51 protein-coding genes and 1 pseudogene (1 of these 52 only partly in view) are annotated in these 57671 nt (G+C 45.7%); 24 read left to right on the plus strand and 28 right to left on the minus strand.

Translation table 11 applies throughout. The annotated features are described in order from the left end of the window. Positions 1 to 409: 409 nt before the first annotated feature. On the minus strand, positions 410 to 1267 hold the full coding sequence (gene yghU, locus VEA_RS17970; RefSeq protein WP_006741427.1) for a glutathione-dependent disulfide-bond oxidoreductase: 858 nt from the start codon (positions 1265 to 1267) through the stop codon (positions 410 to 412). A 254-nt stretch (positions 1268 to 1521) separates the two neighbouring features. On the opposite strand from yghU, the pseudogene VEA_RS24655 reads away from it, so the two are divergent. Beyond that, a pseudogene (locus tag VEA_RS24655) lies at positions 1522 to 1632 on the plus strand (dihydrofolate reductase family protein); the annotation flags it as partial. Positions 1633 to 1711: 79 nt separating this feature from the next. On the opposite strand, the gene VEA_RS17975 reads toward VEA_RS24655, so the two are convergent. From VEA_RS17975 to VEA_RS17985, 3 genes are all read right to left on the minus strand, one after another. Continuing rightward, positions 1712 to 3166 carry a sucrose-6-phosphate hydrolase gene (locus VEA_RS17975; RefSeq protein ID WP_012842371.1) on the minus strand — a complete coding sequence of 485 codons (1455 nt, stop codon included), beginning with the start codon at positions 3164 to 3166 and terminating at the stop codon, positions 1712 to 1714. Positions 3167 to 3197: 31 nt separating this feature from the next. Continuing rightward, positions 3198 to 4121, minus strand: a complete 924-nt coding sequence (locus VEA_RS17980; RefSeq protein WP_005392790.1) for an aminoimidazole riboside kinase — start codon at positions 4119 to 4121, stop codon at positions 3198 to 3200. A 165-nt stretch (positions 4122 to 4286) separates the two neighbouring features. Next, on the minus strand, positions 4287 to 5726 hold the full coding sequence (locus VEA_RS17985) for a sucrose-specific PTS transporter subunit IIBC (protein ID WP_006741425.1): 1440 nt from the start codon (positions 5724 to 5726) through the stop codon (positions 4287 to 4289). A 235-nt stretch (positions 5727 to 5961) separates the two neighbouring features. Between VEA_RS17985 and VEA_RS17990 the strand changes: the two genes are divergently transcribed. Continuing rightward, entirely contained in the window at positions 5962 to 6948 is a 987-nt protein-coding gene (locus VEA_RS17990; protein WP_006741424.1) for a LacI family DNA-binding transcriptional regulator, read from the plus strand. A gap of 63 nt (positions 6949 to 7011) precedes the next feature. Here the strand turns inward: VEA_RS17990 and VEA_RS17995 are convergent, their stop codons facing one another. From VEA_RS17995 to VEA_RS18020, 6 genes are all read right to left on the minus strand, one after another. Further along, on the minus strand, positions 7012 to 8385 hold the full coding sequence (locus VEA_RS17995) for a carbohydrate porin (protein ID WP_041853090.1): 1374 nt from the start codon (positions 8383 to 8385) through the stop codon (positions 7012 to 7014). 531 nt (positions 8386 to 8916) lie between these two features. After that, complete coding sequence (locus VEA_RS18000; RefSeq protein WP_012842374.1) at positions 8917 to 9648, minus strand: hypothetical protein; 732 nt, start codon at positions 9646 to 9648, stop codon at positions 8917 to 8919. 311 nt (positions 9649 to 9959) lie between these two features. After that, the gene (locus tag VEA_RS18005; RefSeq protein WP_006741422.1) at positions 9960 to 10679 is read right to left on the minus strand and encodes a beta-ketoacyl-ACP reductase; all 720 of its coding nucleotides are present in this window, start codon (positions 10677 to 10679) and stop codon (positions 9960 to 9962) included. A gap of 272 nt (positions 10680 to 10951) precedes the next feature. Further along, on the minus strand, positions 10952 to 11755 hold the full coding sequence (locus tag VEA_RS18010) for a metal ABC transporter permease (RefSeq protein ID WP_006741421.1): 804 nt from the start codon (positions 11753 to 11755) through the stop codon (positions 10952 to 10954). 2 nt (positions 11756 to 11757) lie between these two features. Beyond that, a complete protein-coding gene (locus VEA_RS18015; protein WP_006741420.1) occupies positions 11758 to 12684 on the minus strand; it encodes a metal ABC transporter solute-binding protein, Zn/Mn family in 927 nt (308 codons plus the stop codon). Continuing rightward, positions 12674 to 13816: a hypothetical protein gene (locus tag VEA_RS18020; protein WP_006741419.1), complete on the minus strand. Its 1143-nt coding sequence runs from the start codon at positions 13814 to 13816 to the stop codon at positions 12674 to 12676. Before VEA_RS18020 ends, VEA_RS18015 begins: the two co-directional genes overlap by 11 nt. A gap of 207 nt (positions 13817 to 14023) precedes the next feature. On the opposite strand from VEA_RS18020, the gene VEA_RS18025 reads away from it, so the two are divergent. Next, on the plus strand, positions 14024 to 14695 hold the full coding sequence (locus tag VEA_RS18025; protein WP_006741418.1) for a cupin domain-containing protein: 672 nt from the start codon (positions 14024 to 14026) through the stop codon (positions 14693 to 14695). A 73-nt stretch (positions 14696 to 14768) separates the two neighbouring features. On the opposite strand, the gene VEA_RS18030 is transcribed toward VEA_RS18025, so the two are convergent. Next, entirely contained in the window at positions 14769 to 15008 is a 240-nt protein-coding gene (locus VEA_RS18030) for an HP1242/YdcH family protein (RefSeq protein ID WP_005392770.1), read from the minus strand. A 232-nt stretch (positions 15009 to 15240) separates the two neighbouring features. Between VEA_RS18030 and VEA_RS18035 the strand changes: the two genes are divergently transcribed. Further along, on the plus strand, positions 15241 to 16278 hold the full coding sequence (locus VEA_RS18035; RefSeq protein WP_006741417.1) for a DUF4382 domain-containing protein: 1038 nt from the start codon (positions 15241 to 15243) through the stop codon (positions 16276 to 16278). Between the two features lie 114 nt (positions 16279 to 16392). Here the strand turns inward: VEA_RS18035 and VEA_RS18040 are convergent, their stop codons facing one another. Continuing rightward, positions 16393 to 17262, minus strand: coding sequence for an AraC family transcriptional regulator (locus VEA_RS18040; protein WP_006741415.1), 870 nt, complete (start codon positions 17260 to 17262; stop codon positions 16393 to 16395). 124 nt (positions 17263 to 17386) lie between these two features. Here VEA_RS18040 and VEA_RS18045 point away from each other — a divergent pair, with 124 nt between their 5' ends. Further along, complete coding sequence (locus tag VEA_RS18045) at positions 17387 to 18535, plus strand: aminotransferase-like domain-containing protein (protein WP_006741414.1); 1149 nt, start codon at positions 17387 to 17389, stop codon at positions 18533 to 18535. 412 nt (positions 18536 to 18947) lie between these two features. After that, the gene (locus tag VEA_RS18050; RefSeq protein ID WP_006741413.1) at positions 18948 to 19976 is read left to right on the plus strand and encodes a hypothetical protein; all 1029 of its coding nucleotides are present in this window, start codon (positions 18948 to 18950) and stop codon (positions 19974 to 19976) included. Between the two features lie 103 nt (positions 19977 to 20079). Here the strand turns inward: VEA_RS18050 and VEA_RS18055 are convergent, their stop codons facing one another. Next, the gene (locus VEA_RS18055) at positions 20080 to 20409 is read right to left on the minus strand and encodes a DUF4156 domain-containing protein (protein WP_006741412.1); all 330 of its coding nucleotides are present in this window, start codon (positions 20407 to 20409) and stop codon (positions 20080 to 20082) included. Between the two features lie 195 nt (positions 20410 to 20604). Between VEA_RS18055 and VEA_RS18060 the strand changes: the two genes are divergently transcribed. Next, positions 20605 to 21315, plus strand: coding sequence for a lipoate--protein ligase family protein (locus VEA_RS18060; RefSeq protein WP_006741411.1), 711 nt, complete (start codon positions 20605 to 20607; stop codon positions 21313 to 21315). A gap of 63 nt (positions 21316 to 21378) precedes the next feature. On the opposite strand, the gene VEA_RS18065 is transcribed toward VEA_RS18060, so the two are convergent. The 3 genes from VEA_RS18065 to VEA_RS18075 are packed head-to-tail and all read right to left on the minus strand — an operon-like array spanning position 21379 to position 25076. Further along, a complete protein-coding gene (locus VEA_RS18065) occupies positions 21379 to 22416 on the minus strand; it encodes an HlyD family secretion protein (RefSeq protein ID WP_006741410.1) in 1038 nt (345 codons plus the stop codon). 1 nt (position 22417) lies between these two features. After that, positions 22418 to 23734, minus strand: a complete 1317-nt coding sequence (locus tag VEA_RS18070; protein WP_041853091.1) for a glycosyltransferase family 2 protein — start codon at positions 23732 to 23734, stop codon at positions 22418 to 22420. After that, entirely contained in the window at positions 23721 to 25076 is a 1356-nt protein-coding gene (locus VEA_RS18075; RefSeq protein ID WP_006741408.1) for a TackOD1 domain-containing metal-binding protein, read from the minus strand. The genes VEA_RS18070 and VEA_RS18075 overlap by 14 nt, the downstream gene beginning before the upstream one ends. Positions 25077 to 25794: 718 nt before the next feature. Here VEA_RS18075 and VEA_RS18080 point away from each other — a divergent pair. Then, positions 25795 to 27363, plus strand: a complete 1569-nt coding sequence (locus tag VEA_RS18080) for a DEAD/DEAH box helicase (protein ID WP_006741407.1) — start codon at positions 25795 to 25797, stop codon at positions 27361 to 27363. A gap of 105 nt (positions 27364 to 27468) precedes the next feature. Here the strand turns inward: VEA_RS18080 and VEA_RS18085 are convergent, their stop codons facing one another. Further along, complete coding sequence (locus tag VEA_RS18085) at positions 27469 to 30348, minus strand: MGH1-like glycoside hydrolase domain-containing protein (protein WP_006741406.1); 2880 nt, start codon at positions 30346 to 30348, stop codon at positions 27469 to 27471. 220 nt (positions 30349 to 30568) lie between these two features. Here VEA_RS18085 and VEA_RS18090 point away from each other — a divergent pair, with 220 nt between their 5' ends. Continuing rightward, on the plus strand, positions 30569 to 31480 hold the full coding sequence (locus VEA_RS18090) for a LysR family transcriptional regulator (RefSeq protein ID WP_006741405.1): 912 nt from the start codon (positions 30569 to 30571) through the stop codon (positions 31478 to 31480). On the opposite strand, the gene VEA_RS18095 is transcribed toward VEA_RS18090, so the two are convergent. Further along, positions 31433 to 32368: a LysR family transcriptional regulator gene (locus tag VEA_RS18095; protein WP_006741404.1), complete on the minus strand. Its 936-nt coding sequence runs from the start codon at positions 32366 to 32368 to the stop codon at positions 31433 to 31435. The genes VEA_RS18090 and VEA_RS18095 overlap by 48 nt on opposite strands. Before the next feature lie 199 nt (positions 32369 to 32567). Between VEA_RS18095 and grxB the strand changes: the two genes are divergently transcribed. Together grxB and VEA_RS18105 are read left to right on the plus strand one after the other, a co-directional pair. After that, complete coding sequence (grxB, locus tag VEA_RS18100; protein WP_006741403.1) at positions 32568 to 33197, plus strand: glutaredoxin 2; 630 nt, start codon at positions 32568 to 32570, stop codon at positions 33195 to 33197. 10 nt (positions 33198 to 33207) lie between these two features. Continuing rightward, a complete protein-coding gene (locus VEA_RS18105; protein WP_006741402.1) occupies positions 33208 to 34332 on the plus strand; it encodes an alkene reductase in 1125 nt (374 codons plus the stop codon). An 83-nt stretch (positions 34333 to 34415) separates the two neighbouring features. On the opposite strand, the gene VEA_RS18110 is transcribed toward VEA_RS18105, so the two are convergent. From VEA_RS18110 to VEA_RS18120, 3 genes are read right to left on the minus strand one after another with little or no spacing between them, the layout of a single operon-like run. After that, complete coding sequence (locus VEA_RS18110) at positions 34416 to 35474, minus strand: zinc-binding dehydrogenase (protein ID WP_006741401.1); 1059 nt, start codon at positions 35472 to 35474, stop codon at positions 34416 to 34418. Positions 35475 to 35478: 4 nt separating this feature from the next. Beyond that, positions 35479 to 35991 (minus strand): 2,4'-dihydroxyacetophenone dioxygenase family protein, encoded by a 513-nt coding sequence (locus VEA_RS18115; RefSeq protein WP_006741400.1) that lies wholly within the window; start codon positions 35989 to 35991, stop codon positions 35479 to 35481. Between the two features lie 40 nt (positions 35992 to 36031). Beyond that, complete coding sequence (locus tag VEA_RS18120; protein WP_006741399.1) at positions 36032 to 36793, minus strand: SDR family NAD(P)-dependent oxidoreductase; 762 nt, start codon at positions 36791 to 36793, stop codon at positions 36032 to 36034. A gap of 131 nt (positions 36794 to 36924) precedes the next feature. On the opposite strand from VEA_RS18120, the gene VEA_RS18125 reads away from it, so the two are divergent. Next, positions 36925 to 37926, plus strand: coding sequence for an AraC family transcriptional regulator (locus tag VEA_RS18125; RefSeq protein ID WP_006741398.1), 1002 nt, complete (start codon positions 36925 to 36927; stop codon positions 37924 to 37926). A 64-nt stretch (positions 37927 to 37990) separates the two neighbouring features. Here VEA_RS18125 and VEA_RS18130 read toward each other — a convergent pair whose 3' ends face one another. The 3 genes from VEA_RS18130 to ehuR form a co-directional block, all read right to left on the minus strand. After that, positions 37991 to 39268 carry a TRAP transporter large permease gene (locus tag VEA_RS18130; protein ID WP_005392736.1) on the minus strand — a complete coding sequence of 426 codons (1278 nt, stop codon included), beginning with the start codon at positions 39266 to 39268 and terminating at the stop codon, positions 37991 to 37993. Beyond that, entirely contained in the window at positions 39265 to 39822 is a 558-nt protein-coding gene (locus tag VEA_RS18135; RefSeq protein WP_006741397.1) for a TRAP transporter small permease, read from the minus strand. The genes VEA_RS18130 and VEA_RS18135 overlap by 4 nt, the downstream gene beginning before the upstream one ends. Before the next feature lie 132 nt (positions 39823 to 39954). Then, on the minus strand, positions 39955 to 41388 hold the full coding sequence (gene ehuR, locus VEA_RS18140) for a MocR-like ectoine utilization transcription factor EhuR (protein WP_006741396.1): 1434 nt from the start codon (positions 41386 to 41388) through the stop codon (positions 39955 to 39957). 273 nt (positions 41389 to 41661) lie between these two features. Here ehuR and doeA point away from each other — a divergent pair, with 273 nt between their 5' ends. The 10 genes from doeA (at position 41662) to VEA_RS18190 (ending at position 52401) form a co-directional block, all read left to right on the plus strand. After that, on the plus strand, positions 41662 to 42849 hold the full coding sequence (gene doeA / locus VEA_RS18145) for an ectoine hydrolase DoeA (RefSeq protein WP_005392731.1): 1188 nt from the start codon (positions 41662 to 41664) through the stop codon (positions 42847 to 42849). Between the two features lie 54 nt (positions 42850 to 42903). Beyond that, complete coding sequence (gene doeB / locus VEA_RS18150; protein ID WP_006741395.1) at positions 42904 to 43911, plus strand: N(2)-acetyl-L-2,4-diaminobutanoate deacetylase DoeB; 1008 nt, start codon at positions 42904 to 42906, stop codon at positions 43909 to 43911. 332 nt (positions 43912 to 44243) lie between these two features. Then, complete coding sequence (locus tag VEA_RS18155; RefSeq protein WP_006741394.1) at positions 44244 to 45257, plus strand: TRAP transporter substrate-binding protein; 1014 nt, start codon at positions 44244 to 44246, stop codon at positions 45255 to 45257. A gap of 103 nt (positions 45258 to 45360) precedes the next feature. After that, positions 45361 to 45840 (plus strand): Lrp/AsnC family transcriptional regulator, encoded by a 480-nt coding sequence (locus tag VEA_RS18160; RefSeq protein ID WP_006741393.1) that lies wholly within the window; start codon positions 45361 to 45363, stop codon positions 45838 to 45840. 155 nt (positions 45841 to 45995) lie between these two features. Further along, positions 45996 to 47516 (plus strand): NAD-dependent succinate-semialdehyde dehydrogenase, encoded by a 1521-nt coding sequence (locus tag VEA_RS18165; protein ID WP_006741392.1) that lies wholly within the window; start codon positions 45996 to 45998, stop codon positions 47514 to 47516. 41 nt (positions 47517 to 47557) lie between these two features. Next, complete coding sequence (locus VEA_RS18170; protein ID WP_006741391.1) at positions 47558 to 48964, plus strand: aspartate aminotransferase family protein; 1407 nt, start codon at positions 47558 to 47560, stop codon at positions 48962 to 48964. A gap of 86 nt (positions 48965 to 49050) precedes the next feature. Continuing rightward, positions 49051 to 50025, plus strand: a complete 975-nt coding sequence (gene eutB / locus VEA_RS18175) for a hydroxyectoine utilization dehydratase EutB (protein WP_006741390.1) — start codon at positions 49051 to 49053, stop codon at positions 50023 to 50025. A gap of 14 nt (positions 50026 to 50039) precedes the next feature. Beyond that, positions 50040 to 50999 (plus strand): cyclodeaminase, encoded by a 960-nt coding sequence (locus tag VEA_RS18180; RefSeq protein ID WP_006741389.1) that lies wholly within the window; start codon positions 50040 to 50042, stop codon positions 50997 to 50999. Between the two features lie 56 nt (positions 51000 to 51055). Further along, positions 51056 to 51832 (plus strand): maleate cis-trans isomerase family protein, encoded by a 777-nt coding sequence (locus VEA_RS18185; protein ID WP_006741388.1) that lies wholly within the window; start codon positions 51056 to 51058, stop codon positions 51830 to 51832. A 47-nt stretch (positions 51833 to 51879) separates the two neighbouring features. Further along, entirely contained in the window at positions 51880 to 52401 is a 522-nt protein-coding gene (locus VEA_RS18190) for a DUF2058 domain-containing protein (RefSeq protein ID WP_006741387.1), read from the plus strand. Between the two features lie 93 nt (positions 52402 to 52494). Here the strand turns inward: VEA_RS18190 and VEA_RS18195 are convergent, their stop codons facing one another. The 3 genes from VEA_RS18195 to VEA_RS18205 all read right to left on the minus strand — a co-directional run bounded on the left by VEA_RS18195 (position 52495) and on the right by VEA_RS18205 (position 54454). After that, positions 52495 to 53109, minus strand: a complete 615-nt coding sequence (locus VEA_RS18195; RefSeq protein ID WP_006741386.1) for a LysE family translocator — start codon at positions 53107 to 53109, stop codon at positions 52495 to 52497. Between the two features lie 79 nt (positions 53110 to 53188). Next, a complete protein-coding gene (locus VEA_RS18200; protein WP_006741385.1) occupies positions 53189 to 53581 on the minus strand; it encodes a ribosome recycling factor family protein in 393 nt (130 codons plus the stop codon). A gap of 3 nt (positions 53582 to 53584) precedes the next feature. Continuing rightward, positions 53585 to 54454, minus strand: a complete 870-nt coding sequence (locus tag VEA_RS18205) for a LysR family transcriptional regulator (protein WP_006741384.1) — start codon at positions 54452 to 54454, stop codon at positions 53585 to 53587. 105 nt (positions 54455 to 54559) lie between these two features. Between VEA_RS18205 and VEA_RS18210 the strand changes: the two genes are divergently transcribed. Together VEA_RS18210 and ansB are read left to right on the plus strand one after the other, a co-directional pair. Beyond that, complete coding sequence (locus tag VEA_RS18210) at positions 54560 to 55816, plus strand: adenylosuccinate synthase (RefSeq protein WP_005464135.1); 1257 nt, start codon at positions 54560 to 54562, stop codon at positions 55814 to 55816. 370 nt (positions 55817 to 56186) lie between these two features. Next, entirely contained in the window at positions 56187 to 57251 is a 1065-nt protein-coding gene (gene ansB, locus VEA_RS18215; RefSeq protein WP_006741383.1) for an L-asparaginase 2, read from the plus strand. Positions 57252 to 57331: 80 nt separating this feature from the next. On the opposite strand, the gene ppsR is transcribed toward ansB, so the two are convergent. Continuing rightward, positions 57332 to 57671 carry the final stretch of a posphoenolpyruvate synthetase regulatory kinase/phosphorylase PpsR gene (gene ppsR, locus VEA_RS18220; protein ID WP_005392709.1) on the minus strand. The gene runs 497 nt beyond the window's last position, so 340 of the gene's 837 nt are visible here — the last part of the coding sequence; its start codon lies beyond the right edge, outside the window — the gene reads right to left on this strand; the stop codon is at positions 57332 to 57334.

The raw sequence follows: 57671 nt of genomic DNA on the forward strand, positions 1-57671 counted from the left end.
CAAATCTAGATGTAGAATTCAGTAAATTATTTAAATTTCATTTATCTATAAATTTTGATTTAAATAGATTAACCTGCATATTCCACACAAAATAAAAGGTTATGTCAAAGATTAATTATCATTAAGTTTATTTATATTAGATATAAAATTAAGTTATAAATTTAAGGTTATCTAAAGTATAAATTTTTAGAATGTCATCAGCTAATAGTTAATAGAAATGCAGAGAGCTTGTTGAATATGAAAACGACAAATAGAAGCAAAGAACTATCTATAGATTGAATAATCTTCAACGGGGTTACAATTCAAATAAAAGTAGCGCATCTAGTAAGATGCGCTATGGATTTGATCAGTTTTGGATTATGAGTTCGGATGAAAATAAACTTACTTGAAGTGACTGAACCAAGTTTGCTTATGGTTTAAGCTTCAATACCTTATCAATATCTTCTGCGCTGTGACGTTCAGGTAACTGCTCCCACTCTTCTCCCCATGAGCGATTCACAATACGACCACGCTGGACAGCTTCTCGCTCATCAATCGCTTTCGCCCAACGCACAACGTTTTTATAGCTTTCTACGTCTAAGAATTCAGCCGCATCGTAAGCACGACCCAGTACAAGGTTGCCGTACCATGGCCATGTTGCGATATCAGCGATACTGTACTCATCGCCACCTAGGAATTCATTGTTTGCGAGGCGCTTGTCTAATACATCTAACTGACGTTTTGCTTCCATTGTAAAACGGTTGATTGGGTACTCGAACTTCTCTGGTGCGTACGCGTAGAAGTGACCAAAACCACCGCCTAGGTATGGCGCAGAACCTTGCAGCCAGAATAACCAGTTCATTACCTCAGCACGCTTAGCGCCTTCTTTTGGTAAGAAATGATCAAACTTCTCAGCTAGATAAAACAAGATGTTGCCAGATTCAAACACGTTCACTGGCTCAGAACCCGAACGGTCAACCAATGCCGGAATTTTAGAGTTTGGGTTAACAGCTACAAAGCCAGAACCAAACTGGTCGCCGTCACCAATCTTGATCAGGTATGCATCATATTCTGCTTCTTTTACGCCTGCCGCCAGAAGCTCTTCAAACATGATTGTTACTTTCTGGCCGTTTGGAGTCCCCATGGAATAAAGTTGGAATGGGTGTTCCCCAACAGGCAATTCTTGCTCATGACGAGCGCCTGAGTCCGGGCGGTTAATGCTCGCCCACTGGCCACCGTTTTCGTTATCGTTTGTCCAAACTTTTGGTGGAATGTATTCGTTAGCCATTGTTATCCCTTATTGTGTTTGAATGCATTATCAAACTGGCAAACTCAGTGCGCCAGCAAGCATGATGAAGTAACCCACCGCATTCGATAAATGGGCATACCCAAGATATTAGGCCGGAATCTTCAAATAAAAGTCCTGACCTTTCACTTAATTAGAACCTTTGGTTATGGGATTTTCTTTCACGCTATAAGGAAAAACGTTGTGTTAATGTGAGTTAGGTTCGAGATGCTAACAATAATGAGTAAGCCCAACTCGGCGGCGCACCTCTGTTTGGTGATTTAGAACAACCGCTTAACTTTACAGTCACTAAGAACGAAGTAGTGTTAGATACTTTGGTTCAGAAGACTTACGTACGTGAAAGATAGTTAGGTTAGATAGTTAAAAAGAAAAACGCCCTTCACTGAGTCAATGAAGGGCGTTTTAATATCTTTGTAATCGAAACCGTTACTTAGCTGATTCAAACAAACCAGTGATGCCTTTCAAAGGGAAAAGCCTTGCTTGCTCCAACCCTTTCAACGTTACCTTATTGAGGTCATCAATAAAGAAACGACTGGTCATCGTGTGTTTGCCACCATTAATAAAAATCTCGATGACAGAGTTGTCGATATATATATCAATCGTCTGCTTAGCGTCCAATCTTGGTGCTTTTCGAATGCCACCAAATTCTTCTGCGTACAAATGAGACATGTAACGACGGTCCAGCATAAACTCGTGCTCTGTCGCACTAAAGACGATGTTGTCACCTTTGAGGTTACTCAGCTCAAGTTCAAAGCCATCGCCCTCAAGGTCTAATTGGATCAAACAATTGGTGCTTTCCAGTGTATGGGATTGTGCAAAGACCACCTCTTCTTTTCTCAAACTCTTCAGCTCAGGGAGTGGAGTTTGAACAAGAAAACCATCTTTCAACGTTAGTTCTCTAGGAAGAGACAACATTCCTGCCCACTGGTGTGTGACCGATGGCGTGTCGATTTCTGGCAACCCTATCCATGCAATAAGAATGCGACGCCCATTCTCATCTAAATAGGTTTGTGGGGCGTAGAAATCAAACCCATAATCTGGCTGCAAAATATCTTGGTGGTTTTCTAAAGTCATCGACTCTAGGTTCAACTGATCACCCACGATATACGCGACAGAATAGATGTTTTTGAAATCATAAGAATTACTACTGCTCACGCCCTGTGGAGAAAACAGCATCACCGATTGACCATTAATCTCAAAGAAATCAGGACACTCCCACATGTACCCAAGGTCAGAAAACTTGGTCTTGATAGGACCTTTATGCTGCCACGTTTTCAAATCTTTGCTTTGATAGAGCGCCATTGAACCATGCTCAGTTTTGGTTTGAGCACCCACCACCATCAAATAGTCGTCGCCTTTCTTCCAAACTTTTGGGTCACGAAAGTGCTCCGTGTAATGTTCGTTCTCAATGACCACACCATGTTTTTCAATGTTGCCGTCTGAATCCATGGTGGCAAAGCACTGTGTTGGAATTCGGTTCCAGTTTTGGTCACGCTTGTTGCCAGTAAAAAACAGCAAAGCCTTGTCGTTTTCCACCAAAGCGCCGCCCGAATAGACACCATGTGAATCGTAGTCTTGGTCAGGATGAAGACCCACGCCATGATCAGTAAAATGGATGAAGTCTTTAGTAGAAAGGTGATACCAATACTTCATTCCATGGACTGGTCCCACAGGTGTCCACTGGTAAAAGATGTGGTGCTCACCATTGAAATAGCACAACCCATTTGGGTCATTTAACAGCCCAAATCTAGGGGCGATATGAAAACTAGGAAAGCCTTTATCTTGCTGACGTAAAAGTGTCATTTCTTCGATATCACACTGAGGGATTTGCTCAAGTCGGCGATATCTTTGCTCTACAGTCCAACGGTTGTTTAAGCTCATAATTTTTCTCAACTGAAATTGGATCTGGAGATCATTGCCCAATAAATTGCAGCAATTCTGTCTGGGTCGGAAGCGCAGTCATTGCGCCTTTTTGCGTCGTCGCTAATGCACCACAGCCATTTGCCCATTGAATCGCAGAGCTAACAACAGGATGATTTTTCCAATCGTCATGTTGAGACAGACATGCCAGTAGCCCTCCGACAAAAGCATCACCCGCACCTGTGGTATCAATCGGACTAACGACTTGACCTGTGATCAGCTCACTCTGACTTTCAAAGACGCGCCAAACGCCTTTCGCACCTTGTGTCACCAAGACCAACGCAATATTCATAGCGGCTATTTGTTGTAAACCTTGTGCCATCGATGTTGAGTCAGTTAAGAACAAAAGCTCTTCTTCAGAGAACTTAACCACATCAGCCATCGCTACAGCCTTCATTACGACAGCTTGGATTTCTGATTGATCTTGCCACACTTCATCACGCAGGTTAGGGTCAAAGCTAATGAAACCACCAGCGGCTTTTGCTCTTTTGATCGCCTCAAATGTGCTGCTTCTACTTGGCTCATTTGCCAGTGAAATCGAGCAAACATGCAGCCAGTCACCTTGCTTAAAGTTTGGGATATCTTCAACAGACATAAACTGATCAGCGCTCGGTTTTACCATAAACGTAAAGCTGCGCTCACCTTGATCGTCTAAATCCACCACCACTGTTGATGTTCTTTGCTCAGGATCTTTAACGAGAAACTCCGTGCACACGCCCTCTTGATCCAGAGTTGATTTCATAAAGCGACCAAATGGGTCATCACCCACACGTCCAAAAAACGCACTCTTACCAGATAGACGAGCAATCGCTACGGCGACATTCGCTGGTGCACCACCGGGACATTTGAGTAAAGAAGTCTCAGATTCCGGTATTAGATCGACAACAGCATCACCAGTTACCCACACTTGATTCATCTTGCTTACCTTAAAATTAAAGCCCTGATAGCCCAACGTGTTGAACACCTTCACTACCAAGTAAAAATTGAAAAAGGCTAGCCAAGCCATTAGTGCTTGGCTAGCACCCCAAACATTTAGGAAAAGAAGTGGATTTTGGGGGGCTCCACCCTTAAGGAGTTCAGATTAAGCCGCTGCTTTTTTACCGACTTTAGCGCGGTCACGCATACCAAGAACAATGGTGAGAACAAATGCGGTCAAGAACGCGATCACCATACCCGCGATGTAGTAACCAATCTTATCTGGCGTGATGGAAATGATGCCTGGAAGACCAGCTGCCCCTAATGCCTGAGCTTTCACATTAAACATTGTAATGAACGCACTTGATAACGCCGCAGCGCAAACTGCCGCGATAAATGGGTAACGTAGTTTTAAGTTAACACCAAACATGGCTGGTTCTGTAATACCCAGCAAACCCGTGACACCCGATGGAATCGCAATACCTTTCATCTTCTTATCTTTACTCATTATGCCCACCGCCAACGCTGCAGCACCTTGAGAAACGTTAGACATCGCCGCAATAGGAAAGATAAAGGTGCCACCTGTCGTCGCAATATCCGCAAGAAGTTGCGTTTCAATCGCAATGAAGCTGTGATGCATACCGGTAATAACAAACGGAGCATAGATAAGACCAAATACCGCACCACCAACAAAGCCAGCTGTGTTGTATAGCCAGTTCAGACCATCACCCAATAGGAAACCGATATCACGCGTGAACGGACCGACGACAGTAAACGTCAGCAAACCCGCTATGAAAATCGCCAGTAATGGCGTTAAAAGGTTGTCTAAAACAGAAGGTATGACTTTACGTAAGCCTAGCTCAACCTTCGCAAGAATGAATGCCGATACCAAAACCGGTAACACTGAACCTTGGTAACCCACTTTTTGGATTTCAAAACCAAGAATATTCCAAACCGGAATGTTGCCAGACACAGATGCGCCGCCGAATCCCCAACCATTCAGCAAGTCAGGGTGAACCATCAACATACCTAGCGCTGCCCCTAAATATGGGTTGCCGCCAAACTTCTTGCTGGCTGAAAATGCCAGCAGAATAGGCAGGTAAACAAACGGCGCGTTTGCAAACGTGTTGATCATGTTCGCCAAGTCTGTCAGTCCTGGATTGGCCTCAATCAAGGATTTACCATCAATAAACAAGCCTTGGGCAGTCAGTAGGTTGTAAATACCCATCAACAAACCGCCAGCGACGATTGCTGGAATGATTGGGACGAAAATATCAGACAGCCCTTTCACCGCGCGCTGAACGATGTTTTGTTTCTCTGCGCCAGCAGACGCAACGTCGTTGGTGGACATTTCACTCATCCCCGTCAACTTCGCCATTTCTGCATAAACTTGGTTTACGATGCCTGATCCAAAAATGATTTGGTACTGACCCGCAACTTTGAACTGCCCTTTTACCCCTTCAAGGTTATCAATCGCTTGTTCATCTATTTTTTGCTCATCTGCAACGGCAAGGCGTAAGCGTGTCGCACAATGTGCAAGTGCGGTGATGTTGCTTTTACCACCTAATAGAGTTAACAACTCTTTTGCTACTGCCGGATAATTCATTTCATACCCCATTGGATTATTATCTGAGCTTACGAAATTTTCGGGAACGTTTGCAAAACAGATTTTTGCTCAATAAAACCAAATGATCAAAGATAAAGCTGAGAGAATGTGAGAATGATCGTCAAATTCTCTCCCTAAGAGCAGTATAGGAGGTTAGAATCGCTACTTATCAAAGAGCTTTTCATCTTCTCTTTGCAAACAATCCCAAAAACGAAAAACAGAATGGATAGGAACAATGGCGAGTCTGCATGATGTCGCCCGTCTGGCTGGCGTATCAAAATCAACAGTGTCACGGGTTATAAACGATGAGTATGGCGTAAAAGAAGCGACAAAACAGAAGGTCCGCCAAGCAGTAGCGGAGTGTGGCTATGTGCCGAACCAAGTCGCTAAAGATCTAAAATCTCAAAAGACCAATCTGGTTGGTGTCATTGTTCCTCGGGTTTCCTCTCATGCCACATCCCAAGGTGTCGATGGATTAACCGATGTCCTTGAAAAAGCCGGGAAGCATGTCTTACTTGCTAGCACTCACCAAGCCCACGAAAAAGAACTGGAATACATTCAGATCTTTAACCAAAAACGGGTTGAAGGGATCATTCTTTACGCGACCCACCTCGATTCCAAGCTGGTCAAAGCAATTCAAAACTCAGCGGTCCCAGTTGTGCTCGTCGGTCAAGATGGTTCCATGTTTAATATTCCAAGCATCATTCATGATGACGCACGAGTAGGGTTTGAAGCGGGAAATAGACTGGTTGCAAAAGGTTGCCAAACCATGGGCTTTATTGGCGTACAAGGTGACGATATCGCGGTAGATAAGCAACGCTCTGAAGGATTTGTTCAGGCGCTGCAACACCATGGTTTTGAGCTCGCCTTCCATGCTCGTGGTGACTTTACCATCGACTCTGGCTATGCATTGGCAAAACAACACTTAACAGAGAACCGTAAGCTAGATGGCTTGTTCTGTGCGACAGACCGTATTGCTATCGGTGCGATGAGAGCGATTCAAGAGCTCGGGTTAACACCGGGTAAAGACGTTTTAGTGCTAGGAGTTGGTGATGATGAGCTCGCATCAGTGTGCACCCCAACCTTATCAACATTTAACTATGCATTTGATAAAGCAGGTGAAAATGGTGCGAAACTGTTGCTAGACAGAATTGCCAACAGAAGTTTTGAAATGAGTAAGATGGTACTAACCTTCAAAGCAATTGAGCGTCAGTCCTGTTAATGAAAAAGCGCCAACTGAAATCAGTTGGCGCTTTTCTTATTACTCTTTGTCGGTTAGATCCCTTTAGAACCAAGTTTCCATTTGCAGTGCAAACAGAACTTCACCACCATCACCCATCGTTGCAGCGCCCGCATCCTGGCTAATCGAGTAGCCATTCAAGTCTTCGCTCCAATCTACGTAGCTAACAGCAAAACGTAGCTCCGGACGGTCAAAGAAACCTGCTGCGGTAGACATCTTAAGCGTTGGTGCAATTGTCGCTTTGTAAAAACTGCCACTTGCTTTATCAATCGCATTGTCTAGGTCCATGTATTGGTATGAGCCTTCATAAACCATCTCAAAGTTTTGTGTAAACTCTTGCGCTAAGCGGATGTTGAACGATGCCCACGTAAATTCATCATTTTTAGCAAAGCGATCTTGGCTGTGTTCTGCTAACAACGCAGGTGCTACACGCCAATTGTCGCCGATGCGTGTTACACCATAGCTGAACAAGCGTACGGCTTTTGCGTCTTCTAGCAAATCACCGTTTGAACCAATGCCTTTAAGTTCTGCACCCAGTCCATCACCCATCAAAATACCAGTTTTAGAGAAGCCTTCACTCATGCCAAAGAAGTTATCGCCATGGTAGGCAAACATCGCATGTAAACCTTTGTCCGCTGCACCTTCTACGCGATCATTGTTATCAGCAGACGTCATACCGCTCAGCATCAATTGCCAATTACCAAAGCGGTTGTTCATTGTCGCTATATAGTTTTCAATATCAGTTGACGAGCTATCAATCTCACCAAAATCACGACCATAGATCGAGAAGTTTGCTTTCCACGAATCGCTCATTTGGACGTCATACACGCCAGCACCAGTACCAGATAGGAAAACGATATCCGAGTCAAAGAAGTGAATGTCAAAGTTATCACGGTCAAATCGTTTACCTGCCCAAAACGTTGCGTCAGCAAACGCACTTGATTCAGAGAACATGCTCAACTTGTTTAGCTCAGCATATACCTGACGAACGTTTAATTGACTCTCACTCGCTGTCCATTCGTTATTGGTTTCCGTACTATCTGCCAACATGATTCGGAACAATGCGCTGGAACCATCATCTGCAAAGCGTTTGTGAATAAGGTTTGCTTCCACATAATGATCATCCTCAACCCCTAATCGTCCAATTGGAGCGCCAATAGCACCAGCTGCCGTCATGTAAGGACCAGTACCCACTGCACCATTCAGATCATCATTAATGAGCAGCCCGGAACGAGCGTAGCCATGAAACTCAAAGCTTGAGGCTTTCTCATTTGCTTCTGTGGATACTTTTTCTGTCTGTTCAAGTCTCTGTTCTAATTCATTAATTCGCTTTTCAAGAGCGTCAACATCTGTTGTTGCGAATGCAGGTGCAGTAACCAGCCCAAGCGCTACTGCCATCGTCAAAGTGTGTAGTTTCATTTCCATAGTCTCACGTAAATTTATACTCAGGGTTTTGCAAACGTTCCCAAGAAAAATTGCAAACATATGGTAACTTTAAATGTCCATCTAAAGCCTGAATTTCAGAGCGCTCAGATACAGAGCGTCTCTATCACTTGTATCAATGGGGCGATAATATATAAAATTTTCGGGAACGTTACCGCAAGGAAGCAATTTTGTTACTTCTATCACGTTCAATTGTGTTACTTACAGAAAAATCATTAACCAGCGCACATTTGAACGGTAATGAGAAACAGGCATTGAAATTCAGCCTTATTAACAGGTGGCATTGTGGCAGAGACGTTGGCTCAACGTCTTTTATAGATTGTCTTGTGGTTAGAGCGCACAAAAAACTTCATAGAATCAGTGAGAGCATTGGCTCCATGCATTTTAATATCTACAAAACTCATTTTTTGAACATAAATGAGTTTTGTAAAATCCAATAATCTTGCTCATGGTCACATCGGTTTCGAAAAGCCACTCATTACCAAAAAGTAATCAAGCTAATGTAGTCTAATGCATCTCAACGTTATTCTCTTTGGCGACTAGTAAGTATTTAATTTGATGTTGAAAATCTGCCTCAATTATCTCTTCTCGACCTTTGGACATAACGGTGTCGTAAACCATGTTTACATATTCATACGGCAGATATTTATCAAAAACATGAACTATATCGTCGTTAATTAAAATTTCACCGTAACAAGCTAAGTCTTCATCAAACGTATTTTGGTAACAAGATATTTTAGAACTATCCCATCCAGAGTAAAATTTGACACTCTTGACATCGTCATACATCGCAATGAATAACTTTTCGATTCCAAGCTTTCCTTCAGCCTCAAACCTCGACTCAAAGTTAACATAGCCGATAGCAATACCTTCATTAGAAGCTGAGTAATCTTTATTAACTCCGTAGTGGACTTGGTTTTCTCTAAGTTTAGAATTGCCAATAGCTTTCCAAGTTAGGCGGTTCCCATCAATATTTTCACCAAATGTAAGCTCTTCTTTGACCTCAATAATTTGGTTCGCCAATTGGTAAGTTAAAGGCAGGTCAAGATCCGGAACGTTAGTGGCAAGACTTAGACCTTTCCTGCTATGTTTTTCGTAAATTACCTGATGTTTTCTTGGCTCGGAGTGAGAGCTTACAACTATCCATCCGCTTTCTTCAGTAGATGGGTTAGTTGATTCGGAGTTACAGCCCAAAATAAGAAGAGTTGACGCGCTAAACAGTACAGTTTTTAAGTACATAGTGAGTATTCAAAGTTAATTATTTAGTGGCATTATCATTTAAAACAATATCATGGGCAATAAAATCATACTTTAATACCTCAATAGTTATTCTATTTCGAAGTTAATATTTTTGATTAGCTAAATTGCTAGGTTAATAACAGAGAACGATGCCAGAATGAATTACGTGTTCTAACTCTATACTTAATCATACAAATCCGGCAGTGCGAAACGAATAAAGTGAACGTGTCAAAAGCCCGAATAGCGTTACCCAACAAAACGCCCTTCACATAAGTAAAGGGCGTTTGTTATTTGATGTTTTGATTAGCGAGTTATAACACCAACCCACCATCAATCTTGAGCACTTGTCCGGTTATAAACGCACTTTTATCAGACGCTAGAAACGCAACGCCATTCGCAATGTCTTGCGCCGAGCCCATGCGTCCCAGAGGCGTTTTACTTTCCATCATTTGAATGACTTTTTCAGGCAAGCTCTTTGTCATGTCGGTAGCGATAAAACCTGGAGCAACACAGTTGACTCGGATTTGAGCGCCTTTTCTTGCTAACTCTTTCGCCCAGCCTTTGCTCATCGCTATCACGCCACCTTTACTCGCGCCATAATTACTTTGACCAATATTGCCATCCGTTCCCACAATAGAAGAAATGCTGACAATACTACCTACACCCTGCTCTAGCATGACAGGAGCAACGCGCTGGGTGAGTAAAAACACCGCCTTTAGGTTCACGTCGATAACGCTGTCCCAGTCTTGCTCTAACATGTCTGGCAGCAGTGCATCTCTCGTTATCCCGGCGTTGTTGACCAGAACATCAATGCGTTGATGTTTCGCGACGATGCGGTCGACCACTTCACTTACCGCTGCGGCCTCACAGAGATTCACTTGATAACTTGAAAGGTTTGGCGACTGACTCCACTCCACAGGCGAGATATCTAGCCCCACGACGTGGAATCCATCTTCTAGTAATTGTTCGCAAATGGCCTGCCCTATACCGCGAGCAGCCCCTGTAACGACGGCGACTTTTTCGTCTTTCATCTTGGTCTTCCTTAAATGTTGAGAGTACAAATCTTGCTTGCTCCTAAGCGCTTATCGTTATGTGGTTTTGTGCTTCTCATACGCAAAGGGGTTTATTTAGATAATGAAACTATAGGAATATTCTGGAAGTAGGATGTGAATGAATCAAGACAACTTGATGATGTTTCAGCCCGTATTATTCCTAGAATCAAGATAGAAATACGATGGTGAGCCCTAAGCCTTTGAAGAAAAAAGCACCAACAATGCCAGTGGTGCTTTGAGTAAATGCCGTGTTAATGCTTTGTCTCTAACAAGACGTGCCTTTTGAAGGGTGGGAGCAGGTTAAATATCACTCCGATGATAAACAACGTAATAACAATCGTCGCACCGCTCGGTAAATCATACTTTGCAGAAGCTGCTATCCCCAGCAGAATACCAATTGTTCCGATACCTAAACTGGCGATTAAAAAACGTCTACCTTTAAGGCTTGCGGCACCTAAAGCTGGAATCACAAGCAAGGCAAACTCCAAGTAAATCCCTGTCAGTTTGACGGTGATAGGCATCAAAATAGCGAAGATGAGGTAAAAACCGCTACCATGCATAAACTCTGGTTTTAGCGTTAGCAACAATAACATTGCCCCCGTAATGACAGCCAAAGGCCAAACATCTTGCCATGTTGACCACAGTAGCTGACCATTCAAGATCCCTTGAATAAAATCGGCACCGTGTGGGTCTTTGCTAACCAGTAATACTGCCAATGAAGCGGACACAACAAACAAGCTGCCGATCATCGGTTCTAGGTGAGGATGTTTACGCTTTTCAAGCGCAGCAATAACACCACAAAGCACCAAAGACATCATCCAAGGACCAAGCATGCTGCCAAGCCATGATTCGGATAGCCAAGGAGAACCAGCATACCAAGAAGAAGAGTTCAGCCAATAGTGACTTAGCGCCGCTCCCAATGCTGCGACCTGAGCAACCGCCAAATCTATAAAGATGATCTGACGATTAAGAACTTGTTGCCCCAGAACGATGTTGCCAACTAACGCAATTAAGCCACACAAAACCGCTGGCGCTAACCAAAGGTATTCACCCATAATTAAAATTTCACTGAACTGGGTGATACCAACGTGGCGAGCAGATCAGTAATCACTTCATCATAGAGCTCATCTAAGCTTTGCTGTTTTGAGACCGTCAAAGGTAACTGCGCTACAGGCTTATCCGTTTGTTGCTTTAACCACATAGCCGGACGTTGATCTTGATGAGATGAAAACACAATAGCGTCAAACTGTTTGGCATCCAATTGAGTTAAAGATTGCAGATGCGACGTCGTTGGCGATATCCCCGGTTTCGGTTCAAGATCCGCGACTTGAACCATACCTAGCCAATCAAATAGGTATCGGTAAGTGGAGTGATATCCAACGACCCGTTTCCCCTGTAATGGTTGAGCTTTTTGTTCCCATTCATTGAGCTTTTTTTGCCACTTCGCGCGAAACTTCATACCATTCACTTGGTAACTTTGCGCGTTGTCGGGATCAATCGCTTTTAAGCGCTCAGTTACTTTACGAGATAATGGAATCATGTCATTTGCCGCAAACTGAACATGTGGATTTCCGTGCGCATGAATGTCCCCCATGCTGCGGTCAACATGATCATGAGAGTCCAACATACGCACGAAATCGGTCGCATAAATCATGCTTTGAGCACCATTTTGAACAGCACTATTGCCACTTCTATTTTGAAGCATCGGCAACCAACCTACCTCCAACTCAGCGCCAGAGCACATCGCCATGTCAGCTTGGCGCATCTTGGCAATTAAAGACGGACGAGCTTGAACATAATGCGGATCTTGCTTAGCCGTGGTTGCTGAGTAAATGGTGGCGTTTGGGGCATGACTTTCAAGAAAAGCTTTCCATTCAGGCTCACAAACGAAAATGTTGAGAGCCAAAGCAGGCGAAGAGATGATGGCAGCTCCCGCCGCCATCATCACTAAACTGCATTTACTTATCGCAAGTTTAGAACGCATGTGCACCGTGCGCTCCAAATGTCATCACGTATTGCAGAGTAAACACGTTGTCTGTTTCGCTGTCTTGGTTATCAATGCGAGTGTATTGCGCACGGATCGTACCGAAATGAGAAGAATCCCATGCGATCATCGCATCCATCTCTTTATCATTCAGTGCTGTGAAATGCATGTGGTCGCCGTGTGCATGACCATCGTAGCTTTCTGCTTCGCCGTAACGTAGACCAGCTGACCAACTTGGGTTGAAGCGGTAAACGCCCGAAACATAGTATGCGCTTAGGTTGTCTGGTGACTCTGCATCGTTCTTGTATTTGCTGTCTACTACACCGTCTAACAACATGTATTCCGCAGATAGCGTGAAGTTGCTGTACTTGTAGTTACCATCTGGTGCCCACTTCCACACAAAATCTGCGCCGTATAGGTTCGCACCCGTTACAGCCGCAGCGTGGCTGTGGTCATGTTCTTCTTCGTGACCATGACCATGGTCGTGATCTTCGAATTCTTTAACTTTGCCATTTTCGTTACGCAGGTAGCTTAAACCAAACTGCCAACTGGAAGATTCAGAGAAATCATTACCAAGCTTCATCGTTGTCGTGTAAATACCAACTTTAGAGCCATCTTCAACAGAAGACATCTTGTTGCCGCTTAATGCTTCTACACCAAACTTCACGTAAAGATCGGTTGGCAGAACGATGTTTGCGCGTACACCGTCATCATAGTAATGCGAACCAAGGAAAGTACGGTAAGCAATTGGGCGTTCAACGAAACTGTCAGTGTGCATGTGTTGATTGTTGAGGTAACCGAAGTCAGATAGGAATCGGCCCGCGCGCACGTTTACACCGTATGGCAATGCCAAAGTTTCGATGAATGCTTCTTCAAGCTCTAATTCTGTCTCATCGCCATGACTTTCAAGAACAGCGGTCAACGCACCGTGAAACTTGTCGTCAATATTTGATGATAAGTTCAATTCCGTATGGCCTAGGCCAAAGCCCTCTTCGCGCTCAGAATTATGACGTTGACCATCTTGGTAGTAGCCATCAACAACAACACCAATCTGTGGGTTCGATAATGTATCGGCAAAAACAGGGGACGCAAAGATGCTACCGATCGCGAGAGAAACCAATTTCTTATTCACTACTTCCTTCCTTTTGTTATGTTATAACATTTAATTTTGCAATGTTATAATATAACAATTATCATTACACAAGCAGAAATTTAACTTGGTTCCGACTGCTAGCTCGTATTCAATCCCTGATTTTGACTATCAACAAGTGAATCAATTGATGTTTTTTATACGTATACTATTGAGAGTCAATCATTAGATAAGTAACGGAATTTCAGTATGTTGAATATGGATTTCTCGAAAAGAATCGTGATAGAAACAGGTGAACAGGAGTGGATCGCCAGCCCTTCCAAAGGCGTGTGGCGTAAACCTTTGGAAAGAGAAGCCAAAGAATCAGGGCACACCACCAGCGTAGTGAAGTATGAGCCAAACTCGCACTTTTCGACTCATCCTCATCCTCACGGAGAAGAAATATTAGTGCTCGAAGGAGTGTTCTCTGACGAACATGGTGACTACCCTGCTGGAACCTACTTGCGTAACCCTCCTGGAAGTCAGCATGCGCCCTATAGCAAAGAAGGCTGTGTGATTTTAGTTAAACTAAATCAATTCAATTCTGATGATCTTGAAACAGTTCGCATCAACACGAACGAAGCGAATTGGTTACCTGGCATTGGTGGGCTGAAAGTCATGCCATTGCATGATTTTGAGAATGAACATGTCGCATTGGTTAAATGGCCGAAAGACGAGAAGTTTCAACCACACCGTCACTTTGGTGGTGAAGAAATTTTTGTGTTATCGGGGGAGTTTAAAGACGAGCTAGGAACCTATCCTCCCTACTCTTGGATACGCAGTCCACATATGAGTGAGCACTTTCCTTTTGTAGAGCAAGAAACGATCATTTGGGTAAAAACAGGCCACCTGCCACTCCAAGCTCCTGCTCAGCAACCCTAATGTTGGAATACTTGGCATCGTCCCTTGAAACTAAAATCGGCTCGTAGATTACGAGCCGATGATCATTGCGTCGCTAAGAGCCCATAATTCTCGAGTGGAGCCAATCTTTGAGCTCAGCTCGATTATGTTTTAACACGTTCATTTCGTGATCATCAATCGGGCTTCCTTGCAGTTCTAGTACGCGGATTTCCTTATCTAAAGCATTGTAGTTTTTAACGGTTTCAGCAAATGATGCATCGTTTTCGGCAAGCTGAGTAATGGTATCCAAATGTTCTGGGAATTCATGAGTTAATGAGTGATTTTCACCTAACATAGAGACCTCTTGGCTAGAGTTATTGATGTATATCTCCGCTCATTTTTTGAGCGACACATTCTTAACCATAGCACTTCATTGAGCACAATATCGTCGATTTGAGCACACTTTTACTGAACGTCTTAATGATGGTTCGTCATTGTTTTCGACCCGGTAACTCCGCTCGTTGTTATTCTGTATTTTGTCAATAATAAGCTACATTTAATACACTTCTCATAAAAAGGTACATCTAATGAACAGCATGAAAATTGGCCTAATCAGTGCATCAATAGCCGTTGCACTTATTGGCTGTAATTCAGACAGTGACTCTGTCAGTACAATGACTCCTGTTACTTTGTCCGTATCAGATGCCCCTATTGATGACGTATCAGAAGTGGTGATCACATATAACAAAGTTGCATTTCTTCCTCTGGATGGTGGCACACCACAAGTATTCGATGTGTATAAAACAGACGAAGAAGGCAATTTGGTCGACGAAGATGGTAACCCCCTTCCCGAAGGTGAAGATCCACTCCCACTAAGTGTTAACTTACTCAATTTCCAAGGCAGTGACGCGCAGGAATTGGTGGATGATGAACTGATACCAACTGGTAATTATAAACTCTGCGTGTTTGCTAATGATGGCGATCATCCAAACTACCCATCGTATGTGATTGACGAAGAGACAGGAAATCAAATCCCACTGACCGTCAAAGGTGATGGTGCTTGCCCACAAGGTGTCGGAAAGGATCCTGATTCTGGGGTACTGTTCTTTAACAACACCTTTGCAGTCAACCCTGACAATAATGAGTTCGTAGTTGAATTTGATCTGCGCCGTGGCTTAAAAGACGGAACAGGCCAAAATGAAGGCTACAGCATTCAACGCACCTCCGTCACTTTAATTAACACGGTTACAACGGGGGAGATTCAGGGTGATGTCGCAACATTGACCTATCAAAGCTGCGAAACGGATACCCCAAGTGCAAACGGATATGCGCACGCGGTCTACTTATATCAAGGAAATATCGCTGAAGAAAACATGGGGCCATTTGCCGGCGCAGAAGGCCAAGCAATGCCAATCGCAGCAGCGAACGTGGTTCAAGATGTTGATGATGCAAATTACGAGTACGAATTCGGTTTTGTAGAACCTGGTACTTACTCGGTCGGTTATACCTGTACGGCAAATGACGATTCTGAAGAAGGTATTGTCGCTGGCGAAACTTTCAGCATTTATCAATCAACTAGCGGACTTAACGTATCCGTTGGTACTAATACAGACGCAAACTTTTAAGATCCCCTAGAAATGGCAGAGCCAGCACAAGCTCTGCCTTTTCTTCATGGCGCTCTTGGTCAGCTCTTTGCTCACCACAAATCGACTCACAAGATAATACGTTCGTTTTCATCCTTAGAAGAAGCTAATGGGTAGATAGAAATCCAGCTCAAACGCCTCATCATGGCTGAGAAAGTGATTTTTATGATAATGGACATAAGCGGGTGTAGAACGCTGTTTAAAGCCAGAGTTAGGCAACCACTTCTCTAGTACCATACTGAGTTGAGGAAGAAGCTCACCATATACGCCCGTTAAGCGAAAGACGGCATGCAAACCACCCGGAATCGTCATTTGATTCACGACGCCGCGCACTTTGAGCGGCGTATCAATTGCCATACAAGCCACATAACGACACTTGTCGAGTTCGACCCAAGCAGGGTTGGAGTGATGCAAACCATATTGAACCGAAAAGTCCCGATTCTCAGAACTTGCCCACGCCTTCAAAATCAGCCACGCATTGCGAATGGAACGGCTATAACCCTCATGTCGCACATACGCCGCAAAGCGTTGTGGGACCTCCATAATTTTAGGTTCTGGCAACTCGCGTTTCGCAACCCGATGATAACCTGCAGCCACTTCCGGATCCTTCAAATACGGTTTTTCTGCGACTTGTAAATCATGCTTTCTCCACGCACCAGGTGACATAGCGAACGTTGCTTTAAACGCTCGGCTAAAAGAAGATACCGAGCTAAAGCCGCACTTGTTAGCAATGTCTAACACCGATGAGCTGGTATCAAACATCAGTTGATTGGCGGCGTATTCCATTCTTGTACGGCGGATATATTGATGGATAGACTCCCCTACCACGTCTTTAAAAATACGATGGAAGTGTTGTTCAGAATAGGCTGCTACATCTGCTAGCTCTTTAGCCGATAACTCTCTGCTAATATCCTGATGAATGTAAAACAGCACGTCATTGATTCTGGAAACTTGTTGATGGCTCACGGAGTAAACTTTCGCTCAAATAGCATAAATGGACATATTTAACAGCATAAATGGACACACCAAGCTTGGCAATTTACCTATACTATTTCTGACATAAAAAAGACAATTACGAGAAGCACAGCACATGGAAATAGCACAGTCATTACAACAAACTAAGTCATCCTACATTCGAGAGATCCTCGCAGCAGCGAGCGATAAGAACGTCATTTCTCTTGCGGGTGGCTTACCGGACGAAAAAACCTTCCCGATCGACTTAATGAAACCGACGCTCGAAAACCTCGCGAACATGCCAGAGGTGTTTCAATATGGCGCAACAGCAGGCTACGCACCGCTACTTAACTTTTTGACCGATTATTACCAGCTGCCAGAATCTCATTTGGCGATGATCACAACGGGTTCTCAGCAAGGGCTAGATTTGATTGCGCGTGCGTACGTGAATCCGGGCGATAAAGTGGTGATGGAAGCGCCAAGCTACCTTGGAGCCATGCAGGTATTTGGTTTAGTGCAAGCCAATATCGTGACCGTTTCGCAAACCGAGTGCGGCCCAAACCTTGAAGAACTCGAGCAATGCTTTGCCACGCAGCAACCAAAAATGTTCTACGCCGTGCCCGATTTTCACAACCCAACGGGCGTATGCTGGGCGCTAGAGACTCGCCAAAAAGTTGCCGAGCTTTGTATCCAATACGACGTTGCATTCATTGAAGACGCACCATACCGCGAGCTGCGTTTTTCTGGTGAAGCACTACCGCTGGTTTCGGATTTCTGCCCGCAGCACTCCATCGTGTTGCGTTCATTCTCCAAAATCGCCTCTCCAGGCTTGCGTATTGGTGTGGTAACGGGCAAACGCAGTTACCTTGAGCCACTCATCAAAATCAAACAAGGTGCCGATCTGCACTCTAGTATTCCTATGCAAGCTTTGCTGCATGGTCTACTGCAACATGACAACTTCGAAACGCACATTTCAACCATCTGTGCGCTTTACAAATCGCGTTACGATGTCATGTTTGCTGAGCTGCAAAAACAGCTGCCAGAAAGTTGCGTACTCAAACCTGTCGATGGTGGCATGTTTGTATGGGTCGAAATTCCAGAATGCGACACCTTCGAACTTGCGAAGACTCTTCTCGCAAACTGGGTTGCTGTGGTGCCTAGCCCGGTATTTTATCCGGAAGGTTCAAAGGTAAAAGCCGCTCTGCGTCTTAACTTTACCAATGCCACACCAGAAGAACTGACGACTGCTGTCACTCGACTTGCGGATGTACTCAACGCTTTGTAATTAAGCGCATGCGTTAGAATTTGCCTTTGAGATTCGAAAAAGTCTCAAAGGCAGCATCAAAAAAGTTCCCCAAAAAATTTTATATTTTTCTCTCAAATCAACTCTCTACAGTAAGTGCCTGTTTTCTCTTGATCCTCTCACTCATATAAAAATGAGAACCTAATCACGTATTTGATGGTTAGAAAAGTTACGTCTATCTTTCAAACAAAAGACATCAACTTCGCAGCATTAATGTTCTCAATTTCAGACACTTTACTCAGTCGTGGCTTAGCGATTGAGTAAACGACTAGAAAGCATCTGCGGGCATACCCACTACGAAGGATTGACCAGAACCATTCTGAATGTCGCGAGCCAGTCTTTTGATTGGCAATTACGTCAGTGAATCGCACCAAATGACAGAGGGGTTATCAGGATGAACACTCGAACCACGACAGGACTCGTCGCCACTGGCTGGTCCGTTATCTTTTCACTTTTTACCGCATTCGCCGCGTATGCGAATACGTCTCCAAACTGTAGTGATGTTTTAGCGGGCAACACAACTGCCGTATCGCAAAAAATGATGGTTTTACTGGGCGAAGACATCACTAAATCCAACCGCATCACCACGGTGATTCCGGCCGAAAACAATCCATTTGTAACCGAAGAATTGGTCTCGGTTTCCAATGACGTATCGCCCAATGGACGTTTGCCACAAAAGACATTGGAAGAGATCCGAAAAGTACGCTCAGATTTAGAAAAAGCCGCACAGGAAGTGAGTCGATTACAAGGTACTTTTGAAGTCGCATTTGTTAGCTTGATTGATGGTTACTGCCAGTTCTCGAACCACGAACTTACTCAGCATGCCAAAATCGACTTTGACCATTTGGAAGGTCTCACGTTGTATTCAATCCCCGCTTTGTTAGCAATGGTAGATCAATCTTACGCCATGGCAGAAAATAGAATTGCTAGCGAGCAGGAACAGTTAAGCAACATCGAGAAAGAACAACAGAGACAGAAACAGCAAGCCAGTGCTGCCGCAGCAGCTCGTTACCAAGACGGTAACGTGTTGGTGAAAGTCGAGAATTTTGATGGCTCTAATGTGACGTTTTCCGTCACTAACGTCGGTTCACAAGGTTCATTACAGCCAAACTTCAACACGTTTAATGCCTATCGCACCGAAAGCGGAGAGCTAGTGTATAAATCGGAGTCTTTGTTGAACTTAGCAGATACTGCGGGTAACACGTTTGAAACCATGGGGATCGCAGAGCTCTCATCACGAGGGGGAAACAACTTGTCAATCTCTCCGGGTGAAACCCGAAAATTCGTCACCAGTATCGCTTCAGAAGTCGCACCACACACACAGTTAAGCTTGGAGTTCCCGGCCAAAGTATTAAATACCGAACAGGACTTCACGCTGTCGTTTTCTGACACGACGGCAGTGGCTACAGCGAACGTAAATTAACTGAAAAGCGCTCATCACAACGCGCACAGACGTAAACTTGTTGTTTGGCAACAAGCTCAAAGACAGGCACATTTCGCCTGTCTTTTCTTTCGGAAAAGTAAAATTATGGCTGTTTGCACTTATAAGCATTAGCAAACATGGTAACCGATGTGGAGAAGTCCAACGGCTCATATAAATACAATGTATCTGCGCCTAAATCTGCCGCTTTGATGCGCATTTGATTTAACGTACCCCAAACCATGTCTTTATCTGCGTGCAGCCAATAATCATAAAAGTGCCCTTCCGAGCCAATTACCATTCCCATTAACTCGCAGTTTTCAATCGCATTCACGTTGTCCCAAAGCACTTGGACTTGCTCAGATTCTTGGGTCGGGAACGTCACACATCCCGTCAATGATGCCGCTAACGCAAGACACATCACTCGCTTTTTCATAGTCATATCGCCTAAAAATTATTTAGATGGCGGATTTTATGAATTGCTTATGTGATGACCAACAAAATATTTCTATCGCCCCTTTAAATAGAAATAATGGAAGCGCAGAAAACTCTAAAGGCAGCGTATACCGCTAGTAATTACATGGTATCTAAGATAAAACAGTAGCGATAATATACGGATGAGGGATAGAGTTTGGTTTCTAAAAATAAGCTAATTCGCTATACGGCTACGGAAGTCGCTGATGCATTTGAAAAAGAAGATGAGCTCATTAAACAAGTTCAGTCCAACCAACTCTCGCAAGTGCTATTACTTTGGCAAGTAAAAAGCCCGACGCTCGTGCTTCCCGCAGGTAAAAAGTGGCCTATTTCTAACGAGTTAGAACATGCGTTAAATGCGTCTGGCTGGAAACTCTTTTCCCGTAAAACTGGTGGTGCCCCCGTCCCTCAAGTACCGGGTATTATTAATCTATCCCACATCTATCACTGGCCAGACGGTGAGCCTTACGACATCAAGAAAGCGTATCTCGATTTGTGTGCGATTTTGACAGTTTTCTTTGAGCAACTGGGCGTGAAAATAGATGTCCATGCTACGCCTTATTCCTACTGCGATGGCGAGTACAACCTCAACATTGGCGGGCAAAAAGTCGTGGGAACCGCGCAGCGTGTTTTACTGAAAAAAGGCGGTGGGCAAGTGGTGTTATCACAAGCATGCATTCTGATTGATGCCGACGTTGAAAAGATTGTCGCACCGGTAAAATTGTGTAATCAACTTTGCGGTCACAACGATGATATTCGTGGTGATGTCCACACACCGCTCTTCCATCATATATCCGACCGTCCGTCAGTAGATTCACTCTTTCAGCGACTGACTAGCGCGTTTTTAATGCATGCTAAAGGCGACTAAAGGCGCGTTAACAACCAAAAAAGAAAAGGAGCTTTCGCTCCTTTCCTACTCAATCAACCAACGTTAAAAGCGAACTTCCACTTCGACCCCTTCAATCCATCGACTTTTTTCCAACGGCTCATCAAAGCTCAGTGTGACTTTTAAATAGGCTGGCTGACCTTCAAATGGGCTTTGAAGTTCTGAAGGCAATTTGTTCACAACCTCAACTGGCTTCGATACCGTCGCTCTAAACTTTCGACCATCAGGAAATACGACTTTTGCTTTGGTTTCCATATTACTGTATTCGAGGTATTTAGGATTTAGAAAAGCCGTAATTTCAGGTGTCACGTTGCGAGCAATCGTGAGCAATGGCGTATTTTCCGATACATTTTGCCCCTCATGCACATGAATATCGAGTACACGACCGTCCATAGGAGAACGGAAGGTGAGATCTTCTTGTTGAGCACGCTTTACTACCAGCTCACGCATTAAAGAACGATACTCTTGTGTCACTGGACCAGCCAACTCTAACTCTTCCAAGTTACGCATCGCATCCACATAAGCAATTTTCTGACTGCTTAACTGATTACTCAGTGAGTTATTCACACTCACAATAGCGGCGTAATCCACCTCAGACACTTGCCCTTTCTTTCTGTAAAGGTCGTATTTTTTCTGAATATCACGGACCTTCTTCAAGCCTTCGGCTGAGCTTTCAATAGCACTTTTGTATAGCTCATCAGTACTTTGCACCTGATTTTTAGACAGTTTCACCAGCTCATCTTTAATGAAATCAATCTCTTTATTCAACGCGTTATCTTTTAACAACAGCAGCGCTTGATCCTGAGTCACTTCCGTACCGACATTCACAGGCACTGGCCCAACAATGGCAGAGCGAGTTGCCGTCACCGTAAGTGGATGTGACGTGATTATGGCAGGCGCCGTCACTAACACTTGCGTTCTAAACAAATAATAAGCCATAAACAAAAGCGGACTGATTACAATCGCTAAAATCAAGTACCAACGGAGACGATAACCGCCACGCTTTGCCTGTCCGTAGACGACTTTCATCCCGTTCTCAGACTGCGGCTTGTTTTTCTTATCTAAGTGAAAGTTAACTTTCATACTAAAACTTTTTACCTCGCTTCAATACCCACCAAGGTGCCATACTCGATTCTTCATGACTTCTCCTCACAACTTCATTAACCATTGAGAAAGCGGTAATCAGACGCATGAAAAACTGGTAGACAGGGTAAAGAAATAACCATTTCGCTGACTTCAAATCCTCTGTTTTTCTCTCTGATACAAGCCCAATGTAGACAACAAAAATCAGAGCAGATAAGAAGAGGTAGACAAAATAGAGCATTAGCATCAACGCCAATACAAATTTAATTGGATAGACAATCACCATGTACACGCTAAATATCACCACAAGCAGCGGCAATAAAACGTTTTGAATCACGCCATAAGCCAAAGTGAATAAGAAGTTTCCCCAACCAAGTAACCGTGGAGACAACCCTTCATTGTGTTTACGCAAAAACAAAAACAATAAATCGCCATCCCAACGCAGCCGCTGCAATACCAAACCTTTCAACGTATCTGGCACATCAGTATGGCCGATGGAGTGCGTCGAAAAGGCCAATTTATTATCAGGGTAACGACGTTTGTATTGCTTCAAGCGCATGGTTAAGTCGAGATCTTCTGCAGTATGCGTATCCCAGCCCCCCACTTGCTTAAGCAGGTTCTTCCGAAACGCTCCGAATGCGCCAGAAATGTTATTGAGAACACCCCATGTCGCCATCCCCGTTTTACCAGCTTGCATCGACAGCATGTACTCCAAGGATTGCATTTTGGTCAACAAGTTGGCGTTATGGTTGCGAACTCTTAACGCACCACCGCTCGCAATCACATTTTTATCCGCAAACTGTTTCATCATGGTGAAGACCATGTCGTTATCGAATGACGTATCTCCATCCACGTTAATGACGATTTCACCACTAGCCATTGATAAGCCGGCATTCAGTGTTGAAACCCGACCTCCTCGTTGCCATTTTGGCAACACGCGCACTTTACGATTACGAACGCCTGCATGCCTTTTCTCACCATTTAACGCGGCTTGATAAGTATCTTGGTTTTGTACCGCCCCATCAACCACAGCAAGTACTTCAATATGACCTGGGTAAACTTGCTCAACTAACGTATCGATAGTGATCCCAATCGCATCGCCTTCACCATAACAAGTAATAACGAAACTCACTGAAGGAAACCGCTTTAATTCTGGGTCTTCTTGCGCATATGACCAACGAAATATCCCTGTTAGCACCAGCAAATATAGAGGTAGCTCGATAATGATCATGACGGGAAACAGCAATAGCCATAACTCTTCATTGTGAAGTAGCATGCCTCGAAGATAGTCGAGCAGAACGAGACTATCTTGCAGCATAAATCTCACCCATCAGCGATTCCATCCAAACAGAAACACCGTCTTCAATGATCGGATCGGGCAGGTCCCAAGCAAAGACATCCAACTCAAACTCTTCGTCTTCAACAAGCTCACCCAGATCCGATAATTTTTGCTGTAAAATGGACAGGCTCGCGTTGGTCGTATTTGGCATTAGGACAAGCAACACATCCTGTTTGTACTGACAACAGATATCGGTATCTCTAAACAAGCCGCTAAGACGACGCGTCAGTTGATCCATCAATGAGAACAATTTTGCATCGCCATATTGCTTACCGTATTCATCGATCGTCGGTAAATGCAGTCCAAGTAGAAGGTGCTGATCTTTGTGTCTCAGCGCGACTTTATTTAACCATGCAAGCAAATTTTGGAAAAAGCTGACTTCCACTTTGCCTTTAATCGATAACTCAGGAGCTTGAATGGACTTGCCGTGTTGGAAAATGTATTCACCCACTTCACCAAGTCGATATTGATAAATTTTCCGGACAACAAGCTCTTCGACTTTGATCTTTGAGTCACAACTTAAACATTGACTGATCGTCGCCGCTTCAACAAATAAACTGGAGCAACTATTACAAACGTGGTTTTCAAGCGGGCGATCATAATCAACGCCGATATGGCGCAGCTGGGTCAAACATTTAGGGCACTCAAGCTTTCCACGGCGCTGAAAGCTGTGTTGTTCACCAACATGGCCACAAGTGAAACAGTGCAAAGAGCTTTGAGAATCGATATCGATGCTGCTGCAATCCGGGCACACCTCTACATAATTCAAGTGTCCGCTGTTGCAATGAGAACAAACACGAATTCTATCGATCAGTACTTCCGCTTCTAATACTCCGCGACCTTGCTCTGAGAGCACGTATCGATAAGTCGAATAAATATCAGGAAACAACATATCGATGATTGGGTACGAATAAACCGACATAGACTCTAAACTTTTTAAAGCAGTCACTCTTCGCTGACGATTGACCCCAAGCCAACCAATCAAAGGGTCTAACACTTCCGGTTCATCAATGGCATCGAGCTTATTTTGAATAGATCGCCAAATTTTTATTGATTCTCTAGCTTCAAAGACACCGTCGGTAACGCATCGAGAATAAGGGGTTTCCACAGTGACATAAACCGCCCAAGACCAACGCCCTTTCTCCTGATAAAACGCTTTCAGCGCGGTATCTATTTGGTGTGGATCTTGATAAGCAATACACACCATGCCACCGAGTCCCGTTGCCACCTCATCAATATGATTAACCAAAACCATATCTTCAGCTAACTCACTAACAGGCTGTTCACCAACCCAGTAAAAATTGTTATTTATTGACGACATTTTATTAGTTCTCACAACCACAAAATTAATTCATAACATCAGAAATATAGAACTTGCAGTAACAAAGCACTCTAGGTAGACAAGCCTTGCCACCGTTAAATACAACAATAGAACAAATATTTAGAGAGCTTTAACTCAGGCAGTAAAAGCAGAAAGATCTCTGAATAAAGTGTGAAGGAGGCCGTGAGTAGAGAAATCGGATAGCAAAACGCATAGTACAACCTTTTGTTAGCAAGCTGGGATAATAGTGCGATTTGATGCAGAATGAGATCCTTGCATTCACATCAAGCTCATTGTTTTATATCAGTCGATTCCTTTCTGCTCAGCATTTAACCATACCGACATGTATCAAATCTGAGACTTGGTAATACTTTACTAACTAATTTCCATTAAAATTGAGTGGCAAAACACTGAATAACATTCAATCATTCTGATCATTTATCAAACAAGTATTTTTAAGCCGTTTGAGTGATTAATAATCACCATTTGTCTCGCTGTTTTTTCCGAAAGAACACGTAACACATTCAAACTACAGAATGAATCTACGTCACTTTTCTATGCTCTTTTTTGTTCAAAAAAGAAATGAGATCCAGTTCAAATATTTATCCATAACAGAATTAGTTGAAGCCAGCGCGTAAAAGCCTCAGAATGTCGCACTTTTCGTACCGATTTGTTTTCGGCGCGTTGTTATCTAACTCTACAATTGAGAATCATACATATGGGTTTTACCTCTTTAGGTCTATCTGCTCCAATCCTTAAAGCTATTCAAGAAAAAGGCTACGACACCCCTTCGCCAATTCAGGCAAAAGCAATTCCTGCTATTTTGGAAGGGAAAGACGTAATGGCAGCAGCGCAGACTGGTACAGGTAAAACTGCAGGCTTTACGCTACCGATTCTTGAGCGTTTATCGAACGGCTCTCGCGTTCGTGCTAACCAAGTTCGAGCACTTATCCTGACGCCAACGCGTGAACTTGCAGCTCAGGTGCAAGAAAACGTGTTTATGTACGGCCGTCACCTTCCACTAAGCAGTGCAGTTGTTTTTGGTGGTGTGAAGATCAACCCGCAAATGCAGCGTCTTCGCAAAGGTGCGGATGTGCTGGTAGCAACACCAGGCCGCCTGATGGATTTGTACAACCAAAATGCAGTGAAGTTCGACCAACTGGAAGTGCTAGTACTGGACGAAGCAGACCGCATGCTGGATATGGGCTTTATCCGCGATATTCGCAAAATCCTAGCCCTGCTACCAAAACAACGTCAGAACCTACTTTTCTCGGCGACTTTCTCGGATGAAATCCGCGACCTTGCGAAAGGTTTGGTGAACAACCCGGTTGAGATTTCCGTTAACCCGGCAAACTCGACGGCGAGAACGGTTGAGCAAAGCATCTACCCAGCAGACGTGAAGAAGAAAGCACCGATGTTGGTTAAATTGATCAAAGACGGCGATTGGAAGCAAGTGCTGGTGTTTACGAAAACGAAACACGGCGCAAACCGTCTGGCGAAGTTCCTGATCGAACAAAACCTACCGGCTGCTGCCATCCACGGCAACAAGAGCCAAGGCGCGCGTACTAAAGCACTGGCGGATTTTAAATCGGGTGAAATTCGTGTGTTGGTCGCGACGGACATTGCTGCGCGCGGTATCGATATTCCTCAATTACCACAAGTGGTGAACTTTGAGCTACCTAAAGTGGCAGAAGACTACGTTCACCGTATTGGTCGTACTGGCCGCGCGGGCGAAGTAGGTAAAGCGATTTCACTCGTGTGTGCGCTAGAAGCATCTGAGTTGTTTGCGATTGAACGTTTGATTCAAGAAGTGCTACCACGTAAAGAGTTGGAAGGTTTTGCGCCAACCAATGTAGTGCCAGAATCTAAACTGGATACTCGACCAATCAAACCAAAAAAACCTAAGAAGCCGAAAAAACCAAAAGCGCCAAATGCTGCGGGTGAAAACGCTCCAGCAACCGAAAAGAAAGCAGGCAATGGTGCAAACAAACCTAAACGTCGCTTCAACGGTGGTAACAACGGCAACAAAAACAGCACCAATCAAGGTGGTGCGGGCAAGCCTAAAAGCAACAGTGAAGGCCAAGGTCGTACAAACAGTAAACCAGATGACCGTAAACCTAACGGCAACAAGCCAAATGGCAATAAACCGAATGGAAATAAACCAAACGGTAGTAAGAGTGGCAACGCTGGTAAACCGTCAGGTAACCGCAAGCCAAACAATGCTAAGCCTGCAGGAAACAAACCGTCAGGTCAGCGCCGTAAGCCTCGTCCGCAAACTGCAAACTAACCTGTAAACGGCCTCCGATAGCAAATACAACAAAGCCGCTGATAATCTCAGCGGCTTTGTTTTTCTTAGAACACAGTTTTTAGAACGCAGCTTTGTTAAAACAGCCTACATTAAAGGTGTGATTCGAATATCTGCGATTTGCGCTTCGTTCTTTTCACCCTCAATACCACCAGCGTAGATGTAGGTTTCATTCGATGTGAGGTAACTCATATTGAAGTGGTCCTTCAGCGCGATCTGATAGGTTTTCCCCTGCTCCAACGCCACTTCAATTGGCGTTGAGTAACGCATACCTTGGTTTTCACCAATATGGCCCATCTGCAAGTAACCTTGACCAACCACTTTACCTGCATCATCCAATACCTCTAACAATTTCACGGTGTTCGTAATGCCGGTATTAAGTTGTCCTAGGTTATTGTTGTACCAAGCATCGAACTGGTAAGTGCCCGTTACAGGAGCTGTAAACGACTCTGCACCCTTTACGATGCCACTGTCTTTGCTCACCGTAACCACTGAGACATTGTCTTTGAGTGGCTGATATTCGCCATCAAGTTTGATGCGGATCTCTTCACCGACACAAGCCGGTTGGCTTGGGTTAGAACGGAAGCCTTTATCGTTAATGCTTTCAGCCAAATAACAAGCAAAACCTGTTGGCGTATCGGAATAAGATTGAGCAATCACGTTCTTTTGAATCAGCTCGCCATTGCGATACAAGTTCACGTTGTACTTGCTCGTCACGTCAATCGAAACCGAATTATCAACGCTTGTTACCACCAATGTTGGCTCTTGCGGAGAATAAACGCGGCTGTCTTCACTCACATACGGTTTCACACCAGAAACTAAAGTAATGCTGCTATCTACATTCACAAGCGCGCCCATTGTCACGTGGAAATGCCCCTCTTCGTCCATCGTGACATTTTCAACTGGGTAGTAGCCTGTTTCATCTTTGCTTACTTCAGGCAAGTCAATCGTTACCGAGTAGTTTTTTCCTTTGAAGGCAAAGTTTTCCAACGTGATTTGTTCAGACTGAGCCAACAAGTTATTGCGCACCCAACTTGTGATAAATGGCTTCACTTCCAACTTACCTGTTTCGGTATGGATGCCAAATAGGGTCTCTACCACCATGTTCAAGTAGCCACCCACAGACCAAAGCTGACGCTGAGAGTTAATCACTGGGCCATCCAAGCTCGGATCTTCGCCATGATCACTATGGATGATGAATGACTTACCAGAAAGCCACTCTAAGTTTTCCATGTTGGATAAATTAGTCGCTGTACCACGAACCAACGATTGAATGGCATTGTTCGCCGCAGCCACGTTTTGTGTTTGATGCGCGGCGCGCAAGCTGTACGCGGTAACAAATGGCCAAATTGCGCGGTTATGGTACACAGGCACGTCTGGTTGTTGAGGGAAATAAACCGGCACGCCAAACTCACTGTGTGGGTAATTGGCCATGATTTGTTTCGCCTGCGCATCACTTGCCACGCCACTGATGATCGCCAACGCTTCACCCAGCATGTCGTATTTGTCGACCGCGATATCTTTGCCATTATCAAACAAATAACTTACGTACATACCGCGTTCGGCATTCCAAAACTGCTCGTTGATAGCGGTTTTTAACTGCTCAGCCCATTCAGTGTATTTGACCGCGTTAGTTGAATCGTACTTCTCTGCCAACTTAGCCGCGAGCTGAATTGCACGGTAGTGAACCACGTTTGTCGATAACGCTTTGCTGCTACCAATCGCATTGACATCGTTTGGCGTCCACATTGAATACGTTTGCTCACGCCAATCAAGGAATGACTGCTCACCAGTGTATAAACCAGATTTCGCATCAAAAGCCGCCAGGCGATCGGCTTCAAGTGTATTGCTGATAGCGTTATATGCGCGCTCAGCAAACTGGTTGTACTCTTCTCCATCCAATGCCGAAAGTAAGCGTTCTGCACCAAGCGCCCAAGTCGTGCGGTCGGTACTGATTGGCCAGCTGCCGCCAGTGCCCGTGTCTTGCACAATCTGCTCGCCATCGTATTTCTGATCGGTCGTGTCGCGGAAAGCGGACAATTTGAAATTCAAACCATTTTGCACGCGAGTTGGATTCATCAATGCAAGCGAAAGGTCTGCTGCGTACGCCAAATCACGCGTCCACACGTAATGCCACTTCGCGCCCGTCTCAAAAACTTCCGCTTTGATTGGGTTGTTGTAGTTGTAATTGCCGTCTTTGATTTCAGAAACAGCAAGCTGGTCTAGCTCTTTCATCGTCAACGCAAACAACGCGTCAAACGCGACATCACCCGACACCACTCGCGGCCCTGTTTGTTCATTAATCACTAAGCCTTGGTCGAGCGCATCACGCAATTCTGTCGTCGTTGAAATACCAAATTCACGCTGCTTGGCTTTTGGGTCTTTCACCGAGAAAATCACGGTATCACTCGAGTCATCGTAATTGGCGAACAGTTTCACTTCTTTACTCTGATGCCCTTCATGCACCATTGCAGGGTCGAGAATCGCATCAGAGTAGTATTTTTCCGCTTCTTCTTGCGTTGCTTTTGTCACAGTCATTGTCGCGCGACTTTCATCGGCAAAGCTCACAGAAAACTTGTAATACCCTTTGTCTTCAAACGTGATCTCAGAGTTACAATCATCGTTCATACACGCTTCATTCGTGTCTGGTTTTGGCAGGTACTCCTGAGCTTTATCGAACGCCGCGGGCTCCTCAAAATAGGTGTATTGGATCTGCCAACCCGGATCAGCAATCTTGAACTGATTGCTACCTCGAGCGACGCGCAGTACGGTTTCGTACTCGTTATTACCCAAATAGTTTAGCTTGGCATGCTCTGCCGTGCCCCAATCCCCATTTAAACCACGTAAATATAAGTCGGCTGAAATAATTGGTTTGTCGACCGGCACAGGCGCATCAGAAGAATCTGATCCACATCCAGCAAGACCAATACAAGACGCGACAGCAAGCGCAATAAAACTCGGTTTCATGTTCATCCCTTAGATTGTTGTTTTGGCGACAGTCTAAAGAACACCCTTTTGAGGGGAAAATAGGAAGTCAGGAGCGAGCTATAGATAACATCTATACGTCAAACCCCAACAGTGATGTAGATCTATGAAATGCGCATAATTTCAATCAAATGAGATTACAGATTTGTGATTTATAAATGAAATTGTGCAAAATACCCCTCATTCTTAGAGGGGAAAGAAAATGGACAAATCTCTGCAGCAATTTTTACTGGTTGCACGCTGCCAAAGCATCAGCGCTGCGGCAAGAATGGCAGGGTTAAGCCAGCCAACGGTAACAAGCAATTTAAAGAAGCTGGAAGAGAATCTCGGCGTGACGCTGTTTGAACGTCATCCTAATGGCATGGTGTTGACCGAATACGGACGCATCCTCTATCGCCATAGCAACGCGATGCAGCATGAATACAACCAAATGATGCAAAGCATTGATGAACGGAAACAGTACCAAGTCGGAAAAATTAAAATGGGTACTGGCGATGCGTGGTGGCCGCTGTTCGTCAAACAAGCACTCAATGACCATCTGACCAAGCAGCCATCGGCATCTACGCACGTCGAATTTGGCAACCACTTAGGCTTGATGGATTCATTAATCAACGAACAGATTGAATTCTTCATCGGCCACGAGATTGTCGGCTTGTCGTCTAAATGCGATGTTACGTTTATTCCTTTATTTCAAACGGTTGATGCCTATTTTGTTTCCCCAAGCCATCCACTGCTAGGGAAAACCGTCACCGAAGAGATGCTGCACGAATACCCCGCTCTTTCAGTCACTTATGACGCTAAGAAATTCGCTCACGTCATCGATAACCCAATCCCGAAACAAAATGAACGCGAAAGGCAGCAACTGGATGACAGACCGACTTACGAAGTGGATTCTCTGCTCGCCAGTATTGATGTACTGAAAGAAAGCGTCGCGGTGATGTCTTATACCGGCCACCTGAAACCGTATTTGGAATCCTTTGGCTTACGATGCTTAACCATGGAAAACGAACCAAACCCTGGCACCGTAGGGATTTATCGCCACCGCCGAGAAACCTCGGAATCGCATCTAGATCTGGTTGCTGGTATCACTCAGCGCGCTAAATTGCTCAACTAGAAAGTCCAAAAACAGGCGAACTCTTTTCGGTTGATATTGGCGGCTTTGATAAATGACATGCAGATCTGCTTCAGCGCCTTGCGAAAAGGCGCTGAAGTTTTTCATATACCCATCCAAAACCGTTACTAAACGTTGTTGTTTGAGGTCTTGCTGAATATCTAAAATCGATTTCAACGCAATCCCCGCACCGTCCAACGCCCATTGTCGAATCACTTCACCATCATCAGAAAAGCGCTTTGGCGTGACCGTGATCGTTTGGTGAGACTCTTCATCTTTAAAGTGCCACGTTTTTAATTCTTCATTGCTGCGCACCATGGCTAAGCTGCGATGGTCCACGAGATCTTGAGGACAGTTTGGGACACCTTGCTTCGCCAAGTAATCAGGTGACGCGCACAGCACGCGTTGACTCGACGCCAGCTTGCGCGAAATGAGATTGCTGTCCGCTAACTCGCCGTAACGAATCACTAAATCGAGCCCCGATTCAGCCAAGTTCGACAAATTGTCATTAAGATAAAGATAAGGCGTCACATCCGGATATTGCTCAGAAAAAGCCGACACCATCGGCGAAATAATTTGTTTGCCAATATCTCGTGGAGCTGAAATTTTCAACGTTCCGCGCACTTCCGAAATACCCGTTTGAAGTAAGTTTTCCGTCTCTTTCACGCTATCAATGATGTTCAGACAAGCTTGATGGTACATTGCCCCTGCGTCCGTGAGTGATACATGGCGTGTGCTTCGGTTGAGCAGCTTTACGCCATAGCGTTCTTCTATCGCTTGCAACCTTGCCGTTACCGTCGCCGGAGATAAACCTAACTCCCTTCCCGCCGCCGCCAGACCTTGATGTTTAACGATGCTGACAAACAACGTCATATCCGAAAACTTATCCATCTTCGCACCCTTATTATTTGGAAAAACTGAATAATCAATTCAGATATTACCCAATTATCAAATTAAGTCGAATCCATATACTGACCCTATCGACATTGTTTAGACCCAGAACGTTATGTGACAGGGAAAAGTTAAACGCCGTAACGCTGTTCAACGCACAACAACACGCCCTGCCCAGCCAAGAGATAGGAAACAAAAAATGAAACTGTACATTTATGAACATTGCCCCTTCAGCGCCCGCGTCCGTTTTGTTGCAGGCATGCTGAATATTCAGCTCGACGTCATCAACATTGCTTATGACGACGAGATCACCACCGCAAACATCATCGGCGCAAAACAAGTTCCTCTTTTGATCAAAGACGATGGTGAAGCCATGGCGGAAAGCTTAGACATCATCAACTACTTCCTTGAATTGGCATCTTCCAACGAAAGCAGCCAACCCTCAACACCGGTTTTAGACTGGCAAAAACAAGCGTTTTTACCGCTACAAAAAGTCGGGTATCCGCGTTGGTCAAACATGACGTTACCGGAATTTGCAACAGAAACCGCTAAACAAGCATGGCGTGCAAAAAAGGAAACCGAAGCGTTAAATTTTGAAGCTTTGATTAACGATACACCTGCGATTGCGAAAGAAGTCGCCGCTTTGATAGAACAAACCAAACCTTTGCTCAACCTAAGTTCAGAAAAGCAAACGTCACTGGTTGATCAAGCCATTATGTTTTCCATTCTACGCGGCTTTTTCAGTGCGTCCGAAGTGCAATGGGATCCAGCCGTACTTCACTGGATGGCAACCGCTCGTAAAGCGACCAACGTGCCAGTACTTATCTGAGGAGCGCAACATGAAACAAAGACCAAATAAGCTGTTTGAACCAGCTCAACTGAAAGCGTTGTCACTACAAAACCGTATTGTCATGGCACCAATGACTCGCGCACGCACCACTCAGCCGGGCAACATCCCGAATGAGATGATGGCAACGTATTATCAACAGCGCGCTTCTGCCGGACTGATCATTTCCGAAGCCACACAAATTTCGGACGATTCTCAAGGCTACTCGTTCACCCCTGGCGTTTACACCGATGCGCAAGTGGCGGGCTGGCAGGGTGTGACCCAAGCGGTCAAATCACAAGGCGCAGCGATGTTTTGTCAGCTATGGCATGTGGGCAGAGTGTCTCACCCAACATTCCAAAATGGTGAACAGCCTATCGCGCCATCTGCGCTCGCTCCGGTAGAGACGCAAGTTTGGATTGCGGATGAACAAGGCAACGGCAATATGGTCGACTGTGTTGAGCCACGCGCCATGACACAAGCGGATATCAACCGAGTTGTCGGTGATTTCGCGAACGCAGCCAAACGCGCCATTGAATCGGGTTTTGATGGTGTAGAAATCCACGGCGGGAATGGGTATCTGATCGATCAGTTCTTAAGAACCAACTCGAACCATCGAACAGACAACTACGGCGGTCCACGAGAAAATCGTATCCGTTTTCTTATCGAAGTAGTGGATGCAGTTATCGCCGCTGTTGGTGCGCATCGAGTTGGAGTGAGATTGGCACCATTCATTACGTTTAAAGATATGGACTGCCCAGATATCGTGCCAACGATCTTAGAAGCATCAAAGCAACTACAGGAGCGCGACATTGCCTACTTACACTTGTCCGAGGCCGATTGGGCCGATGCTCCAACGATTCCTGAGGCGTTTCGAGTCGAACTTAGAAAGCGCTTTCGCAACGCTATTATTGTTGCAGGTCGCTACGATCCTCAACGAGCAAACGAAGTATTAGAGAAAGGCTACGCGGATCTTGTCGCATTCGGACGGCCATTCGTAGCAAACCCAGACTTAGTCTCTCGCTTGCAACATCACCATCCGTTGGCAGAACTCGATGGCTCAACGTTGTTTGGCGGAAACGAACGAGGCTACACCGATTACCCTGCTCTGCAACAGAAATGCGCAGAACAGGCCTAACAAAAAAAGCCCCAACCTAGCTGCTACGGTTGGGGCTGTCACCAAACTAAAATGTTTTTTGGCTGGCTTAAGCTGGCTAAGAGTTAAATCACTTCTAACGCGCCGCGGCGCCATGGTTCGATAACGACTTTGATGTGATCATTTGGCGTCATTAACTGTCTAAACGCATCTTCCACACCATCGATTCCCACTTTGGCGGTAAGCATTTTCTGCCAAGGCAACTTGTGTTCGGCAATAGCTTGAAGGCATTGCTCAAACTCTTGCGGTTGGTAGTAGTAAGAGAATCTCAAATCGAGCTCTTTTACCGTCGCGTACGCGTAGTTAATGGTTGCTGGAGCCGTATGAATGCCTGATACAACGATTCGTGCTCGAGCAGGAGCACGGCGCATGAAATCATCAATTAAAGTATGTTTGCCAACACACTCATAAATGACCAAACGTGAATTCATTGCATACTGTGCCCCGACGGCGATCTCGTCTTCCTTGGTCGGATTGATCAATCTATTTGCGCCAAACTCGCTGGCAAGTTGCAGCTTCTCTTCCTGAAGATCGACCGCAAGAATGTTGCTCACACCTCGTTGTTTCAGTGCAGCAATCACCGCCAGCCCTATAGGGCCGCAACCGACAACTAGCGCTGTGTCTTCCGTTTCGATTTCACTGCGATTGACCGCATGCAAACCGACCGCCAGCGGCTCGGTTAACGCTGCCGCTTCAGACGGCATTTCGTCGGGCACTGGCAGTAGGAGCGCTTCATCAAGTAGGAAATACTCAGAGTAAGCGCCGTAAGTACCCGGAGTGACACCAACGCCTGCGCCATTTTGGCTGAGCAACATCGGCACAGAGGTGACTCGGCTACTGACAGGCAACGTTTGCTGCGTGTCAGCGCCGTATTCGACAATTTCCGCACAGAACTCATGTCCCAACATCACTTGAGCGTGCTCACCTACTTCATCAGGCATCAATCCAAGCTGGTGGAATACATCAAATACTTCATCGGCGTGTCGAGTAATGTGTAGGTCGGAGCCACAAATCCCACAGGCAAGGCTGCGAACCAACACTTGTCCTGCTGCGGGCTGGGGTATTTCGACTTGCTGCAGGCGGACACGGCCATCCAGCATTACGATACTGTTCATCTGTTGCATGAGATTACTCCGCAAGATCATCACTCAGGCCAGCAATCGCACCCGGCTTGATGTAGCGTGCAGTAAAACCTTGCGCATTGGCAGCGGCAACCACCACTTGCTCAATCCAACCTGCGTCCATGATGTTGAGAAAGTTACCCTCTTCGTCAAAGTTAATGTTCGCACCTTGGATCACCATAAAGCCATCTGCACCACCCGACTCTTCTGGACAATGGAAGGTATGAATCGAACCACCTGGCTCATATAAATAGCTACCTGCGGTTTGAACTTGGTCTGGGTATTCAATGTAGTGCCAAGCACCGCTTAGGGTATAGAAGTGCACCACACCAGTGTGGAAGTGCTTAGGTAGAGTCACGCCCGGTTTGAACTTGGCGCGAATCACCCACGTACCATTTTCTGGGTCAAGAAACAGCGGGTAAACATCAACACCCGGTAGCGCGTCTTTGATGATCGACTCTTCATTCGTATTAAGAGTTAATAGGAAATCTTGATGCTGAATAACTTCTGGTAATGACATAACTTACATCCTCACTATTGCTGTAATGTGGCGTGCTCGCCTATCCCATGAGTGGGTACTTAAAATTCTCGAAACCGTCAGATGCGCTGATGGTGCAACCGTTGATACAGTTGGCTTTCTCGCTAACCAAAAATGCCACCACGTTGGCGATCTCTTCTGGTTGCGTGAAGTTTTGACGCATCTGTTCTTTGCGGATGTGGTTCCACAAGCCAATCTCTTCGTATTGCCTTAACATTGGAGTATCAACGCGTCCCGGAGCGACCGCGCACACACGAATATCCAGAGGCGCTAACTCTAGAGCGGCGCATTTGGTCATCATATCGACTGCGGCTTTGCTGACGTTGTAGGTAAACGTCATCTCGGAGGCCATTTGGGCGTAAACGGAAGAGGTATTGAGGATCACGCCCGGTGTCCCTTGCGCTTGGAATTGTCGTGCAGCGGCGAGAATTCCATAGTAAACGCCGTTTTGATTGACTTTAGAGATAGGCTCAAAGTCGGCGATAGGATCATGTTCAAGCAGAGGTTTCGGTGCGCCGATGCCTGCATTGTTGACCATGATGTCAAGTGAGCCAAATTGTTCGACCGCGTACTTCACCATGGCTTCGACTTGTTGGTAATCGGTGACGTCCACAACAAAGGTTTCCAACTGCTTAGAGCCAAAACTTGCGTACATTTGCAGTGATTGCTCTGAAATATCGACAGCAAGCACTTTGGCTCCTTGCTCTCTTAGCTTTGCAATAATAGCTTGCCCAATTCCACCCGCAGCGCCAGTCACGATGGCAGTTTTATTGATAAGTTCCATACAGCTTCTCATCCATGCGTTGTTGTTATCGAAATGTAACTTAGATCAACTCACTGGCACTCACTTGACCTTTTGCGAAGTAAATTTGATATATTGCGATTTACAACCTGTTAACATTTAAAAATCGAGACATGTATATCGTACGAAGTGGCGCTGCCGATAAATTTGATAGCTTGGTTTCAGAATTAGGTCAGAATCCGCAAGAGATAATGGCCGCTGTTGGCCTGTCTGCCGCGCAGTTTCGCGATCCCGATACCTATCTCGCCTACCCTAGGTTGGCTGAATTACTGGAAGAAGCGGCTGCTCGTTGTAAGCAACCGTTGTTTGGTGCGTTACTCGCCGAGCGCCAAAACCTGCAAAGTTTAGGCGATTTGCCGATGCTGGTTTCTCGTGCTGAAACGGTCGGTAATGCATTGGCGCGGGTGAATGATTATCTCTATTTGCATTCGTCAGGCGTTACTCTCAACATGACGCCACAAGATGATTGGGTACGATTGTCGCTCAATATTGATGTGAATAGTGACCGCGGTATTGCGCAGTTGATGCAGCTCAGTGTGTCACACTTAGCCATGTTTATCGCCAGTTTGCTCGATATTGAAGCAAGCCACTTCGCGCTACATTTGACTCAACACGCAACCTTGGAAGTAGAGCAAAGCAAGTTTGCCCAACAGAACAAACTGCGTTTCGGTGATAAGTTTGACGGTATCCTACTTAAAGCGAGTCTGCTTAACGCTAAGGACCACCAAGACGAAGACGCACTGGATCGCCACTTTCAACAGCACCTCAAGTATTTACAAACCCGCTATCCTAACAATCTGAGTGATCAAGCAGCGAATATGATTGGTCGTTTGTTGTCGACGGGAGAATGCAGCGTGGAGCGCGTTGCAAGAGCATTAGACCTGCACCCAAGAATGCTGCAAAGCAAGTTAAAACAACAGGAAACAAGTTATCGACAGTTGTTACAACAAGTACGACAGGATTTTGCCGAGCAGCGTTTAAGTGAAAATATTCAGAGTATTACCGATATCGCGTTGCAACTGGGCTATGCAGAAACTGCGGTATTCAGCCGCCACTTTCGCAGTTGGACAGGAAAGTCGCCTAGCCAATGGAGACTGGAGAACAGAATAAGTTGAACCAGTTTGAGAGCATAGATTAAAAAGCCGCTGATATTCAGCGGCTTTGAGCGTTTAGTCGATACTATCGAAACGCTAAATCACGTAAGAAAAGTGAAATCGAAGGGAAGAAAATCAGCATCACAGAGACCAAAAGCAAGATGAACACAAACGGTGGCGTGCCGCGAATCACTTCTACATAAGGGCGTTTAAACACGGCAATTGCGGTAAAGATGTCGCAGCCAAATGGTGGTGTTGCAGAACCTATCGCAGCTTGCAAGGTCACGATGGTGCCGACCAGTACTGGGTCAATGCCAGAGGACTTAATCACAGGTGCAAAGATAGGGATCAAAATCAGCATCACTACGATTGGATCAACGAACATACAACCAATAAAGAACGCAATTGAAATAACGACCAGTAACTCGGTCTGCGAAAGATCATTAATCCCGATCATGCCCAACAATTCTTGCGGGATCTGGGCAAATGAAATTACCCAAGAAAAAGCAGCCCCTGCTGCGACTAAGATAAATACCACCGCGGTAACCATGCCCGTAGAAAGCGCGATTTCGCCAAGCTCCTTCCATTTCACTTTACGGAAGATAACCATTTCTAATAACACAGCGTACAACACCGAAACCGACGCCGCTTCGGTAGGGCTAAATACTCCAGCATAAATACCGCCAACAGTAATGATCGGAAAACCAAATGGTAAAACCGCTTTACGTATTGTGGTCCAACGCTCTTTCCAGCTGGCTCGCGGGGCATTTTCTACAGAGCTTTTGCCTGCATAAAAATAACAGTAGGCAGAAAACATCAATAAAATCACGATCGCCGGTCCAATACCAGCAATAAACAGCTCAGCAACCGATGTTCCAGACACCACACCATAGATGATCATACCGATACTCGGTGGAATAAGGAGCGCTAAGTCAGAGGCGTTAATAATCAAAGCCAGAGCAAAACTGTCTTTGTAACCATACTCCAACATTTTCGGTCGCATAATAGAGCCAACAGAAACAACGGTGGCTTGTGTAGACCCCGATACCGCACCAAACATCGCACAGCTAAGCGATGAGGTGATCGCCAGACCGCCACGAACGTGCCCAACAAACGCCATTGCGACATCTAGCAAGCGCGTTGCTGCCACGCCTCGGGTTATAATTTCTGCCGCGAGAATAAACATAGGCACAGCGATCAACGCAGCGGGTTTGATGCCAGCAAGCATTTGCTGGATCATAAAATCTGGCCCCAAGCCAAGAAAAACAATAAATCCCAACATGGTCGCCGCTAATAGCGGTACCAACATCGGAAATCCAAAAGCCAACAACGTGATCATCGTTGCTACAAGAGCGGTCGTCATAGCGCTTTCTCCTGCTTAGTGGCAGAGCCGATGCCATCTGGTCGAGATGAGCGTGAAAGCTTTGTCAGCATTATGAAACGTTTGATATGGCGACTACCCACACGCGCGAACTGAACCGTGCTAAAGAAAAGGCCAATCGGTGCGATTAAGTACACCCAACTCAAAGGTACTTGCATTGCAGGAGAAAGACGCCCCATTTGGCTCACCTTGCCAATGTATTGCCACGAATACCAAGTTAGCACCGCCACCAATGCGGCGGTGAGTAAATAAATAATGCCGTTGGCTAAAGTTTGTATACGCTTTGGAAGCATATCGGTAAATGCCGTCATACGGATATGGCGAGATTGGCGGGCAGCATAACTGCAACCAATAAACGTGACGGCAATAATGAGGAAATAATTGAGTTCTTCTGAAAAGTAGATGCTTTGGCTAAAGAGGTAGCGCCCTAACACGTTAGCAATTGAGTTCAACGCAATAAGAAGCACCGAGCCAATGAGCAGTGCCGCCTCCGCTTTCTGTATATATTTATCTAGCCACTGAAAAATCCCTTTCATCCGCGCTGCTCCTGATCAACAAAAATGTTAATGAAACGTTATCTTTTTCATGACAATCAAGTCAATCAGGTGAATAAGAAAGATTTTCTGAACTTGGCGCTTTCGCAGAAAAAATTGGTCAGAGCATACTGCTCAGACCAAAAAGTGAGAGGTTGGAGGGTTTGTATCGAGAATTTCTGCAATCACAGATAACCCATGCTTAATGTAACCTCGATTAGTCTCTGCTCCCAAACTGATTCGCACGTAAGGCATTGGCTGATTAGTATCGAGAACAAAAGGTTTATACCCCGTGATCTGCACCCCAGAACGCTTAGCCGAAGCGACCAGATCATCACTGCTCCACTGCTCGGGTAACCTCAACCAAATGTGCTGACCATTAGGGTGTGAGCTATAAACATGCCCTTCTAAGGTGGCTTTTGCTATTCGCTGGCGCTTGGCAAATTCATTGACTTGAAATCGAACAAGTCGATTTAATGTACCGTTTTCGATCCACAAATGAGCGACTTCAAACGGTAACGGGGTCGCAGACCAACTCGTCGCAGCTAAACGGCCAATCGCATGCTGCAAAAAATGACGTGGGACCGTTAAATAGCCCGTACGCATACCTGGCGCTACGACTTTGGTTAAACTGGTGACATAAAAAGCCTGCTCGGGTAACAGTGCGGCGAGAGGTGGGACACGATTGGGCTCTAGTGCCCCATACACGTCATCTTCAATCACGTAGATCTCATACTGCTTTGCAATATTTGCTATCGCCTCTCGGCGCGAAATATCCATATGCGCACTATTCGGATTGGCCATGCTCGGTGTGCAACACAGCGCCTTGATTGGTTTGTGTTTACATGCCCATTCAAATGCATCCGGAGTGATACCAAACCCATCCATCTCAAGCGGCTGTAACTTAAATCCAAGCATTCTCGAGCGAGAGATCAAGCCATGATCGACTAAGTGGCCACAAGCGACTAAATCACTGTGTTCAACAACGGTGCTTAAAGCCAAGGTCAAGCCATGGCATGCACCATTTGTGAGTAATATTTGATCGGTACCAACGTCTAACCCTTGGCTACTGAGAAATCGCGCTCCGGACTCAATATGATGAGGCTGACCTGTTACTGGCTTTGCTTTACTGATCAAACTGCGATTGTTTGTTTGCCCAGCAATTTCCATTAACGCCTGATTAAAAAGCGTAATGTGGCGATCGGTTACTACCGGATGAGCGATCGACATATCAATTTCATCCGGCGTTTCTTTCATCTCTTGCGTCAGCATGAACTCCGTGTCCGTGCTTTCATCCACAAAGCCTGATTTTACAAACGTACCGTTTCCCACCCAAGACTCGAGCGCACCTTTTTTCTCTGCATAACCATATGCATGACTGACGGTTTGTACGCTCACGCCAATTTGCTCCGCAAACTCACGATGTGTGGGTAGTCGAGTACCGGGTTTTAGGTAACCACTGCGGACACATTCGACAAGATAATTGCCAATGGAGATGTACTTAGCGGTGCCTGGGCGAATGATCGGGTTCAAAGAAATTGTCATGACACAATATTTTAATTGATTCATTTTTAATGCTCATTGTAACTTCAATTTAACAAATGGCGAGTTTTTAGCCATCAAATGCGGTGTAATGCACAAAAATGAGCCACAATTGTAATGATTGACATGAGAAATATAGATTCAACAAACATGTTAAATGGCATCGTTTAATCCAAACCCAGCCGCAGTGGTGAGTTGCAATAGTTTTTAAACGCAGGTCTGGCTGACCTGGTGGAAGGTAGAAATACCTCAACGTCTCCGAAGGCCCATAAGGCGTCGGATTTTTAACAAGGAGAAAATATGAGAGGCGTTGCTTTGCATTTTACACTGGATGAATTCCAGGACCGATTAACAAAAGTTCGGCAGTCGATGGAAGAGCGAGAGCTGGATGTCCTTATCATTCACGATCCCTCTAACATGGCATGGCTGACAGGTTATGACGGTTGGTCTTTTTATGTCCCACAATGTGTCGTTGTAGGATCATCTGGCGAGCCTGTTTGGTTTGGGCGCTGCCAAGATGCCAATGGGGCATACAGAACTGCGTATATGTCGGCAGAAAATATCACCTACTACCCAGACCATTATGTAATGAACCCACCATTGCACCCAATGGATTTTCTGGTAGAAGCGGTACTCGCCCCGCGTCTTTGGGATCGCGGCCGTATCGGTGTGGAAAAAGATAACTATTACTTTAGTGCCACCGCTTACGAGTCACTCACCACGCACTTACCGAATGCTCAACTTCTCGATGCAACCGGGCTAGTCAATTGGTGTCGCGCCGTTAAATCTGATCAAGAACTGGCTTATATGTACCGCGCAGCTCGCATTGTTGAAAACATGCATCGTGTCGCGTTCGATATGATCGAGCCAGGATTGCCGAAACATCACCTTGTCGCCGAGATTAACCGCCAAGCAGTACTTGGGCATGAAGATCACTTTGGCGATTACACCGCGATCGTACCGCTTTTGCCATCTGGTTCTGATGCTTCTGCACCTCACCTAACGTGGGATGATAGACCTTTCAAAAAAGGCGAAGGTACTTTTTTCGAAATCGCTGGGGCGCATCGCCGTTACCATTGCCCACTCTCTCGCACTATTTTTCTTGGGGAACCAGACGACAAATTCAAACGTGCAGATGAAGCATTAACTTTAGGTCTCGAAGCAGGCTTAGAAGTCGCAAGACCAGGCAATACTTGCGCCGACATCGCCAACGCATTGAACCAAGTCCTCGATAAAGCAGGATTCTCACGTGAAGGCGCCCGCTGTGGTTACCCAATTGGTCTGAGCTACCCTCCTGACTGGGGCGAACGAACCATGAGCTTGCGAGACACCGATAAAACCGTATTAAAAGAAGGCATGACATTCCACTTTATGCCGGGGCTATGGTTTGAAGATTGGGGGTTAGAAACCACCGAAAGCATTGTGATCACCCGTGATGGTGCAAAAACACTGTGTGATTTTCCACGCCACTTATTTGTTAAACACTAATTTTTCAAACCGTAAGTTCTGTTGAACTAGGCTTAAGAACAAAAAGGACTCGATATGCAAAAGAGCTCGATCACAGCCACCGTAGACTTTGACCGAGAAGGCGTGCAGCACGGCTTTTTAGCGCTGCCCTATTCCCATGATGACTCCGCTTGGGGAAGCATCATGATACCTATCACCGTGATCAAAAATGGTCACGGGCCAACGGCGCTGCTTACTGGCGGTAATCACGGTGATGAATACGAAGGCATTACCAGCCTACTTAAATTGGCTAACTCGCTGCAAGCAGAGCAAATCCAAGGTCGCGTCATTATTGTGCCAATGATGAACTTACCTGCGGTACAAAATGCCTCGCGCACATCGTCTATCGATAAAGGGAATTTAAATCGCAGCTTTCCCGGAAACCCTGTAGGCTCAGTGACCGAAAAAATCGCGGATTACTTTACTCGTTACTTAGTACCCATGTGCGATTTTGCGTTAGACATTCATTCAGGTGGTAAAACGTTAGACATCGTGCCTTTCGCCGCAGCCCATCGCCTCGACAACCTCGATCAAGAAGAAGCATGCATCTTAGGTGCAAAGCTGTTTGGCGCACCTTACACCATGATCTTGCTCGAAATGGACGCCACCAGCCTGTACGACACCGCAGTGGAATCTCAAGGCAAAATCTTCGTTACCACAGAGCTCAGAGGTGGCGGAACCAGCACTCCAGAAACCATCGCTTATGCCGACCGTGGTATTCGTAACTTCTTGCGTTTTTCGGGCAACTTATCAGGTGATTACGAAAAACCAACCCTGCCAACTAGGTTGCTTGATATGCCCGATGCAAGTTGCTACGTGCAAAGCCAGCACAACGGTATCACCGAATACTTATTTGAGCTTGGCGATACCATCAAACAAGACGATGTACTGGCAAGAATCTATTCAACCGAGCGTACAGGGAGCGACCCAATCGAATACAAAGCGCAGCGCAGTGGGATTTTTGCTGCACGTCGTTTCCCTGCCATGGTCAACATTGGTGACACGGTCGCCGTAATTGCCGAAGACTGTGGCGAATTAAACTAACTCTTATTAGGGCGTATTGACCTTTCGCGGTTAAATTTTGTTCGAGGTAAAATCGTTTTAGGCGCGGCGAAGACTATGCAGCCTAGTCATTCTAAGCAAATGGTCTTCAACAAAGCATAAAACGATTTTTGCGGGGGCGCCTAGCTCGAACCCTTCGGGCAGCCTTTGTGGTTCATTTCTACTGCGTTATCGGCTTTTTATGTAGGCCACCCACAAAGCGCTGCAAAAATCAGCTCGAAAGGTCAACACGCCCTAAACACGACACAACATCGGGTCTGGTGTATCACCTGCCGTTGGTGAATTGACTCACAAACTGATTAAGGAAGAAATGGATGAATCCGATGAAACACAGCTACCTAACGAGTGCCGTACTGATCGCTGCCAGCTTTGCCACCAGCAATGTTTATGCAGAAACGTGGAAATTCGCTCTAGAAGAAGTCAAAGGCTCGGTGCAAGATGCTTATGCGCAAGAGTTTAAAAAGCGCATCGAAAATGCAACCGATGGCGACGTCACAGTGGAAGTCTATCCATACGGCACATTAGGTCAGTCAGAAGATCTTACCGAGCTTACTGCGAACGGTATTATCCAATTTACCAACGCATCGCCAGGTATTTTTGGTTCATTCGTGCCCGAAATGCAGGTTTTCTCCATCCCTTACCTTTTGTCGCAAGACAATGATGTGAATAAAAAAGTGCTGAGTTCAAGCCCTACTATCTATGACACACTCGGCAAAAAGCTAGAACAGAAAAACCTCAAACTTCTCACTATGTATCCAGAAGGTGAAATGGTGTGGACGACCAACCGTGAGATTCGTTCTCCAAAAGATTTTGATAACTTCAAAATACGCGTGATGGCATCGCCAATGCTGGTTGAGGCTTATAAATCGTTTGGAGCCGACCCTACGCCTTTACCCTACTCAGAAGTCTATGGTGCTCTGCAACTTAAAATGATCGATGGTCAAGTAAACCCCGTTTTTGCTATCGAAGAAATGAAGTTCTACGAAGTGAACGACTACATGATCTGGGCAGGACAACAACAATTTACTACGACTGTCATTACCAACAACAGTTGGTTCGAAACCCTCCCACAAACCCGCCAAGATCAGGTCAATAAAGTCATCGCTGGTATGACTGACTTTATATTTGAAAAACAGGATGAGTTTAACCAAGAACGTCTTGATCAAATTAAGCAAGCAAAACCAGATATGCAGATGATCAAACTCGACAGCGACGAACGTGCAGCATTTAAACAAGCCTCTATGCCAATGCGGGACAAATACATCGAGCTTACAGGCGACAGCGGTAAAGCGGTGCTGAGCTCACTGGAACAAGAGTTCAATCAATAACAGAATCAATAACAGAAAAAGGAGTGGCCTTCGGGCCACCTTATAGCGGTTGACCAGTCATCAACTATTCTGAACTGATTGGTATTTTACAGGGAGACCAATTATGCGCCTCGATCGCTACGACGTAAAAATTCTACAAATACTTCATGACAATGGCCGTATTACCAAATCTCACCTTGCCGAGGCCATTAACCTATCCGTGAGCCCTTGCTGGGAGCGTGTCAAAAAACTGGAAGAAGCAGGCATCATTGAAGGCTACGGGGCAAAAGTAAATACCGATGTTTTGTTCAAACGAACGTCGGTCATGGTTGAAGTTACGCTCAAAGAGCACAGCGCCCAAGCGTTCAAACGTTTCGAGCAACTGGTTCAACACTCACCAGAAGTCACTGATTGTTATGCCACAGGCGGCGGTGTCGATTACATCCTCAAAATTCAGTCGGAAGATATTGATCAATATCAGCGGCTTATCGACAACTGGTTAGAGTCAGAAGTGGGCATTGAGCGCTACTTTACTTACATCGTGACGAAAACAATCAAACGTGATGCAGGCACATTAGAAGTGAACCAAAACGCCTTGTTCTAAAAGGGAAAACACGCTTAAAAGACGACCAGAAAAATCACCATATCTAACGGTGTGGAAAAGAAAGTTTTGATGGTTTAAACCTAGGCATCAGAAATTATTTCGGTCACTTCTCCATTACAGTTTAACTATGGACAACGACGCTGGGAGAAGGACTCATGACAGCACTGCACATCTCACATGCTGAGGAATTAAAAGCCTCACACGACATGATGGCGATAATGAAAGACGTACGTTTGGTGAGAGGTTTAGCGTACGTAAATGGCAAATGGGTAAGTGGTGACCAATTTCATCCGGTGGATAATCCAGCGGATGGTACGGTCATCGGCTACATTACCAAGCTATCTCAGCAACAACTCTATCAAGCGATTGATGAAGCCGACCAAGCCTTTCGTCAATGGCGAAAAATGCAAGCAGAAGAACGCGCTGAAATTCTCATGCGTTGGCACGATCTGATTTTAGAATCAAAACAAGATCTTGCTCGTTTGATGGTTATGGAGCAAGGCAAAACATTAGGTGATGCTTTGGGTGAAATCGACTACGGCGCATCCTTTGTTCGTTGGTTTGCAGAGGAAGCACGCCGTAGCTATGGCGAAACCATCCCAAGTCATATTCCGAATGCGCAGCTATCGACGGTACGCGAGCCGATTGGTGTCGCAGCTCTGATTACACCATGGAATTTTCCTAATGCAATGGTCACCCGTAAAGCCGCCGCAGCACTAGCGATAGGCTGTCCGGTGCTCATCAAACCTGCCAGTGAAACGCCTTTCTCCGCATTGGCCTTGGCAGAATTAGCAGACCGAGCTGGCTTTCCACCTGGTGTATTTAACGTGATCACTGGCGATGCGGTGATGGTGTCACAAACCTTGTGTCACTCCGATAAAGTCAAAGCGCTCTCGTTCACAGGTTCAACTCGAGTGGGTAAGTTGCTGCTGCGCGACGCGGCACAAACCGTGAAGAAATGCAGTATGGAGCTCGGTGGTAATGCCCCTTTCATCGTGCTGCCAGATATGGATGTCGAGCAAGCAGCCAAAGCCGCCGTCGATGCCAAGTTTCAAACTGCAGGACAAGACTGCTTGGCTGCAAACCGTATCTTCGTCCCTGACGATAAGTACGAAGCGTTTTTGGAAGCGTTTGCCAAAGAAATGAACCACATTGTTTTGGGCAATGGTTTAGATGAAAAAACCACCATGGGGCCGCTGATCAATCGCGCTGCGGTGGATAAAGCGCATGATTTGGTGCGTGACGCACTCGACAAAGGCGCGCGATTGGTAGCGGGATACCACCAGCCCGTACCAGGCGAAAACTTCTTCGCGCCGACATTGCTAGCCGATGTCACCCCTGATATGGCGGTGTATCGCGAAGAGAATTTTTGTCCTGTGGCAGGCGTGTTGCCTTACCAAGACTTAGATACCGTGATTGAAATGAGCAACGACACTGAGTACGGCTTAGCTGCCTATGTTTATGGTCACGATATTCACCAAATTTGGCGCTGCATGCGTGGTTTGGAATTTGGCATGGTGAGCGTGAACTCCGTCAAGATGACTGGCCACCCTATCCCATTTGGCGGTGTGAAACAGTCAGGGCTTGGACGAGAAGGCAGTCGCCACGGCTTTGAAGAATACAGTGAAATCAAATACTGCTGCTTAGGCGCTTTACCAACCGTCAGTGGCAGTTAAGGCACGAAATATGGATATCCAATTATTCGAGGAGAAGGATCATGAGCAACAAAACCCAACAACTTTTAGAGATCGACCGTCAGAGAGTATTTCATGCCTCAACCCACCTGAAGCAGTATGCGGCTGGGGAGCTTTCGGGAAGAATTATCTCGAGCGGAAGCGGAATACGCATCACCGATTCAGAAGGCATCGAGCTGATAGACGGCTTTGCCGGGTTGTATTGTGTGAACATTGGCTATGGCAGGACTGAAATGGCCGATGCTATTTATGAACAAGCCAAAGAGCTGGCGTACTACCACACTTACGTCGGTCATACGAACGAAGCACTAGTGACACTATCAGATCGCATCATCAAAATGGCCCCTGAAGGCATGAGTAAAGTCTACTACGGCATGTCGGGCAGCGATGCGAACGAAACTCAACTTAAGTTGGTGTGGTATTACAACAATGCCCGTGGTCTACCAGAGAAGAAAAAAATTATCTCCCGTGACCGCGGCTACCATGGCTCAAGTATCGCTTCGGGTTCAATGACAGGGCTGCCTCTGTTCCACGCTCATTTTGATTTACCGCTTGAGCGCATCAAGCACACCATGGCGCCGTATTACTATCGCCGTGAAGACGATAGCATGTCTGAGCTTGAATTCTCTCAATATTGTGCGGATCAACTCGAAGCAATGATCTTGGAAGAAGGCCCAGAAACGGTAGCAGCGATGATTGCGGAACCAGTGCTCGGTACTGGCGGTATTGTGCCACCACCAGAAGGATACTGGCAGGCGATTCGCAAAGTACTCGACAAATACGATGTACTCTTGATTGCGGATGAAGTGGTCTGTGGCTTTGGTCGCCTCGGCTCCGATTTTGGCTCACTGCACTACGACATGAAACCGGATCTCATCACGGTAGCGAAAGGGTTAACCTCTGCGTATCAACCGCTATCTGGCGTGATCGTCGGTGAACGAGTTTGGAGTGTGCTAGAAAACGGCACCGACCAATGGGGTGCTATCGGACACGGTTATACCTACTCCGGTCACCCAATGGGAGCGGCAGCCGCGAACTGCAACCTCGATATCATTGAACGTGAAGGCCTGGTGCAAAACGCAGCCGAAGTCGGCGCTTACTTGCAGCAACGTATGGCGGAGACGTTTAACGATCATCCATTGGTCGGTGATACTCGTGGCGTTGGCTTGTTGCATGCGTTGGAGTTTTCTTCAGACAAACTCCGCCGAGCACACTTTGATCCAAACTTGAAAGTGGGTCCGCAAATCGCGGCAGCCTGTTTAGAGCAAGGCTTAATCGCTCGTGCCATGCCACATGGTGACATCCTCGGCTTTGCTCCACCGCTTATCGCGAACCGTAATGACATCGACACTATTGTCGACAAAGCGCACCAAGCGGTCAATAAAGTGATGGATAACCTCGTCACGTCTAAACAGTGGCAGCCAAAATAGCCGCGAATTAACCAACTCACAAACCTACCAATGATTACCGCCCCCTCTGACCAAATTAGAGGGGGCGGTCCTAAGAGACGTACTACATGGAAACACAAGCAATCTTTGCCGCAAAGAAAGCGATTAACGGATTAGTCAGTCGCACACCATTACTTCACTCACCACTGTTATCGCAACAATATCAATGTGAAATTTGGTTAAAACTGGAAACACTACAACCTATTGGTGCTTTTAAATTGCGTGGAGCGACTCATGCCATGAACAAACTGAGTGAGGAACAAAAACAACATGGCGTCGTCACTTGCTCTACTGGTAATCACGGCCGTGCCGTGGCTTATGCTGGGCAACGACTAGGAGTCCGCACCGTGATTTGTATGTCCAATTTAGTGCCACAAAACAAAGTCGACGCAATTAAAGCATTAGGCGCAGAAGTTCGAATTGTTGGGCAAGCTCAAGACGACGCGGAGCGAGAAGCATTGAGGCTAACAGAAGAAGAGTCGATGACCTATCTCTCACCATTCGAACACCCAGACATCATCGCCGGACAAGGGACCATTGGGCTAGAAATCATTGAAGATCTTCCTGATGTCGACGTCATTTTCGCCGGGCTATCTGGCGGCGGATTGATTGGTGGTATTGGCTTAGCCGCAAAATCAAACAGCAGCAAAGTGAACGTGTATGGCGTTTCCATGGACAAAGGCGCTGCGATGGTAGAAAGCATTAAAGCAGGAAAACCAGTACAAGTTGAAGAGCACGAATCGTTTGCTGACAGCTTAGGTGGCGGCATAGGTTTAGACAATCGCTATACCTTCAAACTCGTGCAAGAAGTCATGGATAAAGCGTTTTTAGTCAGTGAACACAACATCGCCAAAGGCATGGCAGATATTTTCGATGCAGAAAAATTTGCCGTAGAAGGCGCGGCCGCAGTGGGGCTTGCCGCCATTCACCAGCATCAACTGGACTTACGCGGTAAGAAAGTCGTTTTGGTGCTCAGTGGAAAAAACGTCTCTTCAGACACTTTTGAGACGGCATTAAAAATTGGCCGCCAAGTCAAAGAATAACCGAGGTCGTGCGAATGAAAATCTATAATAAATCTCAGATAGAGCAAGTGACTCAGTTAGATCTTAATGCGTTAGCGGCCGTGGAAAATGGCTTCAAAGCGCTTGGGCAAGGCAACGTCACCATGCCTCCGATTCTTAGCATGGCAATTGAAGAGCATAACGGCGAAGTGGATGTAAAAACGGCGCATATCAAAGGTAATGAGCGCTTCGCGATAAAAATCAGCCCAGGATTTTTTGATAACCCAAAACTAGGACTACCCAGCCTAAATGGTTTGATGGTGCTCTTTAGCGCGAAAACAGGGCTGGTTGATAGCGTATTGTTTGACGAAGGGTATCTAACCGACATTCGTACTGCTCTCGCTGGCGCTATCTCCGCGAAATACCTGTCGAACTCAGAAGCATCCAAAATTACGGTTATTGGCAGTGGGCTTCAAGCAGAACTCCAAGTCGCTGCGATAAAATTAGTTAGGCCAATCTCCCAAGTGAACATCTGGGCAAGAGACAACACAAAATCGCAGGCTTACAAACAACGCATGGAGCAACGATACGATCTATCCGTATCCGTACACTCCTCTATCCAGCAAGCATGCCAAGAAGCCGACATTATTGTCACGACAACACCATCAAAAGAACCTTTGCTGAATTGGGAAGATATCCCATCAGGAGCACACGTGATCGCTATGGGTTCAGACAGCCCTCATAAACGTGAGCTTGCCACCTCAGTGATCCTAAACGCTGAGCATCTGGTGGTCGATCGAATCAGTCAGTCAGAATCACTTGGCGAATTACGTGGTGTAGACAAACCGCTCACCCGTAGCCTAGTCGAACTTGGCGACATCATTTGCGGCAAGCACCCCTACTCAAGGCGTGTTGACGATGTTTCGGTATGTGATTTAACAGGGACTGGCGTTCAAGACACCGCAATCGCTGACTATACCGCTCAACAACTCACCAGCATTCAATCCACGATGTAACTTATTCCCTGTGACTTTGGCGGTGGGCAACCACCGCACTTTTTGAGGGCCGTAACATGCCAGAGCTCTGTACGTTTCAATCTTTAACCACTCAGTTTGATTTTTCAGCGGATGTATCCGCTTATCAACGTTCAATCGGACTCATTCAACTCGCGACCGACTATGTGCTAGAAAACGAATGGCGCGAGCATTTACCCGCAGATGTTCGCTTATACACTTCACGCTTTCTCACCACAGGTACTGTCGATCCTCTGCACTTAACAGACATGCAAAACAGTATCCGCGAGTGTGTACGCACCATCGTGCCAATGTGGCCAATCAACGTCATGGCGTTTGGCTGTACGTCAGCTAGTGTGCTCATTGGCTCCGATCAAATCACTGATTTAATTCGTCAAGAGAGACCCGAAGCCATAACAACTAACCCTTGGCAAGCCGCACTGAGAGCGCTTGAACACCATCAAGCTCAAAGAATCGTTATGCTGACGCCGTATACTAATGACGTCAATCACCCACTTTATGAGTCCATGACCGAACATGGCATTGACGTTCTGGCCTTTGGGTATTTCAATCTCGACTACGATCCCCATATCCCAACCATTGGAGGACAAGACGTAGAAAATGCCTTAGCGCACCTGCTTGAGTCGATTGATTGCACTGTGGACGCGGTATTTATTTCATGCACGAACATGCGAGTCATGCATCTACTGCCTTATTTCTCAAGCCGCTTTGGTATTCCTGTACTAAGCTCCAACCAAGTGATGCTTTGGGACGCATTGCGTTTGCTTGAGTCCGATAATTTCTCCGACGTGTCATCATCGCCCTTTCCTTGCTGATAAGGACTCGCTAAAATGCACAAAATTGCGCACTAACTGGATGAAACATGGCAAAACTTACCCTTCAAGAACAAATGCTGAAAGCTGGCTTAGTTAATGAAAAGAAACTAAAGAAAGCGAAGAAAGGCTCTAAAAAATCACGCGTTCAAGCACGCGAAGTAAAAGCGGCGGTTGAAGAGAATAAACGCCAACAGTTAGAGCGTGATAAACAATTGAGCGAACAGCAAAATGCCGAGCGTTTGAATAAAGAGATCAAAGCGCAAATCAATCAATTGATTGAGATGAACAAGATCGACTTAAAAGATGGCGATATTAAGTACAACTTCACCCATGGCACCTTGGTTAAGTCACTGTATGTTGATGCTCTCATCCGTGAACAGTTGATTAAAGGCATTCTAGCCATTGCGATTGTCGGTGAAAGCTACGTTGTCATTCCACGCGGAGTAGCGAATAAAATTGCTCAACGTGATGAATCCGTCATCATCGAACAGAAAGAACCAGAATCGGACATTCCAGCAGAAGACGACCCATACGCAGATTTCGTCGTGCCAGATGACTTGATGTGGTAACAACAAACAATAGATGCATCAACGAAAAGAGCCGCTGATATAACATCAGCGGCTCTTTTTAATAGAAAAAATACGCTACAGAAATGATGTGCGTTATTGCTTGCTTAGTAGCAAATTCACACCAGATGCGGCTAAAAACAGCGAACATCCCCGATTAAAACGTTTTGCCATTTTTGGATTTGAAAACCAGTGTCTAAGGTACAAACCAAAAATCGCGTAAATTGAAATGGCGACCATTTCTAAAATCAAAAACGTGGAGCCAAGGGCAAAAAACTGCTCTTGAACGTTGGCGTTCACGTCTACAAACTGCGGCAAAAACGCAGTAAAAATAAGAATCGCCTTCGGGTTACCGGCGGCAAGCGTAAACTCTTGTTTCGCAAGCCCTGCATAGTTGCGTGAGTTAGTTAACTCAGAGATCGGGCTCGATTCCGAACGCCAAAGGTTGAATGCAATCCACAATAGATACAACGCACCCACCAGCTTTAACGCTAAAAACAGCATTTCTGATGTGTACAAAATCACGGCGAGCCCAGAGGCAGACAGCGCGATCATGCCAGAAAATGCCGTAATACGCCCTAAACTAGCGACAAACGCGGCACGAAAACCGTAACAACGCGCATTATTCATTGCCAATAAGTTGTTTGGGCCTGGAGTCATATTCAGAGCAAAGCAAGCGGGAATAAAAAGGAGGAGCTTCCAAATATCCATGATAAAAAATGGCCTTAATTTTTAGTAATAGCCCGCACCGTAACATTGGCTGCTAGAATGAGTAAATAAAAATTCTACGCTAGAGCATTTCCGCTTCAAACCGAGCTGATCTGGCTTGCGCAATCGTACAGTGCGTTTCTGTCATCAACTCCGCCAAGGTGATATTTGGGTTTTGCACCACCAACCGAATCAGTTTTTCTTCCAACGGTTCCAGTTTGTCCTGATGAACGGATAACCCTTTCTCCAACTTATTCATCACAAACCTTAGCTCTTCACACTGCCCTGCTTTTAGCTGATCAAGTAACGCTTTTAAGTTCAAAGCTTCTCCAGAAACTTGCCAATGACGAGAGCGCCTAACTCGCTTAACGTCACACCCGCAATCCGCCGCAATGACTTTAATGCGTTTAGCATTCTCACCGCCAATGCGATGAATCAGAGAGGGCAGCGAAACAATAATGTCGTCATCTTTCATCCGTTACTCTCCCACCACTGACACATTCTCTCCAACCCAAGTGAGTAGCTGTTTGGCGGCTTTGGAGAGCACCTGATTTTGGCGCACAATGTAGCCGAAATCGGTGTTTGGAAAACTAGGCAAAGGCGTGACTTCTCGGGAAAGCATTAACCTCGGATCAAGAGAGAAATCCGGCACAATGGCGGTCCCAAATCCTGCTTCTGCCCAGTCGATTTGTGCTTCCACACTGCCCACTTCCATCACGCGATGCTTAGGCAGATTTAACTCAGGTAAAGACGCATCTATCAGCTCACGGGTTCGCGTGTCGTGCCCTAGCAGAATCAACGTCTGGCTCTCTTTTCGATTGTCCTGCCACTCAAAAATGTTATCGCCAAACGCACACCAGTGAATTTGCGTGAGAGGCGTAAAATGCAGCGGTTGACTCTCTTTTTGTGCGATAACAAAGCCGATATCGGCACGCGCACTTTTCACCAAATCCACCGCTTGAGAAGACGTGGTATTGAACAATGCCAAGTCGATACCCGGGTATTCACTTTTGAATTGCTGGAACGGTTTGATAAGCAGTAAACGTGAAACGATATCGCTCGCCGCAATAGAAAGCGTTCCTTGCGTAAGATCGTTGATGGCATTGAGATCCGATTGGCAAATTTGCAGCTCATTAAGCATCCGCTGCGCCGTATCTAACAAACGCTTCCCCGCTTGCGTCAACTGCACAGGATTTCGCTCAATCAATTTCGTGCGTGTGGCCTGCTCCAACTGCTTGATATGCAAGCTGACGTTCGGTTGCGTCATGTGCAGTTCCGTCGCTGTTTTGCCGAAATGCTTTACCTCTGCAAGAGTTACGAAGGTTCGCAGCCAGTTCAAATCTAACATTGCCAATTCCGATATGGGATTCTTATCAAGTTAATGAGTATAATTAATTTCTCTTATTATGGCGAACGCCTTAAGATTTTTGCATCTGTTTTTGGAGATTAAATTATGTCGTCTATCGTTGTTGTGGGTGCAAACTGGGGTGATGAAGGCAAAGGCCGCATCGTTGACTTTTTGGCAGAGCAAGCTTCTGCGAGCATTCGTTTCCAAGGTGGTAACAACGCGGGTCATACCGTGGTTAACGACCTAGGTACGTTCAAGCTGCACCAGCTACCAAGTGGCGTTTTCAACCCAGACTGTTTGGCAGTATTAGGTCCGGGTATGGTTATCAGCCCTGCGTTGCTGTCTCAGGAGATTGCGGAAGTTGAAGAAGCGGGTGTAAAAGTGAATATGTGCATCTCTGATCGCGCAACACTGTGTCTACCTCTACACGCATTAGAAGATACGCTAGAAGAACAACGTTTAGGCGACAAAGCATACGGTTCAACTCGTCAAGGTATTGCACCTGCGTACGGTGACCGCGTAATGAAGAAAGGCATCCTTGTTGGTTGGTTGAAGCAACCAGAAGTATTGGTTGAACGCCTTCAATTCATGATGGATTGGAAACTTCCGCAACTGCGTGCGCTCTACCCGACGTTCGAGTTTGAACAAACCGCTGAAGAAATGGCTAACTGGTTGCTAGAAGTGTCTGCACCTTGGCGCGATTCAATTTGCAACGTAACGCTTCCTCTAAAAGAGCTACAAGCAAAAGACAAAACACTATTGTTCGAAGCACAGCTTGGCGCGGGTCGTGACCTTGTTTACGGTGAGTACCCTTGGACAACATCTTCTAACGTTGTATCAATGTATGCGGGTATCGGCAGTGGTCTTCCAGCACTTCGTCCTGAGCGCGTTATTGCGGTTGCAAAAGCATTCAGCTCATCAGTAGGTACTGGTACGTTGATCACGGCAATGGAAGAGCAAGACGCTTTTCGTGAACTTGCAGGCGAGTTCGGTGCAACTACAGGTCGTCCGCGCGATATGGGCTACTTCGACGCTGTCGCTACGAAGAACGGCGTTGAACTGCAAGCAGCAACTGAAATTGCGCTAACTAAAGTAGACTGTTTGACTGGTCTTAACGATCTGAAAATCTGTGTTGGCTACGAAGGCGACCACAGCGAAAACCCAATCTGGCCTCAAACGGCAGCACTAGCACCAATCTACGAGAAAATGGAAAGCTGGAGCGAAGACATCACAGGTTGTCGTAAGTTTGAAGAGCTACCAGTAGCAGCACAGAAGTACGTTCTACGCATTGAAGAACTGATGGGCGTACCAGTAAAAATGGTGTCTGTGGGTCCAGGCCGTGAACAAATGATTATGCGATAAGATGTGAATTAACACATCATTGGCAAGCGGCTTTTATCTGTTCCGGGGTAAAGCCGCTTTTTTTTACACTGTAAACTTTGAAGAAATTGCACTTCTCAATTCGTGTTTAGTAACCTAATCGCGCCTACCTTCCCTCTTTATTTATCAATCAATAGATTAGAGCATATAACGCATTGTGCACGTTATTAGTACATCTCACTTGTTAAAGAAGCACGTTATTTAAGTTAATTGTTTGAATTAATGTTCTTTAACTGATTGCTTGATCACGATCTTCATCTGCAATTTGTTGAACTAGTGCTCAAAAAATCTAACCCGCTGTTTTTAGGATAGATGAGTTCCCCAACATCCAACCTAACAGCAGGTGATTCCAATGACGAAAAATCTTTTCCGCCTCAGTACGATAACTCTCGGTTTATGCATCAGTTCGTTCTCTTTTGCGCAATCCGATCTTCCGAACATTAAAATTCTTGCCACTGGCGGCACCATAGCAGGCGCAGGTCAATCTGCGACAGAGTCAAACTACACCGCAGGTAAAGTCGGTGTCGAATCATTGATTTCTGCGGTACCTAGCATGACCAACATTGCCGATATTTCTGGAGAGCAAGTGGTCAGTATCGGTTCACAAGATATGAATGATGAGGTATGGCTTAAATTAGCCAAACGCGTCAACGAACTGCTCGCTCAAGATGATGTTGACGGTATCGTCATCACGCATGGTACCGATACGTTAGAAGAAACCGCTTACTTCCTTGATCTGACCGTCAAGAGCAAAAAACCAGTCGTGATTGTCGGTGCAATGCGTCCTTCCACCGCAATGAGTGCTGATGGCCCAGTTAATTTATACAACGCCGTCGTGACAGCCACCGATGAAGATTCTGAAGGGCGCGGCGTGTTAGTCGCGATGAATGACACTATATTCGATGCGCGAGACGTAACTAAAACAAACACCACTTCCGTCAGTACTTTCCAGTCACCTAACTTTGGCCCTATCGGTTACATTCATAATAGCGATGCCAAATATCAACGAAGCCCAGAGCGTAAACACACCACAGAAACACCATTCGATGTATCAAAACTCAACACACTACCTAAAGTCGGCATTGTTTATAACTATGCAAATGCGTCGAGCTTACCAGTCAAAGCCTTTGTTGATGCCAAATTTGACGGTATTGTAAGTGCTGGTGTGGGTAATGGTAACTTGTACCACACGGTCTTTGATGAGCTAGAAAAAGCGAGCAAAGATGGCGTTGTTGTCGTAAGAAGCTCTCGCACACCAACCGGTTCAACCACTTTGGATGCTGAAATTGATGACGACAAATATGGCTTTGTTGCCTCAGGCACACTAAACCCACAAAAAGCACGTATCTTACTGATGCTGTCACTTACTCAAACCAAAAACTATCAAGACATCCAAAAGATGTTCCAATACTATTAATTCTGTGTAAGGCATCTTTATATGCACAAGAGGAGGTGTTACTCGCCTCCTCTTGCACACGACAATGTTGGCGCCCCGTATTAACCAAACAAACGGCGTTTCATCCCTGCTTTTTCAAGAATACGCGTGGTGATCTCTTCCACAGAGAGAGAGGACGTATTGATATATGGGATCGCCTCTCTTCTAAACAACGCCTCTACGGTGTCTAGCTCCAGCTTACACTGCTCGGTACTGGCGTAATCACTTCCGGATAAACGATTCTCACGGATTTCAGTCAAACGTTCAGGGTCGATAGTAAGCCCGAACAACTTATGACGATGGATCTCAAACTCAGGCAACAAACGCATCATCTTCACATCTTCCGCAATGAACGGATAGTTCACGACACGCAAACCAAATTGCATCGCCATATACAAGCTG

This window comes from Vibrio antiquarius (assembly GCF_000024825.1).
Classification (GTDB): Bacteria; Pseudomonadota; Gammaproteobacteria; order Enterobacterales; family Vibrionaceae; genus Vibrio; species Vibrio diabolicus.

What these genes read in the sequence shown, in the direction of transcription:
- yghU (WP_006741427.1), bottom strand. Translation starts at nt 1,267, where the DNA reads ATGGCTAACGAATACATTCCACCAAAAGTTTGGACAAACGATAACGAA.
- VEA_RS17975 (WP_012842371.1), bottom strand. Translation starts at nt 3,166, where the DNA reads ATGAGCTTAAACAACCGTTGGACTGTAGAGCAAAGATATCGCCGACTT.
- VEA_RS17980 (WP_005392790.1), bottom strand. Translation starts at nt 4,121, where the DNA reads ATGAATCAAGTGTGGGTAACTGGTGATGCTGTTGTCGATCTAATACCG.
- VEA_RS17985 (WP_006741425.1), bottom strand. Translation starts at nt 5,726, where the DNA reads ATGAATTATCCGGCAGTAGCAAAAGAGTTGTTAACTCTATTAGGTGGT.
- VEA_RS17990 (WP_006741424.1), top strand. Translation starts at nt 5,962, where the DNA reads ATGGCGAGTCTGCATGATGTCGCCCGTCTGGCTGGCGTATCAAAATCA.
- VEA_RS17995 (WP_041853090.1), bottom strand. Translation starts at nt 8,385, where the DNA reads ATGAAACTACACACTTTGACGATGGCAGTAGCGCTTGGGCTGGTTACT.
- VEA_RS18000 (WP_012842374.1), bottom strand. Translation starts at nt 9,648, where the DNA reads ATGTACTTAAAAACTGTACTGTTTAGCGCGTCAACTCTTCTTATTTTG.
- VEA_RS18005 (WP_006741422.1), bottom strand. Translation starts at nt 10,679, where the DNA reads ATGAAAGACGAAAAAGTCGCCGTCGTTACAGGGGCTGCTCGCGGTATA.
- VEA_RS18010 (WP_006741421.1), bottom strand. Translation starts at nt 11,755, where the DNA reads ATGGGTGAATACCTTTGGTTAGCGCCAGCGGTTTTGTGTGGCTTAATT.
- VEA_RS18015 (WP_006741420.1), bottom strand. Translation starts at nt 12,684, where the DNA reads ATGCGTTCTAAACTTGCGATAAGTAAATGCAGTTTAGTGATGATGGCG.
- VEA_RS18025 (WP_006741418.1), top strand. Translation starts at nt 14,024, where the DNA reads ATGTTGAATATGGATTTCTCGAAAAGAATCGTGATAGAAACAGGTGAA.
- VEA_RS18030 (WP_005392770.1), bottom strand. Translation starts at nt 15,008, where the DNA reads ATGTTAGGTGAAAATCACTCATTAACTCATGAATTCCCAGAACATTTG.
- VEA_RS18035 (WP_006741417.1), top strand. Translation starts at nt 15,241, where the DNA reads ATGAACAGCATGAAAATTGGCCTAATCAGTGCATCAATAGCCGTTGCA.
- VEA_RS18045 (WP_006741414.1), top strand. Translation starts at nt 17,387, where the DNA reads ATGGAAATAGCACAGTCATTACAACAAACTAAGTCATCCTACATTCGA.
- VEA_RS18050 (WP_006741413.1), top strand. Translation starts at nt 18,948, where the DNA reads ATGAACACTCGAACCACGACAGGACTCGTCGCCACTGGCTGGTCCGTT.
- VEA_RS18055 (WP_006741412.1), bottom strand. Translation starts at nt 20,409, where the DNA reads ATGAAAAAGCGAGTGATGTGTCTTGCGTTAGCGGCATCATTGACGGGA.
- VEA_RS18065 (WP_006741410.1), bottom strand. Translation starts at nt 22,416, where the DNA reads ATGAAAGTTAACTTTCACTTAGATAAGAAAAACAAGCCGCAGTCTGAG.
- VEA_RS18070 (WP_041853091.1), bottom strand. Translation starts at nt 23,734, where the DNA reads ATGCTGCAAGATAGTCTCGTTCTGCTCGACTATCTTCGAGGCATGCTA.
- VEA_RS18075 (WP_006741408.1), bottom strand. Translation starts at nt 25,076, where the DNA reads ATGTCGTCAATAAATAACAATTTTTACTGGGTTGGTGAACAGCCTGTT.
- VEA_RS18080 (WP_006741407.1), top strand. Translation starts at nt 25,795, where the DNA reads ATGGGTTTTACCTCTTTAGGTCTATCTGCTCCAATCCTTAAAGCTATT.
- VEA_RS18085 (WP_006741406.1), bottom strand. Translation starts at nt 30,348, where the DNA reads ATGAAACCGAGTTTTATTGCGCTTGCTGTCGCGTCTTGTATTGGTCTT.
- VEA_RS18090 (WP_006741405.1), top strand. Translation starts at nt 30,569, where the DNA reads ATGGACAAATCTCTGCAGCAATTTTTACTGGTTGCACGCTGCCAAAGC.
- VEA_RS18095 (WP_006741404.1), bottom strand. Translation starts at nt 32,368, where the DNA reads ATGGATAAGTTTTCGGATATGACGTTGTTTGTCAGCATCGTTAAACAT.
- grxB (WP_006741403.1), top strand. Translation starts at nt 32,568, where the DNA reads ATGAAACTGTACATTTATGAACATTGCCCCTTCAGCGCCCGCGTCCGT.
- VEA_RS18105 (WP_006741402.1), top strand. Translation starts at nt 33,208, where the DNA reads ATGAAACAAAGACCAAATAAGCTGTTTGAACCAGCTCAACTGAAAGCG.
- VEA_RS18110 (WP_006741401.1), bottom strand. Translation starts at nt 35,474, where the DNA reads ATGCAACAGATGAACAGTATCGTAATGCTGGATGGCCGTGTCCGCCTG.
- VEA_RS18115 (WP_006741400.1), bottom strand. Translation starts at nt 35,991, where the DNA reads ATGTCATTACCAGAAGTTATTCAGCATCAAGATTTCCTATTAACTCTT.
- VEA_RS18120 (WP_006741399.1), bottom strand. Translation starts at nt 36,793, where the DNA reads ATGGAACTTATCAATAAAACTGCCATCGTGACTGGCGCTGCGGGTGGA.
- VEA_RS18125 (WP_006741398.1), top strand. Translation starts at nt 36,925, where the DNA reads ATGTATATCGTACGAAGTGGCGCTGCCGATAAATTTGATAGCTTGGTT.
- VEA_RS18130 (WP_005392736.1), bottom strand. Translation starts at nt 39,268, where the DNA reads ATGACGACCGCTCTTGTAGCAACGATGATCACGTTGTTGGCTTTTGGA.
- VEA_RS18135 (WP_006741397.1), bottom strand. Translation starts at nt 39,822, where the DNA reads ATGAAAGGGATTTTTCAGTGGCTAGATAAATATATACAGAAAGCGGAG.
- ehuR (WP_006741396.1), bottom strand. Translation starts at nt 41,388, where the DNA reads ATGAATCAATTAAAATATTGTGTCATGACAATTTCTTTGAACCCGATC.
- doeA (WP_005392731.1), top strand. Translation starts at nt 41,662, where the DNA reads ATGAGAGGCGTTGCTTTGCATTTTACACTGGATGAATTCCAGGACCGA.
- doeB (WP_006741395.1), top strand. Translation starts at nt 42,904, where the DNA reads ATGCAAAAGAGCTCGATCACAGCCACCGTAGACTTTGACCGAGAAGGC.
- VEA_RS18155 (WP_006741394.1), top strand. Translation starts at nt 44,244, where the DNA reads ATGAATCCGATGAAACACAGCTACCTAACGAGTGCCGTACTGATCGCT.
- VEA_RS18160 (WP_006741393.1), top strand. Translation starts at nt 45,361, where the DNA reads ATGCGCCTCGATCGCTACGACGTAAAAATTCTACAAATACTTCATGAC.
- VEA_RS18165 (WP_006741392.1), top strand. Translation starts at nt 45,996, where the DNA reads ATGACAGCACTGCACATCTCACATGCTGAGGAATTAAAAGCCTCACAC.
- VEA_RS18170 (WP_006741391.1), top strand. Translation starts at nt 47,558, where the DNA reads ATGAGCAACAAAACCCAACAACTTTTAGAGATCGACCGTCAGAGAGTA.
- eutB (WP_006741390.1), top strand. Translation starts at nt 49,051, where the DNA reads ATGGAAACACAAGCAATCTTTGCCGCAAAGAAAGCGATTAACGGATTA.
- VEA_RS18180 (WP_006741389.1), top strand. Translation starts at nt 50,040, where the DNA reads ATGAAAATCTATAATAAATCTCAGATAGAGCAAGTGACTCAGTTAGAT.
- VEA_RS18185 (WP_006741388.1), top strand. Translation starts at nt 51,056, where the DNA reads ATGCCAGAGCTCTGTACGTTTCAATCTTTAACCACTCAGTTTGATTTT.
- VEA_RS18190 (WP_006741387.1), top strand. Translation starts at nt 51,880, where the DNA reads ATGGCAAAACTTACCCTTCAAGAACAAATGCTGAAAGCTGGCTTAGTT.
- VEA_RS18195 (WP_006741386.1), bottom strand. Translation starts at nt 53,109, where the DNA reads ATGGATATTTGGAAGCTCCTCCTTTTTATTCCCGCTTGCTTTGCTCTG.
- VEA_RS18200 (WP_006741385.1), bottom strand. Translation starts at nt 53,581, where the DNA reads ATGAAAGATGACGACATTATTGTTTCGCTGCCCTCTCTGATTCATCGC.
- VEA_RS18205 (WP_006741384.1), bottom strand. Translation starts at nt 54,454, where the DNA reads ATGTTAGATTTGAACTGGCTGCGAACCTTCGTAACTCTTGCAGAGGTA.
- VEA_RS18210 (WP_005464135.1), top strand. Translation starts at nt 54,560, where the DNA reads ATGTCGTCTATCGTTGTTGTGGGTGCAAACTGGGGTGATGAAGGCAAA.
- ansB (WP_006741383.1), top strand. Translation starts at nt 56,187, where the DNA reads ATGACGAAAAATCTTTTCCGCCTCAGTACGATAACTCTCGGTTTATGC.